Below are 57,671 nucleotides of genomic sequence, written 5' to 3'. Positions count from 1 at the left end.
GGACAGAAGCGGTAGCAGGGCCCCTAGCGTATCGGCCTCGCGGCTGTCCCTCATGGCGTCGAGTGCCTGACGCATTCTCTCTAGAATGAGCAGGAGGAAATCGGCTTCACAGGGCTCAGGGGGCGTGAGGCCGAGCGCCAGCCCCATGCCGCGCGGCGTGGGCACGACCGAGCGCGTCGGAAACAGGAAGAGAAACAGCTCCAGCAGGTCGAACCAGGGCACGACCTGCCCCGGCGGGGTGAGGCCGAGGCGACGTATGGTTGCCGGCCCATGGATCAGAAGGGGCGGGGGCAGGGTAGCCAACAGGGCCGCTGCCTCACCCGCATCGAGCGACAGGATCTCGCCATCGGGGGTGAGAACCGAGGCACGCGCGCGCGTCGTGATCAGGGCGGGGGCATCATAGGGCGAGGCGCGGGAAGGCGTGGGCATCGACGCCAGCATAGACGCAGAGCCTGTCTACCGCCAGCGCGTGTTCACGCTTCGTCCGCGTATGAATCTCCTGGCTCCGGAAAGAGGGTCCCGGTCAGCCCCTGATCCTTGCAGTCCCTGCGCTGAGACGGAATGGTGGTCCTCGGTAGCGCGACCCCCATGCTCCTGCCTGAGAGCGGCGTCGGACCTGCGATCTCGACAGAGGTATTTTGCATCTTCCCGAGGCAGCCGGGACGGCGCGTAACGCCATGTTGCTTGACCCGGAACGGAACTATTTCTAGTTTTCGTCCAATCATGTCCGACCTTGTCCAAAACACCGCTCCTGTCCCTCCCGATGCTCTCGCCCTGCCAAAAGCCTGGCCGTTCGAGGAGGCGCGAAAAATCGCAGCCCATGTCGAGGCGCGCGGTGGAGAGGCTCCGGCCCTGCTGGAGACCGGATATGGGCCCTCGGGCCTGCCCCATATCGGCACGTTTGGCGAAGTGGCACGTACGACCTGGGTGCGTCTCGCCTATGAGCGTTTGACCGGTCGCAAGACGCGTCTTCTCGCATTTTCCGATGATATGGACGCGTTGCGCAAGGTGCCGACCAATGTGCCCAATCAGGAGATGCTCGCAAAGCATCTTGGTCTACCGCTGAGCCGCATTCCCGACCCGTTCGGTCGCTTCGAGAGTTTTTCAGCCCACAACAATGCCATGCTCTGCGAGTTTCTGGACCGTTTCGGGTTCCAGTACGAATTCGCTTCAGCCACGGATTATTACACCTCGGGGCGTTTCGATGCGGCCCTGCGTCGCATGCTTGAAGTGCATGACGAGGTGGTGGCAACCATCGCGCCGACACTCGGCGCCGAACGCCGCGCAACCTATTCGCCGGTGCTGCCCATCCATCCGCGCACCGGTCAGGTCATGCAGGTGCCGGTGACCAAGGTCGATCCTGTTGCCGCGACCGTGCAGTGGCAGGACCCCGGGACGGGCGAGACCTTCGAGACCTCTGTGCTTGGCGGTCATGCCAAGATGCAGTGGAAGGCCGACTGGGCCATGCGCTGGTATGCGCTGGGCGTCGATTATGAAATGTCGGGCAAGGACCTGATCGACAGCGTCAAGCTCTCGAGCAAGATCTGCCGTATTCTGGGCAAGGCCCCCCCGGCAGGGCTTACCTATGAGCTCTTCCTCGATCAGAACGCCCAGAAGATCAGCAAGTCCAAGGGCAACGGCCTGTCCATCGAGGAATGGCTGCACTATGCGCCCCCCGAGAGCCTGGCGCAGTACATGTTCAACCAGCCCACACGTGCCAAGCGTCTGTTCTTCGACGTGATCCCGCGTGCGATGGACGAGTATCTGGCCAATCTCGACAAGGCTGTCGTGACCGAGGATGAGTCGGCGCTGCGCGCCAATCCTGCCTGGTTCATCCATGGCGGCGAACTCGATACGCGCCTGTCCAGCCCGGTTTCCTTCACGGCGCTGCTCAATCTGGCGTCTGTGGCGAATGCGGAGTCCAGCGACACGCTCTGGAAGTTTCTGCGCCGCTACGATCCGAGCCTCTCGCCCGAGACCCATCCTTATGTGGATCGTCTGGTCGGGCATGCTCTGGTCTACTTCAAGGAATTCGTGCGTCCGGCCAAGACGTTCCGTGCGCCGACCGATCTGGAGCGGGTTGCGCTGCAGGATCTGGCAGACGCCTTGAAAACCGCCGATCCCGGCCTATCTCCCGTCGAGGTTCAGGATATCGTCTTCGAAATCGGCAAAAAGCATCAGATCCAGCCCCTTCGTGCCTGGTTTGGCTGCCTCTATGAGGTTCTGCTCGGCCAGACGGAAGGGCCCCGTTTCGGGATTTTTGCGTCCCTCTTCGGCCTCCCGGAAACGGTCGCGCTGATTGAGGGGGCGCTCGCCCGCGACACATCTGACGCTACAGAGTGAGAGTGACCGTAACAGAGACGATCAGCTTCCTTGGTTGAGGGTTCATGACCGTTCAGGAACAGACAAAAACCTGCTGTGAGGAAGGCGAGTCACGCTCCCCGGGGCTGTGGCGGCGTCTGGCCTGCCGCCTGCCGGCGGTCCTCGGGCTGGTTCTTCTCGTTGCGGCTATCTATGTCATTCAGAAGGAGCTCAAATCGCTCTCGCTGGCGGACATCCGAACGGCGTTCCAGTCCATTCCCGCCGAGGCGCTTGCTGCAGGCGTGGGATGCACGGTGCTCTCCTATTTCATTCTTTCCTTCTACGACCGGCTCGCCTGCTATCATATAGGAACGAAGCAGTCCTTCCTGCGCACTGCTTTCGCGGCGTTCTGCTCCTATGTCCTTTCCCACAACCTCGGGTGTTCGGCCATTTCTGGGGCAGCGGTCCGGTTCCGCCTGTATCGCAACTGGGGTGTATCCCCTGGCGGTATCGCCCAGATCATTGCATTCTGCTCGACAACCTATCTTCTGGGCGCCATGGCCCTTATCGGTGGGGTGTTCCTGTTCGAGCCCGGCCATATTCCGCTCGTCGATCATCTGCCACATCTCGTTCTGCAACTGGCGGGTGCCGCGGCCTGGACGGCTGTCCTTGCTTATCTTTGCGTCTCGTTGCGCTATCGTCAGATGCGTGTCTGGCGATACACGCTGGACGTTCCCGGCTTCCGGGTGGCTGTGGCCCAGGTAGTAGTCAGCGCCGCTGACATGGCCATGACCGCCATGATCGCCTATGTGCTGCTTCCCCCGCAGGCGGCCATCGGCTTTCCGGCTTTTCTGGCAATCTATATCGCTTCTTATACGGCAGGACTTGTGGCCAGTGTGCCGGGCGGTCTTGGTGTGTTTGACGGGGCCATGTTGCTGGCCCTCGGCCCGTATCTGCCAACGCCCCAGATCCTCGGCGTCATTCTCACATTTCGCCTGTTCTATTATATCATCCCGCTCTTTCTCGCCGGGGGAATGTTTGCCGCCCACGAGCTCTTCCTGCGCGGTGATGCGGCATGGGCCCGTCGACGTGGTGCGGTTGCAGGGGCTTTGGCCGTGCGCCGTCCCAGTCAGGTGGTGCGTGAATCCGAAGCCGATTTCTCGGTCACGGTTGCTACGGGTGTCGTGGCGGGAACGGGGATCCTGCTCGTCTTCTATGCTGTCGCGGTACCGGCGCCTCTAGTTGGCAGTGCCTTCACGCATCTCATGCTGCAAGCCGCCGAGTTCATGCTCTGCCTGACAGGTGTCATGCTGGTTGGCGTGGCGGCAGGCTTGGCGCAGCGTGTGACGGCGGCGTGGCGCGCCGCTCTGACCCTGCTCGGTCTGGCCATCCCGCTCGTGATCCTGCGTCAGGGGCCGCTGGCGATACCGCTCTGCCTGATGATGGTGATGTTCCTCATCGCGCCTTTCCGGTCTTGCTACTACCGCAAGGCGCGTCTGTTCTCGGAGCCACTCAGCCCGACCCTCATGGCCCCGGTGACCCTGTGGATTGTCAGTCTTGCCAGCGTGGGGCTATTCGCTCTGCGGCATCACCTCGGGCACTCCTGGTGGCGCTCGCTGATCTACGATGCGCATACCTCTGTTGTGCGCTGGGCGCTGGGAATTTCCGCGCTCTTCGGTATTGTCGCTGTTATCCAGATGCTGCGTCGCAGCCATGTACTGGTGCGGCCATGGAATAGTGAGAGCGAGGTCTTGTACAAAAACCTCGCTCATGCTCTTGAAGAGCTGGGTCCAAGGCGTCCGAGTGGACTTATATTGAACGATAACGGTCGCGCGGGTATTCCGTTTCTAAGGACCGGTCAGTTTATTATTGGCGTAGGAGATCCAGCGGGTGCCGAGGCGGAATGCATTGCCGCAATCTGGCGTTTGCGTGATCTCGCGGTTGAGGAAGGCCGTCACCCGGTCTTCATCAAGGTGGGACAGGCGCTTCTTGGCGTTTATCATGATATCGGAATGACAGTCTGTCCGAACGGGCCTGGGGAGAGCGGTGTCCTGTGCTGTCTGGCGCAGGACCTTCAGGCGGTACGGGCAGTGCTCGAGGGTGAGCATCGGCGCCTGCGCCGTCTGCTGCATTCGCGCAATTTCCTCTCCGTCAAGGCGCGCCACGACAGGGCAGGGTAATGCACCTGCCTCATGTGCTGACCCAGCCTGTCAGTTTCAGCGATGTCACAGCGATCTGGCTCATGGCGTATTCGGCGCTGTTTTCCATCGTCAATCCGCTTGGGGCTTCCCTGATCTTTGCGCAGACGACGCTTGGCAGGCCACGCCCACAGGTTGTCCGGCTTGCCCGTACGGTCGGGTTTTATTCGTTCATCATCCTCATGGTATCGGTCTGGCTCGGCGGATGGATCCTGAGCTTTTTCCGGATCACCATCGATGCGTTGCGTGTCTCTGGCGGGCTGGTGGTTGCATCCCGTGCCTGGACGCTGCTTCTTGCTCCTGAGGAGAGCGAAGCCCGAAAGGAGCGTCAGGTCTTCGATCATGACACGGCGAACCAGGATAATGATCTGGGGGACCGGGCTTTCTTCCCGTTGGCCATGCCGTTTACTGTCGGGCCCGGCAGTATCGCGGTGGCCATTGCGCTGAGCTCAGGGCGCACACTCGGGGCCTCTGCAGCAAGCTATATCATCGGACTGTCGCTTGCGGTTCTCGCGATCGCCCTGACTGTGGTGGTTTTTTACTCCTACGCCGAGCGCATCGTCAGTTCATTGGGTCGTACGGGGGCTCGCATTGTCAGTCGGCTGGCGGCGCTGATCTTGCTCTGTATCGGTATCCAGATCCTTTTTGCAGGGCTCGAGGGGTTTGTGGTCTCGACCATAAGGCATGTCCGCCTGATTCCCTGAGCGTAGCGCTCACCGTGATGGCCCGGTTCGTGACCGATCCGGGCCAGGGCATCTCATGCGAGCGCCTTTCTTATCTCTTCGCGAAGCGCTGGAATGACCTCGCTCTGGAACCATGGCGCGCGTTTCTCCCAGACGCCCGTTCGCCAGGAAGGATGAGGCAGTGGGAAATAACGGGGCAGATACCGGCGAAAATCGCGTACGCGGTCGCTGACAGCGCCCCGGCCGAGCGTGTGATGCTGGCTGTACGATCCAACGAGCAGGATGAGCTGCAATTCTGCGAGATGCTCGAGAACCTGGTCGCGCCATGCGGGGGCGCATTCCGGGCGTGGCGGTTTGTCGCCCCCATTCGGCAGTCTGCCGGGGTAACAAAGGCCCATGGGAAGGATGGCCACTTTGCGCGTGTCGTAGAATTCTTCCTCGGTCAGGTTCATCCAGCCACGCAGACGCCTGCCGGACGGATCATAAAAGGACTTCCCGCTCTCATGCGCGATCGTGCCCGGAGCCTGGCTGGCAATCAGGATGCGCGAACCCGCAGAGACGTGGATGAGTGGCCGAGGGCCCAGCGGCAGATGTTCGGCGCAGATCGTACAGTGACGAACGCGGGTGACCAGGCTGTCCAGGCTTTCCGCCCTGTTGTCACCGCCGATCATTCGCGCTGCATCCAGGATTCCTGCCCGAGGAGCATTGCATCACCGAGCGGGTACTCGGCGCAGACCTCATAATGCGGGACGTCACTGGTGCGATATGACCTGAACAGGGTGAAATGCTCGGCTGTGAGCGCTTTTCCCTTCATGAGATTGTTCTGCTGCACCCACCGAATAATATTGGGTCCTGCATCGCCCTGGCCGACCCCGAGAGATATGTGCGGCTGAAAGCGGCGTTTCTCCATGGCAATGCCGCAACGACGCAGCGTCGCTTCTATCCGCGACTGCAGCGTGACAAGGCCGGTGGAGGGTGAAATCGTTGCCACAAGGCGGAACCGTCCGGGCTGGCTGATGACCCCGACACCGGCGGGTTCGATCTGGAATGCGTCACTACTCAGCCTGGCAAGCGCATGGTCGAGTTCCTCGAGCATGGGTCGGGAGCGGATATCTCCGATAAAGCGGAGGGTGAGGTGATACGTATCGGGCGGGTACCAGACGAAACCGGGAAGCTGACGACGAAGGGATGAGAGGAGACGCTTGTGCTCGCTCGAAATCTCGAGCGCCGTGAAGAGGCGCATTAGTGTTTCCTGCGTCTTGTAGTGGTGGAGGGGATCGCGCCGGCGATCTGGCGGGCTTGGGTGACGGGCTCCCTTCGTACCTGAGCATCGTTTCACCTGGCCTGTTGGAGCCCTGGATGATGCCCGGTGCAATTCGATGGCGCGAGGCCATGCTTTTGCATTATGATCACGGGAGATAACGCGCCGCAATGCTGCGGTTTCCGTCGAGCCGTGCTGTGTATCTTAGAATGTCGGGATACGCGCCTCACTTGACCGCTATGTTAAAAACGCCACATTGAACCACGGAAAGGCCAGTCTGGCCGTATTTCAGGAAAGGGTGTCATGGCTTTCGTTCCAAATTCTCGTTCTGGCAACACACCGGGTAACGCGGGTAGCGCCAGGGTCGATACGGTCGATGCCGGTCTGCGCGCTTACATGCTCAGCGTCTATAACTGGATGACGGCCGGTCTGGTCCTAACGGGCTTCGTAGCTTTCGGTGTCGCCGAGACCTCGCTGCGGGATCTCTTCTTCCAGCAGGTCATTACCTCCGGTGGTATTGCAACCCGCCCGACAGGGCTTGGCATGCTGACCATCTTCGCCCCGCTGGCTTTCGTCATGGTCATGTCCTTCGGGGTGAACCGTCTGTCGCGTCAGGCTGCACAGGGGCTCTTCTGGGCATTCTGCGCGGTCATGGGGGCGAGCCTGTCGAACATTCTGATCGTCTATACCCATACCTCGGTCGCCAGCACGTTTTTCGTCACGGCCGCAACATTCGCGGCCATGTCGCTATGGGGCTACACCACCAAGCGTGATCTGAGCTCGATGGGGTCGTTCCTCATGATGGGGCTGATCGGGCTCATTATCGCAGGGCTGGTCAACATGTTCCTGCATAGCCCAGCCATGTCGTTCATGATCAGTCTGATCGGTGTGGTGCTGTTCACGGTTCTGACGGCGTTCGACACGCAGCGTATCCGCGCGACCTATCAATACTATCTGTCCTATGTCGGGCCAGAGGAAATGGCCAAGCGCAGTGTTTATGATGCGCTTTCGCTTTATCTGAACTTTATCAACCTCTTCACCTTTCTGCTCCAGTTTATGGGCGTTCGTAATAATAACAATGGATAGATAGTCTGATATCAGACGTCTTTATTTAACGGGGTGTCCATGTGGGGCGCCCCATTTTTGTTTATCCAGACTATTTCGGTCTAATTAACTTGCCATTTCTATCTGAACTAAATCTAAAAAATCGGCAATGAAATGCGGCGGAATTACGCATAAATGCTCCAACGCCCTGATTTCCAACGTGAATCTTTGTGGTCAAATTGTGAACAGGTCCCTTAAAACTCAGCATCAGTGCTTGCTTTGCGGGCCAATCGGGCGGAAACAACAGAACATAGCTGGGCGCTGATGCCCAGTGTGCAGGCAGGCGCGCTGACCGTTACGGTCAGTCATCCTGTCGAAGTAAGGCGAGGCAAGGACGATGCGTGTCGTGGTCGGACCCATGAATGGCACCGGCAGACGTAACGTTACATCTTCATATGATTGCGGTCGTATGATGATGTCATGTTGCGGCGCGATACGCATGGTCAACTGGAATAGGAGAGATGGATGACATCCCCTGAAGGTGTTGTCGCCATGGTCGACCAAGCCGTGGTCGGGTTGAGCGGCAGCGTAGCGCAGCCAAAGAGCTTGACGGTCGGTTCAACGAGCGGGGCAGACAATGAACAATAGACTTATGCCGAAGTTGCGGCGGCTTTTGCCGCTGGCGCCGGCACTTCTTCTCTCTGGCTGTACGCTCGATCTGCTCGATCCGCGTGGACCGGTGGGAATTCAGAACCGTAACGTCATTCTGATCGAACTGGGTGTGATGCTTTGCATCGTGATCCCGGTGATCGCCATGACGCTGTACTTTGCCTGGAAATATCGCGAGAGCAACACGTCGGCCGAATACCTGCCGAACTGGGATCACTCGACAAAGATCGAATTTTTCGTCTGGGGTGTTCCTGCTGTCGTGATCGTCATTCTGGGCGCGATCGCTATCTGGACGAGCTACACGCTCGACCCGTACCGTCCGCTTCACTCCGCCGAGGCAGCCGGCCGCAAGCCGCTGAACGTCGAAGTTGTGGCGCTCGACTGGAAGTGGCTGTTCATCTACCCGGATCAGGGTATTGCAACCGTCAACCAGCTTGCTGTGCCGGTCAACACGCCGATCAATTTCCGCATCACGTCTGACTCGGTCATGACGTCGTTCTTCATCCCGCGTCTCGGCTCGCAGGTTTATGCGATGGCCGGCATGCAGACCCAGCTTCATCTTCTGGCCAGCGCGCCGGGCGATTATCTGGGCGAAGCCGCCCACTACACGGGCCGTGGCTTCTCGGACATGAAGTTCCGTACGCTCGCCATGACGGATGACGACTTCAACCAGTGGGTCGACAAGGTCAAGGGCGCTTCTGACTCCCTCGACTCAGCCGATTACCCGCAGGTTGCAGCGCCTCAGGAAGCGGCTCCGGTCAAGTATTTCGCGCATGTCCAGCCTAACCTCTTCGACAGCATCGTGGCCAAGTACAATAACGGTACGGTCATCGACAAGTCGACCGGTCAGGTCATGCACATGCAGTCCGCCATGTCCGACATGCAGATGAAGGAATAGGGACACATGCTAGGTAAGTTAACACTTTCAGCGATACCGTTGGATGTGCCTATTCTTGTTGGCACGTTCACCGGCGTCGTCATCGCTGCTCTCGCCGTTCTGGGTGCCATCACCTATTTCGGCAAATGGGGCTATCTCTGGCGTGAGTGGCTGACCTCGGTCGACCACAAGCGTCTGGGCATCATGTATATCGTGCTTGCTCTTGTCATGCTGTTCCGCGGCTTTGCCGACGCCATCATGATGCGCAGCCAGCTCGCCCTGGCCTATAATGGCAACCCGGGCTATCTGCCCCCGCACCATTATGACCAGATCTTCTCCGCCCATGGCACCATCATGATCTTCTTCATGGCCATGGCGTTCATGACAGGTCTGCTCAATGTCATCGTGCCGCTGCAGATTGGCGCACGCGACGTGGCTTTCCCGTTCCTGAACTCGCTGAGCTTCTGGATGACCACGATCAGCGCCGTTCTGATCAACGTCTCCCTCTTCATCGGTGAATTCGCTCAGTGCGGCTGGCTGGTCTACCCGCCTCTGTCCGAGCAGCAGTTCAGCCCCGGCGTCGGTGTGGATTACTACATCTGGGCCGTGCAGCTTGCCGGTGTCGGCACGTTGCTGACTGGCGTGAACTTCTTCGTCACCATCGTGAAGATGCGCGCTCCGGGCATGGGCTGGATGAAGCTCCCCGTTTTCACCTGGACGGCTTTCGTCACGGTCGTTCTGATCATGGCAGTCTTCCCGGTTCTGACGGTTACCCTGGCCGAGCTCGCGCTTGACCGTTATCTGGGTATGCACTTCTTCACCAATGATGGCGGCGGCAGCGTTCAGCTGTATCTCTCGCTCATCTGGACGTGGGGTCACCCGGAAGTCTACATTCTGGTTCTGCCGGCCTTCGGTGTGTTCTCGGAAATCACCCAGACATTCTCGCGCAAGCCACTGTTTGGCTACCGCGTGATGGTTTACGCCACGCTTGCGATCGGCGTTCTGTCCTTCATCGTCTGGGCTCACCACTTCTTCACCATGGGCGCAGGCCCGAACGTCAACGCCTTCTTCGGCGTGGCCACGATGATCATTGCCGTCCCGACGGGCGTGAAGATCTTCAACTGGCTGTTCACCATGTATAAGGGCCGTATCCAGTTCAACGGCATCATGTACTGGGTCATCGGCTTCATGGTCACCTTCTCTATCGGTGGCATGACCGGCGTCATGATGGCGATGCCTGCAGCCGATTTCGTGCTGCATAACTCACTGTTCCTGATCGCCCATTTCCACAACGTCATCATCGGCGGTGTTTATTTCGGTTACGTCGCAGGTCTGAACTTCTGGTGGCCGAAGGTTCTCGGCTTCAAGATGAATGAGTCCTGGGGCAAGCGCGCCTTCTGGTGCTGGTTCGTCGGCTTCTATCTTGCATTCGTGCCGCTCTATATTGCCGGCTTCGAAGGCATGACCCGTCGTATGAACCATTACGACAATGCTGACTGGCATGTTCAGATGCTGATCGCTGCAGCCGGCGCCGCCGTCATTGCAGTGGGTGTTGTCTGCCAGCTGATGCAGATCTATGTCTCGATCCGCGATCGTAATCTGGCTGAGAACCGTGACTTCACGGGTGATCCGTGGAATGCCCGTACGCTCGAATGGTCGATGGCTTCGCCCCCGCCCGCTTATAACTTCGCCGTTCTTCCTGACGTTCACGGTATCGATACGTTCCATACCGAGAAGCAGATGGGCCGTCGCAGCTATGAGGGTAAGGTGCTTGCACCGATCCATATGCCGAAGAACACGGCTGCCGGCTTCTTCGTCGGTGCCTTCAGCTTCGTGCTCGGGTTCGCAGCGATCTGGTGGATCTGGTGGCTCGCAGCGCTCGCCCTCGTTGGCGTGTTCGCGACGGTCATCCTGCGCAGCTTCAACAATGATGTGGACTACTATGTCCCGGTCAGCGAAATCGAACGCGACCAGGAAAACTATGTCCGCTCGCTGACAGCACAGGCGGCAGAATAACAATGGCAAATATCTCAGCAACGCCGCACGGCACCGCGCACGGCATCGATGATCACGAGCACCACAACACGAACAACGTGTTCGGGTTCTGGATCTACCTGATGACGGACTGCCTCCTTTTCGGAACGCTGTTCGCCACCTTCGCTGTCATGCGTACCCAGTTCGCTGGTGGCCCGACGGGCAAGGAGTTGTTTGATCTGGACGGGGTAGGGCTGGAGACAGCTCTCCTCCTGCTCAGCTCGATCACCTTCGGCTTCGGCATGATCTCGGCTTACGCCCGCAAGCAGGGCGCGATGCTCGCCTGGCTCGCTATCACCTTCGTGCTCGGCCTCGGCTTCCTTGTTCTCGAAGTCAAGGAGTTCGCTCACCTCATTCATGCGGGTGCCGGTCCGGATCGCTCTGCGTTCCTCTCCGCATTCTTCACGCTGGTGGCGACGCACGGTCTTCACGTGACCTGTGGTCTGGTCTGGATCGCTGTTATCATGGTCCAGAGCTTCAGCTCGCAGGTCTTCAGCACACGCTATATGGACAAGCTCCAGTGCCTGAGCCTTTTCTGGCACTTCCTGGATATCGTCTGGATCTGCGTGTTCACCTTCGTTTATCTGTTGAGTGTGATCTGATGAGCCAAGCATCGACCCATCAACACGAAGGCGAGTCTCACGGCAGCTTCGCCTCGTACATCATCGGCTTCGTAATTGCGGCCATCCTGACGGTTGCGGCTTTCGCCATCGTCGAGATGCACCTCATGTCCCCCGGCATGACCTTCGGGGTCATTGCTGCGCTGGCGGTGGTTCAGATCTTTGTCCATCTGATCTACTTCCTGCACATGAACAGCAGCTCGAGCCAGTCCTGGAACAACACGGCATTTGCCTTCGCGGTTATCTGCGTTCTGATCATCGTCGGTGGAACGGTCTTCATCATCCACGACGTCAGCATGAACATGATGTCGCGCTGACATTGACCTGCATCGTGTCTTGCCCCTGATGGGGTGAGGCATGCTGCACTAAATGCCGCGTATAAACAAAAAGGCCCGGAGGTATTCCCTCCGGGCCTTTTTGTTGTTCAGCGAGCCTCCGGGAACGGTTGGTCCGCTCCCGTATGAACCGTATGAGCCCGTTTTGTCCGGGGCATCACGGTTGATCGGCCGACATCCCCCGGGTTGAATTGCCGGGGGGGCCATAGTCCTGGTCAGTCCTTGTGAGGCTCTGGAGAAAGCATCGCTTCCTTGCCCGGTTTGTCTTTCCAGTCATCGGCATCGGGCATCGAATCGATCTTGCGTGTGATGTTCGGCCACACGGCGGCGTATTTGCTGTTGACCTCGAGCCACGGGGTCGCGCGGTCGTCACTATCCGGGAAGATGGCTTCGGCGGGGCATTCCGGCTCGCAGACGCCGCAATCGATGCACTCGTCGGGGTTGATCACGAGGAAGTTCTCGCCCGCATAGAAGCAATCGACCGGACAGACCTCGACGCAATCCGTGTATTTGCAGCGTATGCAGTTTTCGGTGACCACATAGGCCATTGGTGTCTCCGATCTTAGGCTGGGGCCGCTCGGCCCGAGATGATCCGGGAGGGCAATTCAGCCCTCGGGGAGTATGCAAAAAGGAATGCCGCAGATAGGCGGAACTTGACGTTTCTTGCAAGCATATGTTTGCCCGGGCCCGTGCGGACGCGCTTATTCCCGGTCGTCTTCCTCGATGATCTCGTAGAGTTTTGCTGCATCCGATGCAGAACCCCGCCGGGTTGCCAGAGCCACGACACGCCAGATGCGGACTCCCGCGTGCGGGAAGCCCGGCAAGCCCAGAATGTCACCGATCCTTATCTTGCTGTGCGGTTTGCTCGTCGGCTGTCGGTTGATCCTGATGCGTCCTTTTTCGATCAAAGCAGCGCAATCCTGCCGCTGACGACAGACCCGGGCATGCCAGAGCCACAGATCGAGGCGTTGGTAATCGGGAAGATCGCCACCCATCAGTTTGGCCTGGCACTCAGGCGCGCCAGAACGGCGAACGGTCCCTCCGGCTGGGTAGCGGTCGCATGAGGGCGATTGCCCCGATGCGTTTTGCGGACCGATGCGCGTTGCGGGCGGGAGGCTACCAGCATCGGCGGGGCAGGGGGGCCAAACTGGTTGGGCGGCAGCGGGACGGTCGGGCGCAGTCTGACACCGAAGTCCGGGAGGATTTCTGCAAGCTGGGCTTTGGGCAGGGCGTAGCGGGATGCGAGGTCAGATGGCACCGGGCAGGCGCCGCGCCGGGTCAGACGATGCAAGTCTCCCGATAGTTTCTCCGCGCGATCCAGCCGCAGCCATATCGTGCCTGCACGCATCCAGCCCAGAGCCTCGAGCCCGCGCGATACGGGAGCAGGGTCTTTCATGGATTGGCGCCCGACATCGGGGCTGACTGCCAAGACGACCTGGGTTGCGTCGATGGTCGGCAGAGAGACGCCTGACCAGACAGCAACCAGCCGGGCACGCAAACCCATCGCCGCCGGTTTGAGCAGGGCAGGCATGAAAAGGCCATGAGAGCAAAGGAGAATGCCGAGCCGCCGAAAATGAGCCAGATCCTGTGTGCCATGGATGCCGGGCTCGCGCGGCATGAGGGGGGCCACCCCGCCGCTCTCCATCAGGCGATGGACTACGCCGCGCAGCGGGGCGGAGGCGCGTGGCTGTGCCGCCAGCGCGTAGAGAGGAGCCAGTACGGTTCGGATGCGGGTCTGTACGAAGGTGGTCAAGCGCTCCTGAACGAGGTCACGCTGCTTTGTATCGGCGAATTCACCCCCAAGGATCTGGATCGACGGAGACAGAATGGCGGCACCGCGCGTGAGTCTGGCGATGACTGCGTCTTCCCAGGCCAGATGTCCATTCGCCGTATCGAGTGAGAACGCGTCATCCGGCGAGGCGACAAGCGCCTGAACGCGCCGGGGGATTTCATGCAGCAAGGCGCGCCGTCCCGCGCGAAGCATCAGCTTCTTCTCTGGAAGGGTATCTTCCTGATCCGGCTTCAGGGTGAAGCCTTCGATCGTGCCGACTGAATGGCCTTCGACGATGACCTGTCCTTCACGGGTGACGGCCGATAGCAGATCTCTCGAACCCTCGTGATCGAGCCTTCGCAGCAACGACGTCGCGCGACGATCGACGAAGCGCGCGGTCAGGCGCTCGTGCAGCGCATCAGACAACAGGTCCTCGACTTCCCGAGTGCGCTCCTGCCAGTGAATGGCCCGATCGCTCCAGTCCGTTCTCGCAGCCACATAGGCGCAGACCCGGATCCCTGTCAGCCGATGCATGAGGGTATCGATGTCGCCCTCAAGGCGCGAAAATCCGCTGATATGGGAGTCGAACCATTGGGGCGGGATGCCGCCATCATTGAGCAGGTGCAGGAATAGTCTGTGGCAGAGCCGCACATGGGAGTCGTCACCCAGCTTCCTGAAATCGGGGATCTGGCAGACATCCCATAACAGGCTCGTGGCTTTCTTCCCGCGCGCGGCATCCCGTATCTCAGCCTCTCCGGAGAGGCTCTCGAGTGTCAGCACGTCCGATGCAGGTCGACCGGCAACAAGCCCGCGTTTCGGAGGGGCTGCGTTGAGGCTGTTCAGCAAGGCAGCGGGAGAGCCGAAATCGAGAGCGGCATTACGCCAGCTCACGCGTTCGACAGGGTCGAAGCGATGCGCCTCGATGGCATCGACGAGGGCGTCCGACATGGGACGGGCTTCGCCCGTGGTGCCGAATGTGCCGTCTTTCATGCCGCGTCCGGCACGTCCGGCGATCTGGGCACATTCCTGAGCGGTCAGAGGACGCAGGGAGGAGCCATCGAATTTGGTCAAGGAGGCCAAGGCGACGTGGTTCACGTCCATGTTCAGTCCCATCCCGATCGCATCGGTGGCAACCAGATAGTCCACGTCCTTGTTCTGGTAGAGCTCGACCTGGGCGTTACGCGTGCGGGGTGAGAGTTGCCCCATGATCAGGGCACATCCACCGCGACGTCTGCGGATGATTTCAGCGATTGCATAGACTTCGGCCGCCGAGAAAGCCACGATGGCCGAGCGCGCAGGCAGGCGGGAAAGCTTCGTATGTCCGGTATGGATCAGGCTCGACAGACGCGGTCTCGTATCGATCTCGATCCCGGGCACGAGACGCTGGAGCAGGGGGCGTATGGTTTCGGCCCCCAGAAAGAGGGTTTCGACATTCCCGCGCGCATTGAGCAGGCGATCGGTGAACACATGCCCTCTGTCAGGATCGCTGCTGAGCTGGATTTCATCGACAGCGACGAACTCGACCCTGCGCGTCAGGGGCATGGCCTCTGTCGTGCAGGAGAACCAACGTGCCTCGGGCGGGACGATCTTTTCCTCACCCGTGATCAGCGCCACATGGCGAGACCCCTTGATACGCACCATGCGCTCGTAATTCTCGCGCGCAAGCAGCCGGAGCGGAAAACCGATTATCCCCGATTCATGAGCCAGCAGGCGCTCGAGAGCATAATGGGTCTTGCCGGTATTTGTCGGTCCCAGCACGGCGCGAACACGGCGGGGCATGAAATGGTGCTGGGGCGTCATGTCATGATGCTTGTGCATGAGGAAGGGAATTGCAAGACACTGAAGAAACGGTCGCAAGGACGCCGCAACCGAGGCGGCGACCGGAACGAGAAGGAAAGGTGGAGAGCCATGCGCAAGCCGGAGATGATCTGTCTGGTCAGTCAGACAGGAAACGCGCGAGACGTGCATATTGTCACTCCGGGCAGCGAGATCAACTCTCTGCTGGGCGCGCATGCTGCGGCGCTGATCGAGATGACCGGAGCGCTGGAACCCGGACAACTTTATCTGGTTCCGGGCAACGACGGGGTTAAGCACGCTGTGTTTGTCGCCGATGTCCTGTCTCGCGATGCCGCACGGTTCGGGGTGCTGGCCACGCAGTTGCCACCGGGGGCATGGCAATTACGTCTCGACTCCGGATTGCAGGAATCAGCACCCGGGCTGGAGGCCGAGATCGTCCTCGGCTTCTGCATGGGGGCGTATCGTTATGCTGTGGGGCCCGAACTGGAGTTCCCGGTCAGGCTCGTCATGCCAGAGGGTCGGGAAAATGCTCTGGGGGGAGCCCTGGCAATGGCGCAGGCCATTTGGCTCGGGCGTGATCTTGTCAACATGCCTGCCAATCTGCTTGGGCCGCAGGAACTCGCCGTGGAGGCAGCGCGTGTGGCGCGCCAGCACAAGGCCGAGGTCGAGATCATCGCCGGTCAGGCTCTTGCCGCCGCCTATCCCTGCCTTGCAGCAGTCGGCGCCGGGTCTGACCGGCCTGCTCAGGTCGTCAGAATGACATGGCAAGGAAGTCAGGCCGGGCCGTCTGCACCGCTTTTGTCGTTGGTCGGAAAAGGTGTGTGCTTCGACACCGGGGGGTACGATATCAAGCCAGCCAGCGGCATGCTGCGCATGAAAAAAGATATGGGGGGCGCGGCGCTCATGCTCGCCCTCGCTCATGTCATCATGGCCGCCGATCTCCCCCTGCGCCTCGAGTTGCGGCTCGGCTGCGTCGAGAACAGTATTTCAGGTCACGCCATGAGGCCGGGCGATATTCTCACCACGCGCGCCGGTTTGACGGTTGAAGTTGGCAATACCGACGCGGAGGGAAGACTGGTCCTGAGCGATCTGCTCACGGAGGCCTGCGAATCCTCCCCCGACTGGCTTGTGAACGCAGCGACCCTGACGGGCGCCGCACGCGTCGCCCTCGGCCCGGATCTGCCTGCGCTGTTCTCCAATGATCCGGAATTTGCCCAAATCCTGCTCCAGGCCGGACAGGAGACCGGCGATGCCATGTGGCAATTGCCACTCTGGCATGGCTACGACGCATGGCTCCGCCGCAAAAATGCCCATCTTGGCAATGTGACCGACAAGCCGATGGCAGGGGCGATTACGGCTGCGCTGTTCCTTCAGCGTTTCGTCGAACCCACTGTAAAATGGGCACATATCGACACTTATGCGTGGAATGACAGTGCCAAACCGGGTCGCCCTGAGGGGGGAGAAACGCTTGCACTTCGCGCCCTCATGGACGCAACATTACGAATGATTAATGAAAAGACGCGGTGAGTGTAGGCTTAGTCACTGATCTTCAACAAAAAGATACTAAACCGATTTCAAAAACGAACCTATATGAATGCGTATCGTTCGACGCATGTTGTAGGAATGCAACGCTAATCGGGATCAACCCGCTTCATTCCTAAAGCAAGCGCCGTGAGGACACGCACCCAAGGCGTGGCGCCCATCAATGTCATCGGACATTTTCGGGGTGGCTTACTTGGGCGACGGGTAAGACCATTAGCCGCGCTGCGAGCGCGATGCATTGAGGAGTTTTTTCGATGGCCCAGGCACAGAATGACCAGATGCTTAACCTCCTGCGCGACACGATCGTTTCGCTGGTCCGTAAGGATGGCCCTGATCTCTCGGCACGCCAGCTCGGCGTTTTCCTGACCTGCTATCTGCAGGATGGCGCTCACACGGTTCGCGGTCTGGCGCAGGAACTGAATGTTTCCAAGCCGGCAATCACCCGTGCACTGGACCGTCTTGGCGAGCTCGATCTCGCCCGCCGCAAGGTCGATCCGCTGGATCGTCGTTCGGTTCTCGTCCAGCGCACGCTCAAGGGCTCGGCATTCCTGCGTGAAATGCGTTCGCTAATGAGCGAAGCCTCCGGCACGGCCAAGCCCGCCGCCAAGACGGGCCGTGGCACCGTCGAGCGTATGACGGTCCGCCGCATCGCTGGCTGAAAAAGTCATCTCGCGGGGCCATTCCCCGCTCGGATGCGAGAAACCGCCTTCCTCCGGGATGGCGGTTTTTTCTGTGCTCGCGCCCTCGGTTGGGGCAGGCTGACCTCTGAAATCACCAGTTCTCTGGGGAGGAAGGGGCACGATGGCCATGTTGCGGGAATTCGATACGGATAATCTTTCCTTTCGCCTCCCTGCCCGGAGAGATTTCAACGATCTTGCCGCGATGCGCGCGGACCCCGTGGTCGCCCGATATACCTCTCTCCACCCTGCGTCCGAGGCCGATTCCTGGGATCGCCTGATGCGATACAGGGGCTATTGGGAAATTCTGGACTTTGGTTACTGGTTCGTTCGGGAAAAGGCGTCTGGCCGCTTTGTCGGCACGATGGGTTTTGGCGAGACCCGGCGGGGAATTGAACCGTCTCTTGACGGATTTCCGGAGGCCGGATGGGTCCTTGCCTCATGGTGCCATGGCAGGGGCTATGGGACAGAGGGAGTTCCGGCCATCCTGCACTGGCTGGACACATACACGCCCCACAAAGCCACACGCTGCATCATTGATCCGGAAAATACCGCCTCGATGCGTCTTGCGGCCCGAAACGGGTTCGAACCGCTGGGCAGGGCGCTCTACCAAGGCACCGAGATCGTAATCTTCGAGCGCCGTAGGCTTTGTCCGTGAGGCTCAGCAGACGGCGTCAAGCGGCGCTGACGGAAGAGATGCGTAGTCAGACTTCTTCACCATTTTCCAAGGTCGCGGCCCCGTGCACGTTGGATCACGAAAGCGGTCCACAGGAGTTGCGGAGCAAGCAGCGCGATGAGCCGGAACCATAAGGGCCAGGGCTGAAGACAGATCCCTCCACCCCATACTGCAAAGACCCAATGCACCACGGTGACGACGACCGGCGAGACGCCGCTACGAACCGCAAGCTGATAAAGATGGCTGCGATGAGCCTGTGCCAGTGCATCGCCTGCCAGGGCTCTGCGCAGCAGAGTGAAGGCAACATCGTAAAGAACCCCGCATAGAAGGAAAGGCAGGATCAGCCTGTACGGCGTGACAAGCCCGGCCTCGATGCCGAGCCAGGCGAGGGCCAGCCCGGCACCCTGACTGCCCACATCGCCCATGAAGATCCGGGCTCTGGGAAAATTGAAAGGGAGAAAGGCGAGCAGGGTAACCGCAAGAATCAGCGCAGCATGGGCATCTGCGATTGCCCCGACCCTCGTGAACACGAGAGCGAGAGCAAGAGCACTAATAGCCATGACGCCGGAGGCTAAACCGTTGATGCCGTCAATGAAATTGAGTGCGTTGGTCGTATAAACGAGCCAGATGAAGCCTGCTCCGAACGCAATGAGGCCTAGGGTCCAGCCTGTACCGAGGAGGGCTGGCAGGCCCGCGATGCTGAAACTGCCGCTGACGATGTCAGCGAATGCCGAGGCGCCACCGCCCGGTAACGGCATCAGACCCACCCCGAAAAGCACCAGAACGGCGGCAATGCCTTGCATGCCGAGTTTGAGTGCCGCGCGATAGGAATGAACATCGTCCAGCCATGAAAACAGGGCTAGAAGTGCCACGCCCGACAAAGGCAGCAGCAAGGCGGGTCCCGGCAGATCTCCCTGTGTCCAGAGCTGCGAGAGCGGGAACACGAGCAGGAATCCCGTAACCACACCGATCCCGCCGCCTTTTGGGGTAGGGCGGGCATGCGAACTGCGATGGCCAGGCACATCCATCACCCCGACACGGATCATGTGGGTGATCAGGGCAGCGCTGAGGCTGGCAGCGGCAATGCAGCAGAGGATCAGGGGTATCATGGTCGGATCCGGCATTTTGTGACAGGCTCGGACAGGCATCGTATCTGCCCATCGCGACAAAAGAATTTTCGGGGCTATAAGAGGCGTGTGAACGCGAAGCAACAACCCCATAGCCCGGTCCCTCCTTCCCGATCCTTGGCCCCTCGTCATCGATCTCGCGGGCGTATCGCCGTCAATGTGATGGCGGATGGGCTGATCTCAGGCATCGCCGCGCCAGTGGCGCGGTTTCTTGCCGCCCCTCATGACGGGCTGCTTCATCCGCTGTGGTTCATCGCGGGCGGCGCCATTACACTCCTTGTCAGTGGCCTTCCTTTCAGAATTCCGCAGCAATACTGGCGTTTTTCCGGCGTGGCCGACCTGCGTGGCATTGCTGCCGCTTCTATTGGGGGGGCGGCCCTTTTCTCGCTCACGCTTTGGCTCTCCGGCTTCCCCCTGCCGTCGCCAACCTTTCCCCTGATCTATGCTCTGGTGCTTCTGGTCGGGCTGGGGGGAGGGCGGCTTTTGACCCGCTTGTACGGGCGTATGCGTCAGCAAGCCCAGGGTCAGGCAAAACGCGTCCTGCTGGCGGGTTCCGACCTCAGCGCGGACCTGTTCCTGCGCGCGCTCGAACGCGCACCCGAAGCACGATATGAAGTGTTGGGCCTGCTCACGCGGTCACCGGGGCAGCAGGGGCGGCGTTTGCAGGGGGTGCCTATTCTGGGCACGACAGACGATCTGAGCGACGTGCTTGCCCGTCTTGCAGACAGCGATTCCGCGCCTGAAACCCTGATTGTCACCGATCCCGAGTGGCGTGGATCGCAGCTTTCGGTCGTGCTCGATGCCGGTCAAGCCCGCGGTATCTCCGTGCAGCGCGCGCCTTCCCTGACCAATCTGACCCCTGCACAGGAAATCCAGATGCGCCCGATTGCGCTCGAGGATCTTCTCAACAGGCCCGAAGTGCCGCTGGACCGCGAAGGCATGGCGCGGCTGATCCAGGGGCAGGTGGTGATGGTCACGGGAGCAGGCGGAACGATCGGGTCGGAGCTGGCCCGTCAGGTAGCGCAGTTCGGCCCAAGCCAGCTTCTGCTGCTCGATCACGGGGAATATGCGCTGTGGCAGATCGATCTGGAGCTCTCGGAGCTGTTTCCCCATGTGTCGCGCCATGTGATCGTTGGCAATATCCGTGACGCGCAGCGTATCGGCGAGGTCTTTGCCCACCACAGGCCCACGCTGGTTTTTCACGCAGCGGCGCTCAAGCATGTGCCGATTGTCGAGACGAATCCCTGTGAGGGCGTTCTGACCAATGTCATCGGCACCCGTATCGTCGCCGATGCGGCTATACGTCATGGGGCGTCGGCCATGGTGCTGATCTCGAGCGACAAGGCGGTCAACCCCTCGAGCATCATGGGAGCAACCAAGCGATGCGCCGAGATCTACTGCCAGGCATTGGCGGCAGAGGCGGAGGCGCGGGGATCGATATTCCGCTGCGTGACTGTGCGCTTCGGCAATGTGCTCGGGTCGACCGGATCGGTCGTGCCCCTGTTTCGCCGCCAGCTCGAGCAGGGCGGTCCACTGACCGTCACGCATCCGGACATGACGCGCTACTTCATGACCGTGCCAGAGGCTGTCGGTCTCGTATTGCAGGCCAGTGTGCGCGGCACAGCCACGCGAAGACAGAAGGACGAGACCGATCTGCGTCTGCAGCAGGGGGGAATATTCGTTCTCGACATGGGCGAGCCGGTGCGGATTCTGGACCTTGCGCGGCAGATGATCCGTCTGGCGGGTCTGCGTCCGGATGAGGATGTGGCGATCCGCTTCACCGGATTGAGGCCGGGCGAGAAGCTGTATGAGGAGCTTTTCCACGGCCGCGAGGCTCCAGTGCCCACCGATGCTCCGGGCCTCAAGATGGCGACCCCCCGCCTGATCGATCTCGAGGCTGCCACCGTGCTGCTGCAACGCCTCGAGGCGGTCAGCCTTGTGGATGATGTATCCGATGCGCTGACGATCATTCAGGATCTTGTGCCGGAATTCGCCCATAATCCTTTGGGGGAGGTACGACATACGACACCGCCCCGGCTGCCCGAGGGACGCGGCCAGGCTTCGGGAAATCAGGCTTTTGTGCCATAGTCATGCGCGATACAGGACCGGCCCGTCACTGGCCGCACAGGGAAAACAAGGTGCCATGAGCGATAAAGCCCCCATCTCCTTTCTCGATCTGCCCAGACAGCAGGCGCGTCTGGGCGCGCCTTTACGCGCACGGATCGATACGGTTCTCGAGCACTGCAAATTCGTCATGGGGCCGGAAGTGGCCGAACTCGAGTCACGTCTTTGCGCCTATAGCGGCGCACAGCATGCGGTCAGTGTTTCCTCCGGGACTGATGCCCTGCTGATGGTCCTCATGGCTGAGGAAATCGGCCCGGGCGACGCCGTGTTTCTGCCCGCCTTCACCTATACGGCAACTGCAGAGGTCGTGCTCCTGCTCGGCGCGACGCCGGTCTTCGTCGATGTGGATCCGCGCAGTTTCCAGATCGATCCCGCCAGTCTGCGTGACCGCCTGGCCTCGATACGCGCGCAGGGCGAGCTTGAGCCGCGCGTGATCATCGGGGTCGACCTGTTCGGCCAGCCTGCCCCATGGGCGCAATTGCGCGACATTGCCGAGGCCGAAGATGTGCTGCTCATGGCGGATTGCGCCCAGGCATTCGGGGCGTCTCTCGACGGGCAGAAACTCGGGCGTGAGGCTCTGGCCACCACGCTGTCTTTCTTCCCCTCCAAGCCTCTCGGCGCCTATGGCGATGGCGGAGCAATCCTGACCGATGATGCGGAGCGCGCCGCACTTTATCGCTCGCTCCGCACCCATGGCGAAGGGCGCACGCGCTATGAGGTGCTGCGTATCGGGCTCAATGGCCGCCTCGACACGCTTCAGGCGGCGATTCTGCTGGCCAAACTCGACGTTTTCGAAGACGAACTGAAGCGTCGCGACGCCATCGCCTCTCGTTATGACGCTGCACTCTCGGGGCTCGTTCAGACGCCATATCGCATCGCCCATTCGGAAAGCGCATGGGCCATTTACTCGATCCTGCTTCCGGATGCCGCCACGCGTGACGCGCTGCAGGCCAGCCTGGGAGACGCCGGAATTCCCAGCGTCGTCTATTACCCTCGCCCGCTTCATGAGCAGCCTGCCTATGCCGAGCATCATGACGAAACCGTCTCATTGCCGGTTTCCGAAGAGCTTGGTGCGCGTATCCTTGCCTTGCCGCTTCATCCTGAGCTGACTGACCCAGAGATCGACCGGGTGATCGGGGCGGTGCAGGCGTTCTTCAGCCAGGCGGATGCGAAGCCTGTGACACAGGAGCAGGGCGCTTGAGGAAGGAAACACTCCTCGTTGTCGGGTTCGTGGCGGTGGTCCTGTCCACCGTGGCCGTGATCTGGTTCTTCGCGTTGCCAGCGTTACGCCCGGTACGCTTCGAGCCGGTCAGCGATGTGACGCTCACGATCGAGCAGACCAAACAGAGTCGCATTCTCAGTGTGGCCGAGACACACGAACTCAATCTATGGCTTCAGGCCCACACCCATGGCTGGGCGCCTCTGACTTCGCCCGCGCCATCGACGGGGGATGTTGTCATAAGCGGGCATATCCGGGATGGAGAAGCCTTCGAGCTTGCGCTCTGGACGGGGGTGAGCGGGGCTGACTGGAACAACACGGCGATCACCAGAGCCAATCCGAAGGCAAGGTTCAAGGTCCAGAGTTTCGGAGACGAAGACTGGGCGGCTCTCAGGCGCCTGATCGATGGTCAGGGCTTCGCGAAAACCGACGTACCCTGAGCCTTTCATGGCGACAGGAGCGGGCAGGCGACGCTGTCCGTTCCTCATTCCGCCTCAAAGCTGTGTAGGCATCTGCCTTGAACTTCAGGGGCAGGGCGCTTGCGCTTTCTCGGCGCGACACTTTTGTGCGGCTGTCATGAAGCCATAAACCGCTGCGCTGAACGGCGCCTTGACCGTGTCTGTCTGCCAGCTTTCCATATCGGCATACATGGAGGCGGCCTTGCTCCAGTGCTCCTTGCCAAGAGCGTCGAGCATAGGTTGCTGAAGCTGCAGCCATTCTCCAAGCAGATTCTGCGCCTCTGCGGATGCGGGATCGATATTGCGTTGGACAGCGTGCTCCACTCGCGCGATCAGGGATTCCCAGCTGTGCTCGTACGTCGTTCGGGCGTCATCGGGGAACAGTGCCGCGCCCACGCTTTGCCAACGATCCCATTCTTCCTCAGAGAAAGAGTAACGCTTCGCAATGTCCTTGTAGTCCTGGTTTGTCATGATTTTCTGCGCCTCATTGATCAGGGAACAGAGCCCGTCCACATCCGGCACCGCGCAGTTTTCCATGAGATCGCGTGTCTGGTGCAGGCGGCGCAACATGGCCGCGATCTCGCGCTGCTTGGCTGTGAGATGCTGGATCTGGGTGTCGATCAGGCTCCGGGAATCGAGAGAGGGTTCGAGCATGGCTGCCGAGATTTCCGACAGGCGATATCCCGATTGTTTGAGCACCATGATCTTTGTGATCAGGGCGACGTCGTCGGCGCCATAGACACGGCGCCCCGCTTCGGAGCGTCGGGGTACGATCAGCCCTTTTTCTTCGAGATGCCGCAAGCTACGGATGGAAAGACCGCACTGGGTGGCCATTTCGCCGATTGAGCGATCGCGCATTGTCAGAGTCCCTCTCTTGTCTCCGGCCTGACCATGCGCTGCTGACATAGTGTAAGGAGCAAGAGAAAAATCTCGCGAACGCGTGAAGGGGACAAGCGTCTCGCGTGTCAGCGGCGCGAAGCAGGCGGCGGCCACGTCAGTTCGTCAGCGGCATTGAAAAAACAGACGTTCGGGAGATCCGGAGATGCCCGGCGCTCGATAAAGCTGCTGTTCCCGGGGCGCCCTGACCGACGTGCCCTTAATTGCTGCCACTCAGGGTTTCGGTGGAGGTCACAGCGGGCTGCCGGCCCGGCACTGTCGGTGAGAAGAAGCTCCCAGCAAGACAGGGAGCTTCAGGAATAGGGGATTACCGCGCGCCATCCTTGGAAAGGGGGGCGTCCCCCATGGTCTCACCGGTCCTCATGTCATCTGCCAAAGGTGCTGTTCCCTTGTCGCCGATGGCGAGAAGCGCGGCGGTGAGGGGAGAGGCAAGGATGAGGCCGGGGACGCCCAGGATAGTCCCGAAGACTGTCTGGGACAGGATCGCGAGTGCCGGCGGCATATGAACGGCGTGACGCTGAATGAGCGGGGCGAGGACATTGCCTTCCAGAAACTGGATGACGCAGTAGAGCCCGGCGACCATCAGACCGGTTCGGGTGCCTTGCGAAAGGGCGATCAATACGGCGGGGATAGCTCCAAGAATGGCACCGATATACGGGATGAAGTTGCACAGACCGGCCACGACGCCGAGTGCCATGGCCAGCGGGACCCCGAGCACGGCCAATCCGATCCCTGAAGCCAGGCCGACAGCGAGCATGTCGAACGCCTGCCCGATTGTCCACGACCAGAGCGTTGTGCCGGCCGTGAGAATGAGTTTGCGCGCTACGGGTCGATGGCTTTCGGGGACGAGACGCAGCATGCCGTCGACATAGATTGCGGGAGACATCGCGAAATAGAGCCCGGCAATCAGAATGACAGCGATCGTCCCAAGCAGGCCAAAAGCACTGGAGAGAATGCCAGTCACGGAATTTGCCAGCCCTGCCCCAAGGGAGGGCCCGCTCCCTGCCTCGTTGCCGCCGAGGGACTTGGGCAGATGATCGAGCGCGAACTGGCCCCATGTGCTGGTGCTCATCTGGCTGCGCACCTGACCGTATTGCGTGACGAGGGCCTGCTTCAGCTTGACGAACTGATCGCCGATCTGCGGCCCGCTGAAGTAGAAAAGCGCTGCAATAGCGAGAAGAATGACGAGAGCGACGAGCCCCACAGCCAACTGATAGGGGATACGCACACGGTCGCGTAGAATGCGTGCCAGACCGTGAAGGATAACCGCGAATAATGTGGCCGCAAATATGACCATCAGCACATCGCCTATGAGCCACAGCGCCAGCACAACGATGGTCACAATGAGAGTGAAACGCAGGATCTTGAAGATCCGTGTCAGCTCAAGCCCGGCCCCTTGGGCGTCGTCATGATGAGTTTCGGACATCGTCTCTCTTTTCGTTAATCTTCTGTCCTGTAACGATAAAGTCTAGCCGCGGTTTGCTTCATCTATCTCTGCTTCAGCAGCGAGCCAGCGTCCTTCTGCCGCCTGCTCCTCTAGCCTCAGGGCGGCAAGTCTCGTGTTGAGTTTGGTGATCTCGCTGGCGTCGCTTTTTTCGTAGAGCGCAGGATCTGCCAGGCGGCTCTCGATGCGTCCCCGTTCCTTGCCAAGCTGCTCCAGAAGATGCTCGGCCGCTTTGGCCTCCTTGCGCAGGGGGGCGAGGGCCTTGCGCAGTTCTGCGCGGTCACGGCGCTGATCCTTGCGTCCTGCACTGTCAAGGTCACTCTCGGGTCTGGTATCGCTTGCAGCCTTGCGTGCGCGGTCGATCAGCCAGGTTCTGTACCCGTCCATATCATCATCAAAAGGCGTTATCGTGCCGTCATCGACCAGCCAGAGGCGATCGGCGACAGACTCGACCAGATGGGAATCATGGCTGATGAGGATCACCGCCCCTTCGAAATCGCATAGCGCCCGGATCAGGGCATCGCGCGCATCGAGGTCGAGATGGTTCGTTGGCTCATCGAGCAGCAGGAGATGCGGCGCGTTACGCGTGGCAAGGGCCAGGAGAAGTCGTGCCTTCTCGCCCCCCGAAAGATCGCCGACGCGCGATTCCGCCTTGCCGGCATCGAGGCCGAAGCGGTCGAGCTGGGCTCGCACCGCGACGGGTGTGGCGTCGGGCATCGCGCGGCCCATATGGTCGATGGGCGTGTCGGTCAGAATCAGTTCATCGCCCTGATGCTGGGCGAAATATCCGATCCTCAGCCGGGAGGAATGGTTGACGCTCCCGGCCAGGGGCGCCAGACGGCCGGCCAGCAGCTTCGCAAAAGTCGATTTGCCTTTGCCATTCTGTCCGAGGAGGGCGATGCGGTCATCGAGATCGAGACGGCAGGAGAGCTGGGAGAGGACAGCCTTTCCGTCATATCCTACACTCACCTTGTCGAGCGAGAGCATGGGCGGCGGCAGCGGTGTGGGTTCGGGGAAAGCGAACCGGGTCGGCGTGTCCTCGACCACTGAGTCGATCTGCGGCAGCCGGGCCAGGGCTTTCAGGCGAGCCTGCGCCTGTCGCGCTTTTGTTGCTTTTGCCCGGAAACGGTCGACGAAAGACTGCATATGGGCGCGCTGGGCGGCCAGACGCTCTGCGGCGCGGTTCTGCTGAAGTGCCTGTTCCGTACGGATACGAATGAACTCGTTATAGCCTCCCGGTGTGAGGCTGAGCTTCCCCTTGTCCAGATGGGCGATGGAATCGACCACACTGTCGAGCAGGGATCGGTCATGGCTGACGACGATGGCCGCGCCCGAGAAGGATTTGAGCCAGTTTTCCAGCCAGATCGTCGCTTCGATATCCAGATGGTTCGTCGGTTCGTCAAGCAGCAGCAGGTCCGGGTTCAGGAAGAGGGCAGTCGCCAGGGCAACGCGCATTCGCCATCCGCCGGAAAATGAGGAGACGGGCCGAAGCTGTGCGTCGTGGTCGAAGCCAAGGCCGGAGAGGATGCTCGCTGCGCGCGCAGGTGCCGTGTGGGCATCGATCACCAGCAACCGCTCGTGAATATCGGCCAGACGAGTCGGATCACTCATGGTTTCCGCGTCGTGCAGCAGACGTGCGCGCTCGAGATCGCCCGCAAGCACCGTCTCGATGAGGGATGCGTCGCCGTCGGGCGTTTCCTGTTTCACGCGCCCCATGCTTGCCCGGTTCGACAACTGTATCGTGCCTCCGTCGGGGTGGAAATCGCCTGCGATAGCCGCAAGCAGGGTGGACTTGCCGGCGCCGTTGCGGCCAACGAGTCCTACCTTGCGACCGGGGTCGATGCTCAGGGAGGCATTATCGAGGAGGACGCGTCCCGCAATACGCAGGGTCAGGTCGGTGATGGTCAGCAGGCTCACAGTATCTTCCCGGACAATTTAGGACGCGTTTTGATGTCAAGCGGACTATCAGGAAGTCCTGTTTTGCTCTAGGGGAAGGGCGTTCATCGCTTTTCTTTTTTCACGCAGGAGATGCCTCATGGCCCTGGAACGCACCCTTTCGATCATCAAGCCCGACGCGACCCGCCGCAATCTGACCGGCAAGATCAACGCCGTGTTCGAAGAAGCTGGCCTGCGTATCGTCGCGCAGAAGCGCATCAAGCTGACCGAAGACCAGGCCAAGGCCTTCTACGCGGTTCACGCCGAGCGCCCCTTCTATGGCAGCCTCGTCGCTTCCATGCTGTCCGAGCCGGTCGTAGTGCAGGTGCTGCAGGGCGATAATGCCGTTGCGCATCACCGCGAAGTCATGGGCGCCACCAACCCGGCCCAGGCCGCTGAAGGCACCGTGCGCAAGCTCTATGCAGAGAGCATCGAAGCGAACTCGGTTCACGGTTCCGACAGCCTCGAGAACGCGAAGAACGAAATCGCTTTCTTCTTCGCTGAGACCGAAATCCACGCCTGAGTTCCATACTCTTGCAAGATTGAAGAAAGGCGGCTCAAAAGCCGCCTTTTTTTGCATCTGAGAGCCCGCAAAAGGCTTCTACCCAGCGTCGTGGCAGGCTCACCTGACGCTCGGACGCGAGTTCTGTGTCTCGAGCCCGGCACGCTGTGCTGGTTTTTAAATCCAATTCCGTCTCGATCATGGCACCATTTTTATTCGGAGATGCCGACACTCCCGGCCGGGACGGGCGCTTCGATGCGGGTTTCACGAGCGCGTCATTTGCAAAATCCTAACCGGGTAAGGCCTAGCGTGATACTGCTTATTGACGTTGAGACAGCCGAAGTATGAGAAAATCTTCGCAACCCTGCACAATTTGTTAAATTACACGCTCTTTGCGATGGTAAGGGATTTTGGGCTGATCAATCGTCAAAAGACGGCGTAAGGCAAAGAATCTGATGACACAGTACAGAGCGGATAAAGAATCAATAACTGATTCTAAAAATAGTGAATATAAAGATAATATCATTTGTTTCCCTACTCGTTTGCGTCACAGGAATACGAATGACCGGGAAATTCCCGATCCATTTATTGTCGTATCAACCGATGATGGGCGTATTTGCGATCGTCTTGGAATGTCTGGCGATGAGTGCTGTTACATCCTTCCGCCGCGGGTCAATAGTGTCTCTTTTGACTTTGCGGATACCGGTTCTGGCCTGACAGACAGGCAGCATGGTCGACGCCTCCCGAAGCTCGCCCGCGTTATTCTCTCCGAAGCAGATGGCATTTCCGAGATCGATGTCCCGATGGATGGAGAATTTACTACAGCGCAGGGTGGAAATATGGAAATGAGATGGATCATTGCCGGACGCAAACTCATTCTGGGGAGACGCACGCCCGAGCATGTCGCGCTGCTGTCTCTCAAGCTGGCCATTCCAGAGCACTGACGCATCGGACGCTCTGATGCAGAGAGCGTGCAGCCGCGATGACAAGACGCTGAGGGGCTGAGCGTGTCGGGCGATCACCCGACGGAAGGGGATGATTGAGTACGCCGCAAGCGCCATGCACGCCACAGACGACCATCGATAGCGGCCAGACCGCCGCCTATCAGTAACAGTCCTGCGATCGCGTACCAGCGTACCGTTTCCCCGAGGAAAAGGCTTCCGAGCCCGAGAGCCATGATGGGGAGGAGAAACGTGACCAGAGAGAGGTTTGTGGCACCCGCAGTGGCAAGCAGCCTGAAATACAGAATAAAGGCCAGCGCCGTGCTGAGGAGGGCGATGCCTCCAAAAGCGGCCCATACCTCGACGGGGAGGGATGACATCCGCCATGGATGATCGACAAGGAACGAGAGCGGCAGGGCGATCAGGGTACTTGCGGTGAGTTGTCCGGTGGCGAGCTGAAGCGGTGCCATAGTTCTGAAGCGCCGGGCATAGACACCGCCGAATCCGTAGCTGAGCGCCGCGCCGAGACACGCGCAATCGCCCAGCACTGAAGACTGTCCCCCGTTGTTGAAGAGCGCTGGACCTATCAGGACGCTCACTCCGACGAACCCCATGACGATTCCGACAATCTTGCCCCAGCGCAGTTTCTCGTCATGGGTCATAAAGTGCGCCACGATAATCGTGAAGACAGGTGTGGTTGCGTTCAGGATTGCTGCCAGACCGCTGGAAATCCTCGTTTCGCCAAAGGCAATGGCGGAAAACGGAATCACGTTGTTCAGGGCACCAAGGACGATGAGACGCCGCCATAGGGCTGCATCCAGTGGCAGAGGCGTGCCTTTTGCAAGCAGGAGAAGATTGAGAGCAATGGCGGCAAGGCCCACCCGGCCGAGAACGACGGTAAAGGGGGGGACGTGAGCGACCAGGATCTTGAAAAAGAAAAAGGATCCGCCCCAGAGCAGAGCGAGAACGAGCAGGAGAAGCCACTCTTCCACTCCCATACCGCGTTCGTGCTGGTGATGCATGATGTGCTCTCGTATCAAAATCCGGTTCCTGGATGAAATCCGGGTGGCATGATGGCATGTTGTCATTCGCCATGCATCCGCGTCCGGCGCGCTAAGCCTGCTGAACCCCGGACGCGTGATCGGAAATTCCCACCACGCTTGAAGGCGTCAAGTCCCGTCCCCCGGCACAGAAACCCAGCGGAAAGGCAACATGGTTCACACGCTTCCTGCGCTCGGTCCACGCATCATCGTGATGGGGCCTTCTAACAGCGGCAAATCGACCCTGTCACTCGCTCTGGCAGGGCGGCTTGGCCTGCCAGTCATACATCTGGACCTGCTCCGTTTCGAAGCGGGGGGATTTGAGACGATGCGCCCGCTTGAGGCATTTCACGACGATCATCAGCGAATCATCGAGCAGGAAAGCTGGATCATCGAGGGAAATTACTCGTCCTGCCTGTCAGAGCGTCTCGAGCGCGCCACCGGGGCGATTCTGCTCGATTGCTCGACGATACGAAGCCTGTATCGCTATGTGAGGCGCTGTCGTCATGCGGGGCAGCGGGCGGGGGGATTTCCCGGTGCAGGAACCGAGCCCATACGCCTGAGCATGATCCGGCACATCATCGGCCCGACCCGTCGTAACAGGCGGCGCTATCGTGATGTTTTCGACAGGATAGCGCTGCCCTGCGTCATTCTCGAAACGCCTCATGCAACGCGGGCATTCATCGCGCAGGAGGCGTCATGGGCATTGCAGAGGGGCTCGACTGCTCAGGCGTGATCGAGAGGAATGATCCGCTCTCGCGGCATTGTTGCAGAGTCTAGAGAGCTGGAAACATTCCCCAGCATGGTGTCTTCGATCTTCTCGAGCGATACGCCCTTCGTTTCAGGCACGTAGCGCAGGACAAACGCCATGGAGCCGAGGCAAAGCAGGGCGAAGAGCCACATCGAGAAGGCGCCGTGGAATGCCTCGTTCAGGGTCCTGTTGCCCGCGAGCATAGGAAAGCCTTGAGCCACCACGAAATTCATCACCCAGTTCGAGGCCACGGCAAGGCTCATACCTGCCGAGCGTATGCGATTGGGGAAGATCTCCGAGACAAGAATCCAGGCGACAGGTCCCCAGGAGAGGCCAAACATCACCATGTAGAAGAGCAGGCCGAACAGGGCGAGAAGTCCCGTATCCTGCGTGTAGAGGGCGACAGAAGAGACGAGGAGGCCGAGGGTCATACCAAGCGAACCCCACAGGATCAGCGGTCGACGCCCCTTCCTGTCCACAATCCAGGCGCCGATCATGCCGCCCACGAGGTTGGCGACACCGATCCAGATCGTCTGGAAAAGCGCGTTCTGCAGACTGCCGCTCGAAGCGCTCAGCAGCATTGGCGCGTAATAGACCACGATATTGATGCCGGTGAACTGCTGCAGCCCAGCCACCATCGCCCCTATGAAGATGATCCAGCGTGCGCGGCGGTCTCTCAGGAGGGCTGCGAGCGATTGCCCGTTCCCCCCATGATGGGTCATTGAGTCCCGTATCTCCGCCATGAGCGATCGCGCATGGGATTCGTTGGAAATGCGGCTCAGGGTTCGAAGCGCATGGTCCTCGCGCCCGCGGATCATGTGCCAGCGGGGTGATTCCGGGATCAGGAAGATGGTTGCGCAGAAGATCAGGCACGGGATGATTTCCGAACCGAGCATCCATCGCCAGCCCATGGTTTCGAGCCACTCTGCGGTTGCCCGTGCGGCGATGAGATAGTTCACCACATAGACGAGCAATGCGCCGACCACGATGGCAAACTGCTCCATGGAGAGGGCTCGCCCCCGCATGTCTTTTGGCGAGACTTCGGACATGTACATGGGCGACACCGCCGAGGCGATCCCTACGGCCAACCCGCCAAGAATGCGGTAGAGAACGAACTGGAGGAAATCGGGGGCGAGCGCGGCACCGAACGACTGTACGGAAAACAGGATGGCGCAGATGAAAAGCGCCATGCGGCGTCCGAGCGTATGGGCCAGCCACCCTGAGGAGAATGCGCCGATGATACAGCCCAGAATCACACTGGACACAGCCCAACCCGTAGCGGCATCGCTGAGATGGAAATGTTCCCTGATCGGGCCGATGGCACCTGATATGACCGACGTGTCGTAACCGAAAAGAATGCCGCCGAGAGCGGCGACGGCACAGATACGCAGCACATAGGAAACATCATGGCGCTCCGAGGAAACGCCGACGAGGGCGCGGAAACGTTTCATGATTGTTCCCCTCTCTTGGATCCGCACCCTTCGCAGGGGGGAGGTTGATCGACATGTGTCGATCGCACCGTGATCTGGCGCAGGGTGGAGGAAAATGGGGACAGAGACATAGCCAACCTCAAAAATGACATTCGCGTAACTTTCTGAGCCTAGGGTCTGCGCGTCGAAAGCGAATGGCGATTTCGATGGTTTTCCATCAACAGCCGTGTGGGCGCGCTCGTGCGGAGGCGGCAGTTTCAGCGGATCGAGGGGCGGCCCCGAGGGCGTCTTCTCTCCCCATCTGCGAAGGATCCCCCAATGCGCACGGCGCTTCACGGCATTTCGAGTTTTCACAGCAGTCTGGTTACCGATATCCGACTTGCTGCAGCGGCAGGTTTCACAGATCTGGAGATCTTCTATCCGAAGCTCGTTCGCTATCTCGCTTGCGGCGGCACGATAGAGACATTGCGACAACGCATCGCTGACGCGGGACTACGCGTGAGTCATGTCAGTGCTCTCGATCATATCGAGCGCCACAGCCACGAGGACTTCGAGTATCTTCTTCGGGAAGCCCGAAAGATCACAAGAGAAGCTGAAATGCTGGGAGCGCAGACCGTGATGGTTTTGCCTCGCAACGGGATCGACCATCTGTCCCGGACGCAGATCATGGACATCATGACGCGCAACATCGGCGCGATTGCAGCGATCGGGCGTGACCATGGTATCCGCTACATGATCGAACTGCCGGCCTTCACGCAGTTCCACACCCTGGCCCAGGTGCAGGAAATCTATGATCGTGTGGGGGCAACCAATATCGGAGTCGTTGTCGACTTCTGGCATTTCCATGCTTCAGGCGCGACTCCTGAAGATGTAGCGGCCATGGATCGCGAGCGGATTTTCGGCGTGCATTTCTGTGATGGACGACGCCCGAAGGATAGCGAGGGATGGGACGAGACGGTGCTACGCGCCTGTATGCCCGGGGAAGGGGAAATCGACCTCGCCGCCTGGTCCGATGCCGTGCGTCGAAGCGGCTATCAGGGACCGTGGTCGGTGGAACTGATCAGTCCCTGGCTGTGGGAGGCCGATCCAGAGTGCCTTCTCCCGAAGCTGCAAGGGATTCTGGCGCAGTACGCTGCGCCCGTTTAAGACAAGAAAAGAACTGTCTCGACCCTGTGAGAGCGTCGCTATCTCGGGGTGAGGCCATGCAGCTATCGCCAGTTGAGCCATATTCGGTGGCGGGCCTTTTCCTGCAAAAGGCAAAGACCGGCCGTGATCTGGTGTCTCTACTGTCAAGATGCTAGGAGCGCCTGATCGTGAGCGTTTGATAGAGAGAGTGATGCAGGCAGATATCCCGCGCCAAGATGGCACTGCCGTGAACCGGCAAGACCTGGCAGCCTATCGCATTGCCGTTCTCATTCCCTGCTACAACGAGGAAGTGACCATCGGGCAGGTCGTGCAGGATATGCGCCTCGCACTGCCGGACGCGTTCATTTACGTCTACGATAATAATTCGACGGATCGCACCATGGAGATTGCGCGCACGGCCGGTGCAATCACGCGGCGCGAGCGCCTCCAGGGCAAGGGTAACGTGATCCGGCGCATGTTCGCCGATATCGAGGCCGATTTCTATGTGCTGATCGATGGTGACGGAACCTATGAGGCCGCAGCCGCGCCGCGCATGGTGCGTATGGCCCTTGAAAACGGCCATGACACTGTCATGGGCGTCAGGCAACACGAGGAGGCCGCAGCCTATCGGCCCGGTCATGTTCTGGGCAACAAGGTGCTCACGGGCCTTGTCGTGAGTCTCTTCGGGCGGGGCCAGTCCGATATGCTTTCCGGGTATCGCGTTTTCAGCAGGCGCTTCGTCAAGTCTTTCCCCGCATTATCCGCCGGGTTCGAGACCGAGACGGAATTTACGGTACACACTCTGCAGTTGAACATGTCGATGGGTGAGGTGGTCACGCGCTACAGCGAGCGGCCGGAAGGCTCGTTCTCGAAGCTGAACACCTATCGTGACGGGTTTCGCATTCTGGGCACGATCATCAACCTTCTGAAGCAGGAGCGTCCCTTCCTGTTCTTTGGCCTGATCGGCATTGTGATGGCGCTCCTGGGCGGCATCGTGGGCATGCGCTCCATCCTTGATTTCGTTGAGACCCACACCGTGCCGCATCTGCCCTCGGCCGTTCTGGCAACAGGACTCGAATTGCTGGCGGCCCTTTCTCTGGTATGCGGCCTGATCCTGAACAGCGTCGCTCTGGGACGACAGGAAAACAAGCGGCTGGCCTATCTCGCCCTGAAGGCGCCGCCTTCGCTCGAGGGATAAAGGCAGGTCGTCATGGCCCGCTTCGTCTATTCGGTCTCATCCTACGGGGGATCTGTTTTGCTTCATCATCTCCGATCGGTCCTGCCGCAGTCTCCAGCGCGACTTTACCTGTTTTTCGCATCGCTCATGGCGCTTTCCTGCGTTTTGCTGATCCCGCCAGGTCAGATGCCCGATGAGCGAAACCATTTCGCACGTGTCACCCAGATTTCGGAAGGTGGTATCGTCGGGATCAAGAACGGGCCGAATGAATCCGGAGGCTACCTGCCGCAGGGCTTCCCGCAGGAACCCGAGTTGCTGGATGCGTTGAGGTTCCACCCGGAAGCCAAGGTGAATCTGGCACAGCTTGAAGCGTTATCCGCCAGACACTGGACGAACAGGCGCGGATGGGCATCGTTTGGCAACACCTCGATTTATGCGCCTGTCACCTACATGCCTGCAGCACTTGTCACCTTCGTGGCCCGTCATACGCGCGCAGGGATTATTCAAACCCTTTATGCAGTCCATGTGGTCAATGCCCTGCTGACGATCGTGCTCTGCGGGCTGGGGATCGCGCTGGCGCGTCGGGGCAGATTCTATCTGCTAATTTTGTCCAGCCTGCCCATGGTCATGGGCCTCGCCGCTTCGAGTTCGCAGGACGGTGTTCTTTTCGGACTGGCCGTGCTCACAGCATCGCTGTTGACGCGTCTCTCGCCCGAAGAGCCGGGATCGAACCGGTTCTGGATCGGGGTGGGATTTGTCTTTGCGGTGCTCACCATCAGCAAGCCCCCTCTGCTTCTCTGCAGCCTCATCCCGCTCGGCCTTGGCTATTCGAAGCGTCGCCTCGTGCTGGGTGCTCCCTTTGTCATGAGCCTGTTCGGGTTCCTGCTCTGGCAGCATTTCGGGCTCGACCCTGCGAAGGTCCAGTTCCTCGAGGGCAGCGGCGTTTCGGATCGCGGTCAGATTCATTGGGTTATCACCCATCCCCTGGCGCTTCCCGGGCTGGCCTATCGAACGCTCCAGACTCATCTCATGCATTTGGTCCGTGAATTTATCGGTGTCCTTGGCTGGCTGGACACGATGATGCCGCAGTTCTTCTACCGGACCGTCTATCTGGGCATGCTCTGCTGTATGGCGTTGGGTGCTTATGGCGCCTTGCGCTCTCGCGAGCAGCGCCAGACCCTGGCTGGTACGTTGATAACCCTCACCGCCATCCTGCTCGCCGTGGGTGCAGTTTTCTTCTCGCTTTACGTGATCTGGACGCCTGTAGGGGCACCGGTCATCGATGGCGTTCAGGGTCGCTATTTCCTGCCTATCGCGCCATTTCTGGCCGTCGCGTTTCCTGCGGCAGCGTCAAATCGGCTGGAGAAGCGGTCGCGTGGTCATATGGCTCTGATGGTGGTGTTGGCCGCGTTTCTCACGCTCGATCTTGTGGTTCTCAGCACCACGCTGGCTACACGTTACTGGTAGCAAGCACGCTTCTCGAAGAGGAAGCGGACATACAAAAAAGCCCGGTGAGTACCGGGCTTTTCTCATGGTGTGAGATAGGCTTCGAGAGCAGCAGGATAGAGGCGGTGCTCCTGTTCGAGCACCCGACCCGCCAAGCGCTCGGGGGTATCGCCAGGCAAGACCGGAACCTCGGCCTGCTGCAGGATGGGGCCCTCATCCACTCCGTCGGTCACGAGATGGACCGTGCAGCCATGGCGCGTTTCTCCTGCTTCAAGAGCACGCGCATGCGTGTCCAGACCGGGGTAGAGCGGAAGAAGGCTCGGATGGATATTGAGCATCCGGCCCTTCCATTGCTCCACCAGATAGGGTGTCAGGACACGCATATACCCGGCAAGGCAGATGACTTTGACGCCAGCCCCGACCAGAGCTTCATCGATCGCTTTCTCATGACCGGCACGGTCTTTCGGGAAAAGACGATGATCGATCGCCAGTGTCGCCAATCCCGCTTTATGCGCTGTTTCCAGTCCCGCTGCGTCGGGGTTATTACTGAGCACGAGGGCGATGCACGCGGGGTAGTCGGGCCGCGCGCAGGCCTCGATCAGCGCCTGCATATTGCTGCCGCGACCACTGATGAGAACGGCAATCGGCGTCTTGGTCATTGGGCGAAATCAACCGTGCCATCCAGCGCGTAGCGGGGGCCATTGGCCGTGATATCGCCGATCCGGTAACCCTTCTCGCCACGCTCGGCGAGGAGTGCGAGGACCTTATCGGGTTCAGGCGTGATCAGTACCATGCCGATGCCGCAATTGAAGACCCTCAGCATTTCGTCATGGGCGACATTGCCTGTCGTCGCGAGCCAGCGGAACACGGGCGGTACCGGCCAGGTATCGGCCTCGATCTGCACGCCCAGACCCTCGGGCAGGACGCGTGGCAGATTACCCGGAAGGCCGCCGCCCGTGATATGGGCGCAGCCATGAAGCAGACCGGCATGATGCAGGGCCATGACCGTACGAACATAGAGCGCTGTGGGGCGCAGCAGCGCCTCGGCCAGCGTACTGCCCGGCTCGAACGGCGCTTCGCTGTTCCAATCCAGGCCACTCATCGCCTTGATGCTGCGCACCAGGGAGTAACCGTTGGAATGTACGCCGCTCGAAGGTAGCGCGATCAGCGTGTCACCCTCTGCAATCCCCGCAGGGAGCAGGGCGGTGCGCTCGGCAGCCCCGACGCTGAACCCGGCGAGGTCGTAATGTCCTGCTTCGTACATACCGGGCATTTCGGCGGTTTCGCCGCCGACCAGGGCGCAATCCGTATCGCGGCAGGCCTGGGCGATGCCCTTGATCACCCGTGCGGCGTCTTCGACCGAGAGCTTGCCTGTCGCGAGATAGTCCAGAAAGAAGAGGGGCTGGGCACCCTGCACCACGAGATCGTTCACGCACATTGCGACGAGGTCGATACCGACCGTGTCATGCTGCCCGCTTTCGATGGCGACCATCAGTTTGGTACCGACGCCATCGGTGCAGCTGACCAGAACGGGATCGGTGAACCCGGCCGCCTTGAGGTCGAACAATGCGCCGAAACCTCCAAGCCCCCCCATGGTGCCGGGACGATTGGTGGACTTTGCGGCAGGCTTGATTGCCTCGACCAGAGCATCGCCCGCCTCGATATCGACCCCGGAGTCCCGATAGCTAGCTGAAGGAGAGATTGGGTCGGTCATGCTGTCGCCTCGCTCGAAAAACCTGGCCGGTTGCGTTATCATCAGTCCTTCTAATGGAGCCGACCCGGCTCGGAAAGGACCGGAACGGCTATTGGATGGACAAAGAGGCGGGAAATGACGGATTGCTGCCCAAGGCCAGTGCCTTGCAGCTCGCTCTTGCGCTGCGGCCACCTGCCAGCGTCGCCGAGCGGCATTTCGTCCCAGCGGCTTCGAATGCGCAGGCACGCCACTGGCTGAACCAGACCGGCTGGCCGGATCGACGGCTCCTGATCCACGGGGCGGATAGCTGCGGCAAGTCGCATCTGCTGCATATATGGGCCGCCCGTCGTCAGGCGCGCGTGCTGGACGCTGCGCGTCTCGATGCATCGGATCTGTCGGAAATTGCTGCGAATGCGCCAACCGCTCTGGTGCTCGATCATCTGGACAGGGTGACATCGGAGCGCGCAGTTCTGCATCTGCTGAATATCACCCGCGAGTGCCGCACGACCCTGCTTATGGCATCGCGCCTCTCGCCTGTGCGTATGCCGATCATCCTGCCCGATCTGGCCAGTCGTCTGCGCGCGGTCACACTCGTTCCGATCATGCCGCCAGAGGATAAGCTGCGTTTTGCCCTGTTGCTGCGCCTGATTGCGGAACGGCAGATGGTGATCTCGAAGCCGATCCTGGATTGGCTGATGTGCCATCTCCCGCGTACGGGTGACGCCATTGTCGAGGCGGTGGATTGTCTGGATCGAGCCACGCTGGCGCATAAGAGGCCGCTGACAACGGCGCTCGCTCGCGAGGCTTTGGCCGCACTTCTGGCCTGTGACGATGAAAGTCTGAGCTGACCGGGTTGTGTTTATGACGTTTAGGTTAAGGGGTTTGACGTAGGGCGTCTTATGCGAGGATGCTGCGTTTACCCATTGGATAGAAACAGGAAACGCATCGCGTGACGTCGTCTTCGGAAAAGGATTCGGTCAAGGATCCAAAGGTCGCCCCTCTGAAGGCTGCCAGACCTGCCCGAAACAGTCGCCCCCGTGCCTCTCGCGCCACACGGGCGGTAGCGCGTATTCCCGACCCGGGAATCGTCACCTCACCGGCGCGCTTCATCAATCGCGAATTATCCTGGCTCGATTTCAACCAGCGCGTGATCGAGGAGGCTGAAAACAGCCGTCATCCTCTGCTCGAGCGGCTCCGTTTCCTCTCCATCAGCGCCAGTAATCTCGATGAATTCTATTCTGTGCGTGTGGCCGGTCTCGTCGGTCAGGTGCGGGAAGGACTGGTTGCCCCCTCGGCTGACGGACTGACGCCTGCGCGGCAGCTTACCAGTGTGCGTCGCAGTGCTGCCAAGCTTTTCGCCGCTCAGCAGCGGATCTGGCGTTTGTTGCGCGGAGAACTCGCTCAAGCTGGCCTGAGGCTTTGCACGCGCGATGAACTGACCGAGGCGGAGCGCGAGAGCATTGCCGCCAAGTTCGAGGACGAGATCTATCCGGTTCTCACGCCGCTTGCCATCGATCCGTCGCACCCCATGCCGTTCATCCCCAATCTGGGCATGGCGCTGGCCCTGAGACTGAATGATCCGTCCATCCCCGGTTTCTCGATGGACGCCCTCATCCTGCTGCCCCAGCAGATCGATCGCTTCATCCGCCTGCCTGCGCCTCACAGGGAAGAACCCGAGATTCGCCCGGATGTGCGATTTGTGGCGCTTGAGGACGTCATCCGCCTGCATATAGACCGCCTGTTTCCCGGCATGGAAATTGCCGAAGGCGGGGTGTTGCGGATCATCCGTGACTCCGATGTCGAATTTGAGGATGAGGCGGAGGATCTGGTCCTTTCCTACGAGACGGCACTCAAGCAGCGACGTCGTGGGGTGGGTATTCATCTAGCGCTCGATGCGTCCATCCCCGAGGGTATGGGGCGGGAATTCGCCGAAGAACTCGATGTCGCCAAAGACGATGTCGTGGTGCAGCCCGACATGATCGGCGTGGTCGACCTCAAGCAGATGATCGTCTCGGACCGGCCCGATCTTCTGTTCAAGCCCTATAAGGCGCGTTTCCCTGAACGTATCCGCGATTATGACGGTGATTGCTTCGCGGCGATCCGCGCCAAGGATATCGTGGTGCATCATCCCTTCGAGAGCTTCGATGTGGTGGTGCAGTTCCTCAAGCAGGCAGCGCTCGATCCCAATGTCGTCGCGATCAAGCAGACGCTGTATCGAACGTCGCGCGACAGTCCGATCGTGCGGGCTCTGATCGAGGCGGCGGAACTTGGAAAATCGGTTACGGCCATGGTCGAACTGCGCGCACGTTTCGACGAAGAGGCTAATATCCGCCTGGCCCGATCGCTCGAATCAGCGGGCGTCCAGGTCGTTTTTGGCTTTACCCATCTGAAGACCCACGCAAAGCTCAGTCTCGTGGTTCGGCGAGAGGCCGGGGGGCTGCGCTCCTACGCGCATTTCGGCACGGGAAACTACCATCCGATCACCGCGCGTATCTACACCGACCTGTCTTTCTTTACGTGCGATCCGCAACTGGCCAGCGATTCGGCCAAGCTGTTCAACTACATGACGGGTTATGCGACCCCGGTGGACATGGAGGCGCTCGCCTTCGCGCCTATTACGCTGCGCGAAACGCTCATGGAATTGATCGATGGTGAAATCGCCCACGCCAAGGCTGGACGTCCCGCCAAGATCTGGCTGAAGATGAACTCGCTGGTCGACCCTTCGCTCATCGACGCGCTGTATCGCGCTTCACGAGCTGGGGTGAAGATCGTCGGTATCGTGCGCGGGATCTGCTGCCTGCGCCCCGGCGTGCCGGGGCTGTCCGAGAATATCGAGATACGCTCGATCGTCGGACGGTATCTGGAACATGCACGAATCTTTGCCTTCGGGAACGGCCATCGCATGCCGTCGCACAAGGCGAAGCTGTTCATCTCGTCCGCCGACTGGATGGGGCGCAATATGGACCGTCGTGTCGAGGCCATGGTTCCGATCTTCAATCCGACCGTTCACGCGCAGATCCTGGGTCAGATCATGACGATGGATTTACGTGACACGCTTCAAAGCTGGGTGCTTTCCTCGCGGGGGGATTGGCATCGTGTGTCTGCCGGGGCTAATCCCTTCTCGGCGCATGAGTATTTCATGCATAATCCCTCGCTTTCCGGGCGTGGCTCGGCGGCCAGGGAGAAACCGCAGGACAAGGATGCGGGTCGTCGTGAACGGCCCGATCGCATCCGCGAAGATTGAGGAAACGGGTAGAGTGACGGGTTCTGACGCACCGCAAGGCCATCATCGCGCAGCCATTGTCGATCTTGGGTCGAACTCGGTTCGACTGGTTGTGTTCGAGGGCGTCACCCGCAATCCCATTCCGATCTTCAATGAAAAGGCAACACTGCGCCTTGGGCGTGGCCTCGAGCAGACGGGTCGACTGAACGAGGAAGGGTTGCGTCTGGCGCGTGACGTGATGAGCCGCTTCTACGCGATTGCGCGTGCCATGGACGCCCATCCTTTCGAGGTTCTGGCCACGGCGGCGGTACGTGACGCCAGTAATGGCCGCGAATTTGTCGAAACCCTGCATGAATGCATGCCGGGCGTCCCTATCCGCATCCTCTCCGGGGAGGAGGAGGCCGATTACGCAGCCACGGGTGTGCTGTGCGGTCTACCCGATGCCGATGGTGTGGTCGCCGATATCGGGGGTGGCTCGCTCGAACTCATCCGTGTCGCCGGGGGGCGGCATCATGAGGCCTGCACCAAACCTCTTGGCGTGATCCGCCTTTCAGACCGTTCCGGCGGGGATCTCAAGCGCGCACGTGAGGTTGTCGAGGCCGATCTGGACGATGTCGAGTGGCTGCCAGCCCTGAAGGGTAAACCGCTCTATCTCGTCGGCGGGGCTTTTCGCGCATTGGCGCGGTTGCAGATCGCCCGCACACACTATCCCCTCAACATCGTTCATCTCTACACGCTCGGGGCCGATGAGGCGCGTGAGATGGTGACCTGGCTGATCGACACGCCGCGCAAGATGCTTGAGAAAGTACCCGGCTTTCCGCGCAAGCGCCTTGATGACGTCCCCTACGCGGCCACTGTCCTGCGGCGACTCATGCGCATCGTCCAGCCATCGCAGATCGTGTTCAGTGTCGATGGTCTGCGTGAGGGGTGGTACATGCGCAAGGTGGGCCAAGCTGTTGCGACGCTCGATCCTTGCCGCGCGCTTGCCGATGAAACTTCTCATCGCCTCAGCCGCAGCATGGAGCTCCCGGGCGATCTTGTGCGCTGGACTGCACCGCTATTCGCGCATGAAACCCCTTCCGAGACGGCTCTGCGAGACATGGCCTGCCGTATGTCGGATATCGGGTCTTTCGATCACCCGGAATATCGCGCGGCCCAGACCTATCTGCGTGTGATGCGCATGCACGGTGTCGGGTTCGACCATCAGGCAAGGGCATTCGTGGCCCTAACTCTGGCTGTGCGTTATGAGGCGGACCCGGCCGATGCGCTCATGGAAGTTTCCCGTCGCCTTCTTGCACCCGATGACTGCGATCGCGCAGTCCAACTCGGATTTGCGCTGCGTCTGGCCTATACGATCTGCGGCGGAACCGCCGCGCTGCTCAAAAACACGTCGCTCAGCATCGAGGACGGCGTGCTCTGGCTGAGCCATGACTCGCAAAGCAGCTTCGCCGCAGGCGGCGGTGTGAAGCGTCGGCTCGAGCGCCTTGGGCAGAGCATGACCTTGGCGGCAGCTACCCGTTCGTGCTGAGATCATTCCTAACCTTGGCCGCTGCGGCGATGCTTGGCACCGGCACGGCTCTCGCTTCACCCCCAGGGCTGGTCATTCATAAGGACCATGATCCAGACGTGCTCTGGAAACTTGTGCATGGTCGCTGCGCTCGCGGGCTCAAACCTTGCGCCGTCTATGATGAGACCCATGGCTTTGCGTTGCTCCACTCCATAGAAGGTCAAGGGCAGTATCTGCTGATCCCAACGGAAAAAGTGACCGGTATGGAGAGCCCGGCACTCCTCCGACCTGAACAGCCCAATTATTTCGCGGAAGCCTGGGCCTATCGTGAGCGTGTCGGGCAGGATTATCATCGCTCGATCCCTGAGAGCGAACTCTCTCTTGCGATCAATTCCGCTCACGGGCGCTCGCAGAATCAGCTTCATATCCATCTTGACTGCATCGATACAAGAATGCGCGCTCTGCTGGATCGCAACGAGGCATCTATCGGTCCCTCTTGGTCATATCTTCCCGAGAGCTTCAACAATCACCGGTATCGCGCGCTTTATCTCGCCACGATGAATGGTTCGCCTTTTCGGATTCTGGCGGCACGCCTCGCCCATCCCGAGCAGGAGATGGGCAATCACACCCTCATCCTGACACCGCTCGGAGCTGGATATGTCTTGCTCGACGATGTTGTGGGCGGTGATGACCGTGCGTCCGGCGAGGAAATCCAGGATCATGAATGTCAGGGGCGGCGGAACTGAACCTCCGCCCGGTGCCCTTCAACCATCGATGGGACCGCATATTCTAGACAAAGCGAGGTTTCTTTTACCTCGTTGTCATGGATCGGAAAGCAGTGAATGCCGTCCGATCCGTTTGTCCCTCCGGTTTATTCCCTCGGCGTTTGACCTGCCGCCCTTGTTTGTTACTGCGCGATCTGGCTGGGCTGCATCATTGGCGAGCCCTGCTGGAGGAAAGAGTGGAAACTCGTCCCAAATCCCAAAGGATAGGGCCCTCCGGAAATCACCTCGATGCAAAGCATGAACTCTGTCTCGGTGGTGATATCGTTTATCGGAAGATTTGCACGCCCCTGGGTCCAACGATGCTTGCCTTCCTCCAGTACATCCCATCCAGGTAAATCGCGCCGGGTCAGATGGATGTCGATCTCAGTCGTCTGACGACTATCGTAGATGACGATATCCTGAACCAGAACGCCGAGAAGACGCTGATCGTCGATGAAGGGGCCAATTGCCTCCGAGGGTTTGAAAACCCGGGAGACGAGGTGCAGATTGCGGAGATCTGCCGGGACCATGAAGACATGCCAGTTCCCCTTGCGTCTCAACGTCTGGATCCGTCTGCCATCATCGGCTTCCAGATAGAGACCAGAGTCCTCGATGGAGGGATTCAGGCTCGCGACAGAGTGGCCCGTGAGACCCAGTCCGCGACCCTCGAGCTCACGGTAAATCGGCTCGACAAAATGACGCTCGACGCAAAGCGGCAAGGCCGGGACAGGCGGCACGAATGATTTGCCGAATGTCCCTTGATTCTCGAGGTCGTTGCTATCGAGGAAGCTTTCGGTCAGGACATGCTCTGCTTGGATGATCGAATGCTCTTCCAATTTGATATGGAAGTAATCGTAGCGATATTGCCGTTTATCATATGCGATAGTGGTATGATTGACGAGCATACGCACGGGGACGAGACGACCCTTGAACACAAAGCAGTGCTCGTCGGTCACCCACATGTCCCGTGCCGGGCAGCCCTCAGAGAAAGCGCTACGCATGATACGCACGGGATAACTGGCCGACCTGTCGTCGAAGAGAGGTACTTCGACGTGGCTGACATGCGTCCAGACCACGCGTTGGACGCCTGTCAGGCGACCCTTGCTGTCATAGGTCGTGAGCAGATCGCCCTTCTTGATGTCCTCTACCGGGATATTGCCGAGCGATGTGGTAACAAGTGTTCCGCGAAGGAAACACGTGATCATTTGGCCGCTCGTGATGCCCAGATATCCGTTACTGTTCACAGTCGGGTTGACGACAGTGCCTTGGTTCACTCGCACGATCCCGCCGGTAGTAATAAATGGGCTTGACATGACGCCACCAGACAATACTTGAACATTGGAGGCATCAAATCCGTTATTGATATAGGTATTGCTAATCGCGGCTCCTCCGGAATAGACAATCCCGCCATCGGAGTCCAAGGTACTCGCCGATACCAGACCTCCTGCCGATACAAAGACACTCCCATTCTGCACATATGAGGAAACGAGGGTGCTGCCCCCTTGGATATAGACTTGGGGCCATTGTAACCCCACATATTGGAGGTAGACACCCGAGGCTACCGCCCCCGAAGTAACCGTGAGGTTGCCGCCGGAAATACGAATCGGTCCCGCCAGCGATACAGTCCCGCTTTGATAAACAGTTTTGCCATTCGCCAGGACCGCTGACCAGTTCCCTGCGACGACTGTCGCGTTTGGGGCGAAGACAAGTGGGTCGGGGATCTTCCCGCTTCCTACGGTCGCGCCGTTGAAGGCTGCAACGCCACCGGTAACAGAGGGCTGCCCGCCCACGATTGAGCCGGGATAGGCCCCCAGTGATCCTCCGCTGCTCACGGCAGGGCTTATGATTGTCCCGCCCGAACTCACGGTAAAACCATTGACGGGCCGATTGATATTGAAGAGACGATCCTCGACGGAAGAACCCCCGCTCATGACGATAGCAGTATTGGATTCAATATCGTTCGATATTGATTTCCCACCGCTGAAAACCGTGAAGTATCCTTCTCGAATATAGGAGGAAGTCAAAACGCCGCCCGCGGACACATTCACACGGGGATAGCCGCCCGAGTTGCTGAAGAATACGTTGGAGACTGTCGCGCCTGACATGATGTTCAGCGTTGCACCGTTGAACTGGACAGGGGGATTGACCACGGTGGCTCCGCTTTGGAAGACGGTAACACCCCCTGAATTAACGGCGCTCCACGTTCCGGTGAGGATGCGGGCATTTGGATCGGGCTGGAAGGCCATGGGCGTTTCGCCTCTTTGCTGCGGCGAACGATAGAGTGCGCTTTCACTTTCTCTGCGACCGGGTAATCAGTCATTAATCGTGGAAGAAGAATGGCGTAGGAAAGCCCCGTCCATGCGGAAATATCCGGGCGCAGATCAGATCATCTTCGATCGATTGAGAGAGGGTGACGCGACTATTGTTCGTCTGTCGATGTTGTTGAGAGAGAAACTATCGACAGTAGTGAGGCGCGCGATATTATCTTTGCTTCAAGGCAAGATGAAATTTGGAATACATGTGACGTCGTGTTGCTGAGGCCCTGCACCCGATGGGTAAGCAGACGGTCGATCACCCCGGAGGTATCGGATTGGCCCATGCTTCCACAATTTTGCGAAACCGATCGATGATGCCCAGATTTGGCGAATGCGTGCGCCAGACCACCCCACTTGCGAGAAGGATATCGTCATCGGTGGGGTCATGGCTGAAGCTCGGCAGAGTGACACCTGCGTTGCTGAGCATCGTGTTCGTAGCGATGGTCATGGCGTTGCACGCGACGATAAGCGGACGCGCGTCATAGGCGGAGTTAAGTTCGATGACGTTTGCAGGGCTGTACAGATTGCGCGATGCAAGCAGGGATTCAAATCGGTCGCGAATTGCGAAGCCCGGTATCGGCAGGACCCAGTTGCGCAACCTGAAATCCGCCCAGTTATCGAGCACCGCCGAGAGGCTCATCGTGCCCTCCAGCGACACGGCAAAGCAGCGTTCATTCAGCAGGATCTGACTGGATAGGGCAGGGAAATTTTCGATCTGATGCAATGCGATAAAGCCGATATCGTATCGATCCTGTTGCAAGCCATCCAGCAGCGAGGCTCTATCGATCTGTATGATCTTGAGCCTCAACGCAGGTATCTGCTGCCGCAACACGCCCGCCGCGTGCATTGCAACTGCTGAAAGCGATGGTGACTGATAGCCGATGGTGAGCGATTGTGGCGTGTTGAAAAGATTGTCCTGAATCTCGGCAGAGAGTTTTCTCAGCTCGGCCGTAATAATCCCTGAGGAACGGACCAGGAGGTGGCACAGATCGGTGGGCACCATTCCTGACCGGGTCCTGTCGAACAGCTTGTGTCCAATAATCGCTTCGATCTCTGCACAGGCTTTCGAGATCGCAGGCGGCGTCAGGCCCAGATTGGCGCTGGCAACACTGATATGACCGGTGTTGAAAATCTCGGTGACAACACGCAGATGGCGCAGCTTGAGGTACTGGTCCAGATTGGCTGGCATTGGTCTAGTCCCGTCCGGTTAGGGATGCAGAGCGGCTTACTGCGCTTTCTGCCCTTGTCTCAATACGCCCGGGAAGACAAGGCTCCCATGAATTGGGTCGTGACTTGTGGGGGGCGCAGGAATTATTTGCCGAACCCCGCGATGTATCCATGCGCGTCCGGCCAGCACTTCGCATAGGCTCAGGCATCGGCATGGTTTGATTGAGCTTGTCCGAGCCATCTTCGCGCGGACGTCACGGGATTTTCCCCGCGACGCCCTGCGGATGTCAGTCGATCGATTTGAGAATGCGACCGATCGTCTCGAAAATGCGATCGATCTCGTTCTTCTCGATGATCAGGGGCGGTGAAATCGCGAGAATATCGCCCGTGTAGCGTAACAGGAGCCCTTCGTTGAAGGCGCGTTCGAAGACCTCATAGGCCCGTGTCGTCTTGGACTGGCGAGGGGCCAGTTCAATCCCGGCAACGAGACCTTCATTGCGGATATCGACCACATGCGGCGCGCCTTTGAGCGAATGCGCGGCTTCCTCGAAGTAGGGCGTGAGGGCCGCAGCGCGCTCGAACAGGTGTTCTTCGGCATAGGTATCGAGCGTCGCGATTGCCGCCGCGCAGGCGATTGGATGCGCGGAATAGGTATAGCCATGGGGCAGGTCAATGGCCTCGCGCGGCCCCTGCATGAAAGCTTCGAAGATCTCGTCCGAGACGATATTGGCGCCCATCGGGATCGTCCCGTTGGTGATTCCCTTTGCCACCGTCATGATATCGGGCACGACGCCGTATTTTTCTGCGGCGAAGGAGGCACCGAGACGCCCGAAGCCAGTAATCACCTCATCGAAGATCAGCACGATACCATGCTTGGTGCAGATCTCACGCAGGCGCTTCAGATAGCCCTTGGGAGCCGGCAGCACGCCGGTCGACCCGGCCAGGGGCTCGACGATAACGGCAGCAATATTCGACGCGTCATGGAGCGCGACGATACGTTCCAGATCATCGGCGAGTTCGGCTCCATGCTCTGGCAGACCGCGTGAAAAGGCGTTCCGACGGAGATCGAGCGTATGCGGCAGATGGTCGACACCGGTCAGCAGCGAGCCATAAAGCTTGCGATTGCCGGAGATACCGCCCACCGAAATGCCGCCGAAGCCAACACCGTGATACGCGCGCTCCCTGCCGATCAGTCGTGTGCGTGTGCCTTCGCCGCGCAGGCGATGATAGGCGATGGCGATCTTGAGCGCGGTATCGCCCGCCTCCGACCCGGAATTGCAGAAAAACACATGGTTGAGCGGGTTAGGTGCAAGACGGGCGACGCGATCTGCCGCTTCGAAGGCAAGCGGATGCCCCATCTGGAAAGCAGGAGCGAAATCGAGCGTTGCGACCGTCTTCTGGACAGCCTCGACGATGCGTGGCTGGCTGTGACCGGCGTTCACGCACCATAGCCCGGCGCAACCATCGAGCACCTCGCGCCCTTTATCATCACGATAATACATGCCCTTGGCAGAAACGAGCATACGCGGGGAGTCGCGGAACTGGCGATTGGCCGTGAAAGGCAGCCACAATGCGTCGTGGTTGCTATCGGCAAAGGGCATGGTCATTGTTCTGCTCCGGCTCCTCATGGAATGATCAGACCAAGTGGTGGCATGACGCGCGGGTTCTGCAAAGTAAGAAGAACTTGCGTGAGCTTTAATTCTTCGGGGGGTAATATGGCGTCTGCACGCAGCGCATTGCTTTCATTGGCGGTTGGCGCTTTTGCCATCGGCACGACCGAATTCACGCCGATGGGCCTGTTGCCAGTCATCGCACAGGATCTGCATGTGAGCGTACCCAGGGCCGGAGGTCTGGTCAGTGCCTATGCATTTGGCGTCATGATCGGCGCGCCGTTCATGACGCTGCTTCTCGGCGCTATCTCGCGCAAGGCTGCGCTGATCGGGCTCATGATGCTCTATATCGTGGGGAACCTCGGTGCAGGGCTGAGCCATAGCTACGCGATACTGATGTTCTGGCGTGTCGTGACCAGCCTGTCCCATGGCGCGTTCTTCGGGCTTGGCGCCGTCGAGGCCTCCAGCGTTGTGGCTCCCGAGCGTCGGGCCTCGGCAGTCGCCTCGATGTTTCTGGGGCTCACTATCGCCAATATCTTCGGTGTGCCGGCCGCCACATGGCTGGGTGACAATGCCGGGTGGCGCAGCGCATTTCTGGTCACGGCCCTCCTCGGGGCTCTGGCGGTTCTGGCACTCAGCATCGCCCTGCCACCGAGGGGGCGTTCCGCACGTCCGGATATCCTTGGGGAACTGCGCGTGCTCGTACGGGGTGACGTGTTGCTGGCGCTTGCAGTCACCACGCTGGGGGCTGGGATCATGTTCGTGCTCTACACCTATATCGCGCCCTTTCTGCACAGCATTACCGGGGCAGGCGATGCGCTCGTCACGCTCGCTCTCATGACAATCGGGGTAGGTTTCAGCATCGGTGCCGCTCTGGGCGGGAGGCTTGCTGACAGATCCACGGGGTTCGCCCTCAAAATCATGCTGCCCGTGCTCGGCGCAGTCATGCTGGTGTATCCCTTTCTTGCGGCGAGTTCATTCGGAGCGATTGCGGGCATTCTGCTCTGGAGCGCCGCATCCTTCGCCATTATGCCTGCCCTGCAGATGCGCACCATGCAGGCGGCGCGTCAGGCACCCGCCCTTGCATCATCAGTCAATATCGGCGCCTTCAATCTCGGAAACGCATTAGGCGCATGGCTCGGCGGAGGTGTGCTGTCGGCCGGGCTGGGTTACGCCGCCGTCTCCATGAGCGGCACAGCGCTCGCAGCGCTTGCCTTGCTGATCGTGATCTTCGCGGGCGGGGGAGGAGAAAAGCCTGAAGAACAGGGCGTCGGGTGAGGCGCCTTTTGTTCAATGACCCGAACGAAGAACGAGCGAGATGATCGTCTCGGCCGCGTCATCGAAATCCTGCTCCGCAAGGCATTCTTTGCCAAGCAGTGCGGTGACCTGAGGCTGCATGTCCGCATACCACTGTGTCATGGCCCATAGGCAGAACAGGAAGTGCATGGGGTCACCCTGCGGTATTTCGCCCCGTTCCATCCAGATTTCGAAAGTCCGGCTGAATGGCTGGACAGCGGGGCGCAGGGTCGTTGAGAGATAGTCATGCAGATAACGCGCCCCACCGATGACCTCATGGGCGAAGAGTCTGGACGCGTGAGGATTGGCGCGTGAGAAGGCGAGTTTCGACCTGACATAATGGCGCAAGGCATGCGCGGCAGGCTGCTCCGGGCGCAGCCATGTTTCACATTCCCCGAGCCACTCCTGTACTGTGCGACGAAGAACCTCCTGGTAAAGGACTTCCTTGGTCGAAAAGTAATAATGAATATTAGCTTTGGGGATGCCGGCTTCGCGGGCGACGGCAGCAATGCTTGCACCGCTGAAACCATGCTCGGAGAAAATCTTCTGAGCCGCTTCCAGAATGGTCACGATGGCTATTTCGCGAGGTGCACCCAATATCCGCTCCTGGCCGAGACTTTGTATAACGCCTCAATTAACTCGACGGATGGGTGTACGCAAGTAGTTGCAAGGCTATTCGCAGGCACATTTACAGATTTTATGTACACGGTTTTATGATTGGATACGCCAATGATTGCCGGTGCGATAATTGTCCTTCGATTCATTTGGGAAATGAATAACAATGACGTTACCTGACGCTCATGTTCGTTTCGGTGATATGCCGGGACTCCGGGAGGGGGATAGTCATAATTGTCGTTCTGGGCCTTGTATGCCAGCGACCGAGCTGTGAAGATACCGTAACGACCTCGTTTTCCAGGAGCTGGCTCTCAGGTGACTTCCGTTTCTCATCCACTGGTTTCGCCGTCGTATCGTCCAGCAGGGGGCAAGGCATGGCGCGTGGTCTTCGATCCCGTTTCCTATCTGGCTTTGGCAGGTCTGCTGGGCGCTGCGCTGCTCACCTCGACGGATGCCCAGGCCCAGCCCATGAATGTGGGCGATGCCATGGTGGCGGCAACCGCCTACCATGATAATGGGGACTATGAACGGGACTTCACGAGTGTCATTCAGGACGCTTCGGAATGGGTGCGTTTCCGGGCGTCTCATGTCACGAAACCGGCGCTCGTTCTGGATATCGACGAGACTTCGCTCTCGAACTGGCCCGAGATCGCGGCGAACCAGTTTGCCTATTACCGCAATGGCCGTTGCGATGACCTTCCGAAGGGGCCATGCGGCGTCATCGCCTGGGAAACGAGCGCGAAAGCACAGGCCTTCCCGTCCACACTCGCACTTTACAAAATGGCGCGCCAGCACGGTGTAACGGTGTTTTTCGTCACGGGGCGTTCCGAGGGTGAGCGGGAGGGGACGGCCCACAATCTGGAAGCTGCCGGTTATCAAGGCTGGTCTGAGCTCGTTCTTCGCCCTGAGGGCAGCCATACCGCCTCGGCCTCAGACTATAAATCTGCCGAGCGCGCTCGGATCGAAAAGCTGGGCTATCACATCATCGCCAATATCGGTGACCAGCCGTCGGACCTCGCGGGCGGTCATGCCGAACGCGGCTTCCTTCTTCCCAATCCTTTCTATCGGGTGCCCTGACATGCCGAACAAAGCGCTCAACGATCTCACCCGACAGGTTCACGAGGATCTGGAGAAAATCGCCTATGCCTCGGGGCCTTGGGTTTCCTCTGTGCTCACCCATCATGGCGAACCGGTTCTCGATGTCGCCGTGATTGGCGGCGGGCAGGGGGGGCTCGCCACATCTTTCGCCCTGCGTCGCATCGGCGTGCATAATGTGCGCGTTTTCGAGCGTGCGGTGAAAGGCCAGGCGGGCCCCTGGGTCACGTTCGCGCGCATGATCACCCTGCGTACGCCCAAACATGTGACAGGCCCCGATCTTGGAATTCCGTCTCTGACCCCACGCGCCTGGTTCGAGGCGCGCTACGGGGCCGATGCGTGGCGGTCACTGGGCAAAATCGACCGACGGGACTGGCAGGAATATCTGGACTGGTATCGTGACACCCTTGCCTTGCCGGTCGAGCATGATCGCGAGCTGGTCGAGATCACCTGGCAGGACGGATTGCTGCATCTGGGCTTCAAGGACCAGGAGGGATCGCTTCACAGCGTCTGGGCGCGCCGGCTGGTGCTCGCAACCGGCATCGAGGGTAGCGGGTCCTGGCATGTGCCGGAATTCGTTCGCGAGAATGTGCCTGGGCATCTTTATGCCCATACCCATCAACCGATCGATTTCGAGGCTCTGCGTGGCAAGCGCATCGGCGTGCTCGGCGGTGGCGCCTCCGCCTTCGACAACGCCGCAACGGCGCTCGAAGCCGGGGCACAATCGGTCGCCGTCTGTATCAGGCGTAAGACCCTGCCGCGGATCAACCCGTATCGCTGGATGGAAAATGCCGGGTTCCTGGCCCATTTCCCCGCTCTGCCGGATCTGACGCGCTGGCGCTTCATGCGGCGTATCTTCGATCTCAATCAGCCCCCGCCGCAGGATACGTTCTGGCGGTGCAGCCGCCATGACGGTTTCAGCTTCCACGGCGATACGCCGTGGCTCGATGCTCGACGCGATGGTGAGACGATCAGGGTCGCGACCCCCCATGGCGAGAGAGTATTCGACTTCCTGATCATCGGAACAGGGTTCGTGATCGATTTCGCCAAGCGTCCGGAAACGGCCTCCTTCGCGCAGAATATCGCTCTGTGGGGGGATCGTTTCTCAGCGCCCGAGGGCGAAGAAAGCGCCGTGCTGGACTCCTATCCCTATCTTGGGCCGCAGAGCCAGTTCTTGCCCCGTGATCCCGAGCATCCAGATTCAGCGATGCTGGGCATGATCTATAATTTCACTTTCGCAGCAACGCCCAGCATGGGCCTGTCCGGCGCATCCATTAGCGGCATGCGTTACGGGGTAGACAGACTGGCACGCGCCATAGCGGGTGACCTCTTCGTGCAGGATGGGGAGAAACATCTCGAGAGCCTCCTGGCGTACGATGCCGAGGAACTGGTGAGCCTCGGACGCGAGGGTGAGGAGCAGGCATGATCGGAGAGGACGAACTTGCTGCCCGTGCGGCAGCTCTCGGACTGGTCATTCCGGAAGAATATCGTTCCGAGGTGATGCGCAATCTCGCGCTGATCGGGCAGTATGAGGCGCTTGTCATGGGGCTTGACCTGCCTGAGCGCCTCGAACCGGCTTTCGAGTATCATCCATGAACGCCCTTGAACTGGCCCGCGCCATCCGCACGGGCGAGCGACGTGCTGTCGGGGTGATTGAAACCTGTCTGGACCGGGTGACCCGACGTGATGCTGGGATCAATGCGGTCACCCGGCTTCTTGCCCAGCGGGCTCTCGATCAGGCGCGTCATGTGGATGCGCGCGTGGCGGAGGGCATCGATCCGGGACCGCTGGCCGGGGTGCCTTTCGGCATCAAGGATCTGTTCGATGTCGAGGGGCTGGTAACCACGGCAGGCTCTCGCGTGCTTGCCGATCGGCCCGTCGCCGATTGTGACGCGGCGCTCGTCAGCCGTCTGGTTGAGGCGGGTGCAATTCCGCTGGCCACCACGAATATGGACGAATTCGCCTATGGCTTTGCGACAGATAACGCCCATTACGGGCTGACTCGTAATCCGCATGATCCGTCCCGCCTTGCAGGGGGATCGTCAGGTGGGTCGGCAGCGGGCGTGGCAGCAGGGTATTTTCCGCTCTCGCTTGGCTCGGACACGAACGGCTCGATCCGTGTTCCGGCTTCGCTTTGCGGCGTCTGGGGATTGCGTCCCACTCAGAATCTGTTCCCGACAGAAGGGTCGTTTCCCTTCGTCGCCAGCCTCGATACGGTCGGCCCATTCGCCTCGAGTGCGGCCGATCTGCGGGTCGTGACCGAGATCCTGTCGGGACAGGCGCTCGGGGCCGTTGAAGCCGGGTCCCTCAAGCTGGCCCGGCTCGGAGGATGGTTCGACACTGATCTGTCAGATCCCATGGCCGCGGCACTGAACAATTTCTGCCGGGCCCTTTCCATCACGCAGGAGGTCGCACTGCCGCACGTTGACGCGGCGCGCGCGGCAGCGTTCGTGATCAGCGCCTCGGAAGGGGGGGCGCTGCACCTCCAGACGTTGCGCAGCCATGCGTCGCTCTATGACCCCGCCGTACGCGATCGCCTTCTGGCCGGAGCGCTCGTTCCGGCCCCTCACGTCTTTCAGGCGCATAAGCTGCGACGCTGGTTCCGTGCGGCCATGCATGAGGCGTTTGCGCAGGCCGATATTCTCGTGGCTCCCGCCGTTGTCGGGGAGGCGCCGCCAATCGACGCGCCCATGATCATGGTGGGAGGACGCAGCGTGCCCGCACGGGCCAATCTGGGTCTCTACACCCAGCCCCTTACACTGGCGGGGTTTCCAGTACTTACCCTGCCGCTCGCCGTGGAGGGCCTCCCTCTGGGTCTGCAACTCGTTGCCCAGCCGGGGCGCGAGGATCGTCTGGTCGCCCTTGGTGAAACCCTCGAGCGCGCGGGGCTTGCCCGTGCCCGAATCCTGGAGGATTGATGCTCTACAGCGCGCGCTCCCGCAGGGGGATGGTCACGGCCCCCCATCATCTCGCAGCACAATCGGGCAGGGATATTCTTAAGGCCGGGGGCAACGCGGTCGAGGCGGCTGTCGCGGTTGCGGCCACGCTCTCTGTCGTCTATCCCCACATGACCGGGCTCGGTGGTGACGGGTTCTGGATCATCCGTCGCCCTGACGGGGTGATAGTGGCCATCGATGCCTGTGGGCGTCTTGCCCAGTCTGCCAAGCCCGAGCTCTATGCGGGGCTCGATGCCGTGCCCTGGCGCGGGGGACTGGCCGCCAATACGGTTGCAGGCACGGCTGCCGGGTGGAGCCGGGCCTTGGCCTATGCCGGAGGGACGCTGCCGCTCACGCAAATTCTGGAAGACGCTATCGGTCATGCCGAGCATGGCATGGTGGTGACCGAGAGCATGGCAGGGCTCATGGCGGCGCATCTCGATGTGCTGAGCTACATGCCCAATTTCAAATCGCTGTTTCTGCCGAATGGCGATATGCCGATTGCTGGTGCGGTGCATCGTAATCCAGCTCTGGCGCGGACGCTCAGGAGGCTGGCCAATGCCGGATTGGGCGATTTCTATCACGGCAAGCTGGCGGATCTGATCGCGGCTGAACTTACCGCCTGTGGCTCACCGGTCAGTCTGGACGATCTGGCGCATCATCAGGCCGTGGTCTCCAGGCCGCTGGAGACCACGCTGCATCACGGACAGTTCTACAACATGCCCGCTCCCACTCAGGGGGCTGCGTCGCTGCTGATTCTGGCTTTAGCCGAGAGGCTGGGGGTAAAGGGGGCTGATACGGTTGAGGACATTCACCGTTGGGTGGAAGCGACCAAGGCAGCATTCCTCTGGCGCGATCGTGTGATTGCCGATCCTGCCATCATGAAGACTTCCCCGCAGGCGTTGCTTTCCGACCCTGCCGCCCTTGATACCATGGCGGGGGAGATCGATGTTTCCTGTGCGGCGCCCTGGCCGCATCCTGTTCAGCAGGGCGACACCACGTGGTTTGGTGTGATGGACGAGCAGGGTTGGGCGGTCAGCATGATCCAAAGCCTGTATTTCGAATTCGGCTCCGGGGTGGTCCTGCCTGAAACCGGCCTCGTCTGGCAAAATCGTGGCTCCAGCTTCGATCTGGCTCCCGGGCGCCTGCGCAGCCTCGTACCGGGACGCAAGCCGTTCCATACCCTCAATCCGGCAATGGCGACGCTCAATGACGGCAGCCTTCTGTCCTATGGCACGATGGGAGGGGAGGGCCAGCCTCAGACCCAGGCGGCCATCGTGGCCCGCAATGTGATTGCGGGTCTGAGTCTGCAGGACGCCATCACGGCGCCACGCTGGCTTCTGGGCAGGACCTGGGGGGAAACCACCACAACGCTCAAGATGGAGACACGATTCGATCCGGCCATCCTCGACGGGTTGCGCGAACTCGGTCACGACGTCGAGAGCCTGACGCCTTTCGCGACCGCAATGGGTCATGCGGGCGCCATTCGACGCTATGAAGACGGCACCATGGAGGGGGCGACCGATCCCCGGAGCGATGGTGGTGTGGCCGCCCTCTGACACGTGCGAGAGAGACATTCATGACACAGGACTACCCGCGGGATCTGCTGGGCTACGGGGAAGCCCCCCCTGATGCAAACTGGCCCAACGGCGCACGCATCGCTGTACAGTTCGTGCTGAATTATGAAGAGGGCGCCGAGAACAACGTGCTCCATGGCGATGCGGGGTCAGAGGCCTTTCTCTCTGAAATGGTCGGGACGCGCTCCATTCAGGGCGCGCGCTGCATGCAGATGGAGAGCCTGTACGAGTACGGCGCGCGTGCCGGGTTCTGGCGTCTGCATCGTCTCTTTACCGGGGCGAAAATGCCGCTCACGGTATTCGGTGTGGCGATGGCACTGGCGCGCAATCCTGCCGTGGTGCGCGCCATGAAGGAGGCCGGGTGGGAAATCGCGACTCATGGCCTGCGCTGGATCGATTACCAGGACGTGCCGGAATCAGTGGAGCGCGAGCACATACGCGAGGCGATCAAGCTGCATCGTGAGGTCACGGGCGAAGCCCCGCAGGGCTGGTACCAAGGGCGCACCAGCCCCAATACCGCCCGGCTCGTCGCTCAGGAAGGGTGCTTCATCTATGACGCAGATTCCTATGCCGACGATCTGCCTTATTATGATCGACGCTATGGCAAGGGTCAGTTGATCGTGCCCTACACACTCGATGTAAATGACATGAAATGCGTGGCGCTCAACGGATTCACTGAGGGCGAGCAGTTCTTTCGCTATCTGCGTGACAGTTTCGACATGCTCTATGAGGAAGGCGGACGCATGATGTCCGTTGGTCTGCATTGCCGTCTGGCGGGGCGGCCGGCACGGGCGCTCGCGCTCAAGCGCTTTCTTGCTCATATTCAGGCGCATGAGAATGTCTGGGTGGCGACGAGGCTCGATATCGCACGCCACTGGCTGGAGGAACATCCACTATGATCGGCGCGAAAAGCCGTGATGCCTTTGTGGCGCGCTATGGCGACATCTACGAACACACGCCCTGGATCGTGGAGGCAGCCTGGCCTCAGGCCCCCTTCGAGGACGCACAGACGATGATCGCTGCCACGTCGCGGATCATCCATGACGCGGGAGAAGCGAGGCAGAAAGCTCTGGTGCAGGCGCATCCGGAACTGGCCAGAAAATTAGGGGTCGATCCCGATCTGGGCAGGCTTTCCGCAGCGGAGCAGGAGGGAGCCGGGCTGGATCGATTGACGCAGGAAGAATTCGTCGCCTTCCGGGCGCTGAACGACGCCTATCGTGCCCGGTTCGATATGCCATTCGTGATCTGTGTGCGTCGCGCGACCAAGGAGCTCATGCGTCGCGAGATCGAGCGTCGCCTCGATCAGTCGCCCGAGGTGGAACTGGCGGAGGCGCTGAGGCAGATCGATCAGATAGCCCTGCTGCGGCTGAAAGACAGGACAGGCCAATGACCACGCTTTCGACCCATATACTCGACACGGCCAGCGGCCGTCCCGCAGAGGGAATGCAGGTCACGCTGCTGCATGATGACCGCGTGCTGTTTGAAGGCGTCTCCAATGCTGACGGGCGCTGTCCGGATCTGAGGGAGATCGCGGTCGGGCAGGGTGCCTATGTGCTACGATTTGCGGTTGCGGCCTATTTCCGGGCACAGGGGCAGGACCTTCCCGACCCGCCTTTTCTGGATGTCGTGCAGATCGATTTCGGCATGGGCAAGGAAGGGCATTACCACGTACCGCTTCTCGTCTCGCCTTACGGGTATTCGACCTATCGCGGGAGCTGAGCGCCTTCGCCCGGCTTGAAAGTGGTCCGGATAAGGAAAGGGCGGGAGGGGTT

52 protein-coding genes (1 of these 52 only partly in view) are annotated in these 57,671 nt (G+C 60.1%); 33 read left to right on the top strand and 19 right to left on the bottom strand.

What is annotated here, in order from left to right; translation table 11 throughout:
* On the bottom strand, positions 1-441 hold the beginning of the coding sequence (locus tag AA0535_RS13115) for an ATP-dependent DNA helicase (protein WP_373319342.1). Its footprint begins 2,484 nt before the window's first position; the window shows 441 of its 2,925 coding nt (coding positions 1-441); the start codon lies at positions 439-441; the stop codon falls past the left edge of the window.
* Positions 442-723: 282 nt separating this feature from the next.
* On the opposite strand from AA0535_RS13115, the gene AA0535_RS13110 reads away from it, so the two are divergent.
* From AA0535_RS13110 to AA0535_RS13100, 3 genes are read left to right on the top strand one after another with little or no spacing between them, the layout of a single operon-like run.
* A complete protein-coding gene (locus AA0535_RS13110; RefSeq protein WP_264816950.1) occupies positions 724-2,343 on the top strand; it encodes a lysine--tRNA ligase in 1,620 nt (539 codons plus the stop codon).
* 44 nt (positions 2,344-2,387) lie between these two features.
* Positions 2,388-4,481 (top strand): lysylphosphatidylglycerol synthase domain-containing protein, encoded by a 2,094-nt coding sequence (locus tag AA0535_RS13105; RefSeq protein ID WP_264816948.1) that lies wholly within the window; start codon positions 2,388-2,390, stop codon positions 4,479-4,481.
* Positions 4,481-5,203 (top strand): MarC family protein, encoded by a 723-nt coding sequence (locus AA0535_RS13100; protein WP_264816946.1) that lies wholly within the window; start codon positions 4,481-4,483, stop codon positions 5,201-5,203. Before AA0535_RS13105 ends, AA0535_RS13100 begins: the two co-directional genes overlap by 1 nt.
* A gap of 53 nt (positions 5,204-5,256) precedes the next feature.
* Here the strand turns inward: AA0535_RS13100 and AA0535_RS13095 are convergent, their stop codons facing one another.
* Both AA0535_RS13095 and thpR read right to left on the bottom strand, forming a co-directional pair.
* Positions 5,257-5,853 (bottom strand): uracil-DNA glycosylase family protein, encoded by a 597-nt coding sequence (locus AA0535_RS13095; RefSeq protein ID WP_264816943.1) that lies wholly within the window; start codon positions 5,851-5,853, stop codon positions 5,257-5,259.
* Positions 5,850-6,425 (bottom strand): RNA 2',3'-cyclic phosphodiesterase, encoded by a 576-nt coding sequence (gene thpR, locus AA0535_RS13090; protein ID WP_264816941.1) that lies wholly within the window; start codon positions 6,423-6,425, stop codon positions 5,850-5,852. The genes AA0535_RS13095 and thpR overlap by 4 nt, the downstream gene beginning before the upstream one ends.
* Positions 6,426-6,746: 321 nt before the next feature.
* Between thpR and AA0535_RS13085 the strand changes: the two genes are divergently transcribed.
* On the top strand, positions 6,747-7,529 hold the full coding sequence (locus AA0535_RS13085; RefSeq protein WP_264816938.1) for a Bax inhibitor-1/YccA family protein: 783 nt from the start codon (positions 6,747-6,749) through the stop codon (positions 7,527-7,529).
* A gap of 461 nt (positions 7,530-7,990) precedes the next feature.
* Here the strand turns inward: AA0535_RS13085 and AA0535_RS13080 are convergent, their stop codons facing one another.
* Positions 7,991-8,125: a hypothetical protein gene (locus tag AA0535_RS13080; RefSeq protein WP_264816936.1), complete on the bottom strand. Its 135-nt coding sequence runs from the start codon at positions 8,123-8,125 to the stop codon at positions 7,991-7,993.
* Between AA0535_RS13080 and cyoA the strand changes: the two genes are divergently transcribed.
* From cyoA to cyoD, 4 genes are read left to right on the top strand one after another with little or no spacing between them, the layout of a single operon-like run.
* Positions 8,125-9,054, top strand: a complete 930-nt coding sequence (gene cyoA, locus AA0535_RS13075) for a ubiquinol oxidase subunit II (RefSeq protein WP_264816934.1) — start codon at positions 8,125-8,127, stop codon at positions 9,052-9,054. The genes AA0535_RS13080 and cyoA overlap by 1 nt on opposite strands.
* Before the next feature lie 6 nt (positions 9,055-9,060).
* Positions 9,061-11,049, top strand: a complete 1,989-nt coding sequence (cyoB, locus tag AA0535_RS13070; protein WP_264816932.1) for a cytochrome o ubiquinol oxidase subunit I — start codon at positions 9,061-9,063, stop codon at positions 11,047-11,049.
* Positions 11,050-11,051: 2 nt separating this feature from the next.
* Positions 11,052-11,669, top strand: a complete 618-nt coding sequence (gene cyoC, locus AA0535_RS13065; protein ID WP_264816930.1) for a cytochrome o ubiquinol oxidase subunit III — start codon at positions 11,052-11,054, stop codon at positions 11,667-11,669.
* The gene (cyoD, locus tag AA0535_RS13060; RefSeq protein ID WP_264816927.1) at positions 11,669-12,004 is read left to right on the top strand and encodes a cytochrome o ubiquinol oxidase subunit IV; all 336 of its coding nucleotides are present in this window, start codon (positions 11,669-11,671) and stop codon (positions 12,002-12,004) included. Before cyoC ends, cyoD begins: the two co-directional genes overlap by 1 nt.
* A gap of 233 nt (positions 12,005-12,237) precedes the next feature.
* Here cyoD and fdxA read toward each other — a convergent pair whose 3' ends face one another.
* The 3 genes from fdxA to AA0535_RS13045 all read right to left on the bottom strand — a co-directional run bounded on the left by fdxA (position 12,238) and on the right by AA0535_RS13045 (position 15,593).
* Positions 12,238-12,570 carry a ferredoxin FdxA gene (gene fdxA, locus AA0535_RS13055; protein ID WP_264816925.1) on the bottom strand — a complete coding sequence of 111 codons (333 nt, stop codon included), beginning with the start codon at positions 12,568-12,570 and terminating at the stop codon, positions 12,238-12,240.
* A 153-nt stretch (positions 12,571-12,723) separates the two neighbouring features.
* Positions 12,724-13,017 (bottom strand): RNA-binding S4 domain-containing protein, encoded by a 294-nt coding sequence (locus AA0535_RS13050; RefSeq protein ID WP_264816923.1) that lies wholly within the window; start codon positions 13,015-13,017, stop codon positions 12,724-12,726.
* The gene (locus AA0535_RS13045; protein WP_264816921.1) at positions 13,017-15,593 is read right to left on the bottom strand and encodes a helicase-related protein; all 2,577 of its coding nucleotides are present in this window, start codon (positions 15,591-15,593) and stop codon (positions 13,017-13,019) included. Before AA0535_RS13045 ends, AA0535_RS13050 begins: the two co-directional genes overlap by 1 nt.
* 108 nt (positions 15,594-15,701) lie before the next feature.
* Between AA0535_RS13045 and AA0535_RS13040 the strand changes: the two genes are divergently transcribed.
* The 3 genes from AA0535_RS13040 (at position 15,702) to AA0535_RS13030 (ending at position 18,467) form a co-directional block, all read left to right on the top strand.
* Entirely contained in the window at positions 15,702-17,117 is a 1,416-nt protein-coding gene (locus AA0535_RS13040; protein ID WP_264816919.1) for a leucyl aminopeptidase family protein, read from the top strand.
* Between the two features lie 269 nt (positions 17,118-17,386).
* Positions 17,387-17,791, top strand: coding sequence for a MarR family transcriptional regulator (locus tag AA0535_RS13035; protein WP_264816916.1), 405 nt, complete (start codon positions 17,387-17,389; stop codon positions 17,789-17,791).
* Positions 17,792-17,933: 142 nt separating this feature from the next.
* Entirely contained in the window at positions 17,934-18,467 is a 534-nt protein-coding gene (locus AA0535_RS13030; protein WP_264816914.1) for a GNAT family N-acetyltransferase, read from the top strand.
* 56 nt (positions 18,468-18,523) lie between these two features.
* On the opposite strand, the gene AA0535_RS13025 is transcribed toward AA0535_RS13030, so the two are convergent.
* Positions 18,524-19,594 (bottom strand): glycosyltransferase family 4 protein, encoded by a 1,071-nt coding sequence (locus AA0535_RS13025; RefSeq protein ID WP_264816912.1) that lies wholly within the window; start codon positions 19,592-19,594, stop codon positions 18,524-18,526.
* Between the two features lie 180 nt (positions 19,595-19,774).
* On the opposite strand from AA0535_RS13025, the gene AA0535_RS13020 reads away from it, so the two are divergent.
* The 3 genes from AA0535_RS13020 to AA0535_RS13010 are packed head-to-tail and all read left to right on the top strand — an operon-like array spanning position 19,775 to position 23,395.
* Entirely contained in the window at positions 19,775-21,700 is a 1,926-nt protein-coding gene (locus AA0535_RS13020) for a polysaccharide biosynthesis protein (protein ID WP_264817036.1), read from the top strand.
* Positions 21,701-21,755: 55 nt separating this feature from the next.
* Complete coding sequence (locus AA0535_RS13015; RefSeq protein WP_264816910.1) at positions 21,756-22,937, top strand: DegT/DnrJ/EryC1/StrS family aminotransferase; 1,182 nt, start codon at positions 21,756-21,758, stop codon at positions 22,935-22,937.
* A complete protein-coding gene (locus tag AA0535_RS13010; RefSeq protein WP_264816908.1) occupies positions 22,934-23,395 on the top strand; it encodes a hypothetical protein in 462 nt (153 codons plus the stop codon). The genes AA0535_RS13015 and AA0535_RS13010 overlap by 4 nt, the downstream gene beginning before the upstream one ends.
* Positions 23,396-23,479: 84 nt before the next feature.
* On the opposite strand, the gene AA0535_RS13005 is transcribed toward AA0535_RS13010, so the two are convergent.
* The 3 genes from AA0535_RS13005 to AA0535_RS12995 all read right to left on the bottom strand — a co-directional run bounded on the left by AA0535_RS13005 (position 23,480) and on the right by AA0535_RS12995 (position 27,671).
* Positions 23,480-24,271: a MerR family transcriptional regulator gene (locus AA0535_RS13005; protein ID WP_264816906.1), complete on the bottom strand. Its 792-nt coding sequence runs from the start codon at positions 24,269-24,271 to the stop codon at positions 23,480-23,482.
* A 346-nt stretch (positions 24,272-24,617) separates the two neighbouring features.
* Positions 24,618-25,736 (bottom strand): AI-2E family transporter, encoded by a 1,119-nt coding sequence (locus AA0535_RS13000; protein ID WP_264816903.1) that lies wholly within the window; start codon positions 25,734-25,736, stop codon positions 24,618-24,620.
* Positions 25,737-25,778: 42 nt separating this feature from the next.
* Positions 25,779-27,671, bottom strand: coding sequence for an ABC-F family ATP-binding cassette domain-containing protein (locus AA0535_RS12995; protein ID WP_264816901.1), 1,893 nt, complete (start codon positions 27,669-27,671; stop codon positions 25,779-25,781).
* Positions 27,672-27,789: 118 nt separating this feature from the next.
* Between AA0535_RS12995 and ndk the strand changes: the two genes are divergently transcribed.
* Positions 27,790-28,212, top strand: a complete 423-nt coding sequence (ndk, locus tag AA0535_RS12990; RefSeq protein WP_264816899.1) for a nucleoside-diphosphate kinase — start codon at positions 27,790-27,792, stop codon at positions 28,210-28,212.
* Positions 28,213-28,646: 434 nt separating this feature from the next.
* Positions 28,647-29,135: a hypothetical protein gene (locus tag AA0535_RS12985; RefSeq protein WP_264816896.1), complete on the top strand. Its 489-nt coding sequence runs from the start codon at positions 28,647-28,649 to the stop codon at positions 29,133-29,135.
* Positions 29,136-29,209: 74 nt separating this feature from the next.
* On the opposite strand, the gene AA0535_RS12980 is transcribed toward AA0535_RS12985, so the two are convergent.
* On the bottom strand, positions 29,210-30,154 hold the full coding sequence (locus tag AA0535_RS12980) for a DMT family transporter (protein ID WP_264816894.1): 945 nt from the start codon (positions 30,152-30,154) through the stop codon (positions 29,210-29,212).
* 190 nt (positions 30,155-30,344) lie between these two features.
* On the opposite strand from AA0535_RS12980, the gene AA0535_RS12975 reads away from it, so the two are divergent.
* Positions 30,345-30,908 (top strand): P-loop NTPase family protein, encoded by a 564-nt coding sequence (locus tag AA0535_RS12975; protein WP_264816892.1) that lies wholly within the window; start codon positions 30,345-30,347, stop codon positions 30,906-30,908.
* Here AA0535_RS12975 and AA0535_RS12970 read toward each other — a convergent pair.
* A complete protein-coding gene (locus AA0535_RS12970; RefSeq protein WP_264816890.1) occupies positions 30,899-32,374 on the bottom strand; it encodes a sugar porter family MFS transporter in 1,476 nt (491 codons plus the stop codon). The genes AA0535_RS12975 and AA0535_RS12970 overlap by 10 nt on opposite strands.
* 297 nt (positions 32,375-32,671) lie before the next feature.
* Here AA0535_RS12970 and AA0535_RS12965 point away from each other — a divergent pair, with 297 nt between their 5' ends.
* From AA0535_RS12965 to AA0535_RS12955, 3 genes are all read left to right on the top strand, one after another.
* Complete coding sequence (locus AA0535_RS12965) at positions 32,672-33,499, top strand: sugar phosphate isomerase/epimerase family protein (RefSeq protein ID WP_264816888.1); 828 nt, start codon at positions 32,672-32,674, stop codon at positions 33,497-33,499.
* Positions 33,500-33,725: 226 nt separating this feature from the next.
* Positions 33,726-34,676 (top strand): glycosyltransferase, encoded by a 951-nt coding sequence (locus AA0535_RS12960; protein WP_264816887.1) that lies wholly within the window; start codon positions 33,726-33,728, stop codon positions 34,674-34,676.
* A 12-nt stretch (positions 34,677-34,688) separates the two neighbouring features.
* The gene (locus tag AA0535_RS12955; RefSeq protein ID WP_264816885.1) at positions 34,689-36,122 is read left to right on the top strand and encodes a DUF2142 domain-containing protein; all 1,434 of its coding nucleotides are present in this window, start codon (positions 34,689-34,691) and stop codon (positions 36,120-36,122) included.
* 62 nt (positions 36,123-36,184) lie between these two features.
* On the opposite strand, the gene purN is transcribed toward AA0535_RS12955, so the two are convergent.
* Positions 36,185-36,760 (bottom strand): phosphoribosylglycinamide formyltransferase, encoded by a 576-nt coding sequence (gene purN / locus AA0535_RS12950; protein ID WP_264816883.1) that lies wholly within the window; start codon positions 36,758-36,760, stop codon positions 36,185-36,187.
* Positions 36,757-37,815, bottom strand: a complete 1,059-nt coding sequence (gene purM, locus AA0535_RS12945; protein WP_264816881.1) for a phosphoribosylformylglycinamidine cyclo-ligase — start codon at positions 37,813-37,815, stop codon at positions 36,757-36,759. The genes purN and purM overlap by 4 nt, the downstream gene beginning before the upstream one ends.
* Before the next feature lie 95 nt (positions 37,816-37,910).
* Here purM and AA0535_RS12940 point away from each other — a divergent pair, with 95 nt between their 5' ends.
* The 4 genes from AA0535_RS12940 to AA0535_RS12925 all read left to right on the top strand — a co-directional run bounded on the left by AA0535_RS12940 (position 37,911) and on the right by AA0535_RS12925 (position 43,270).
* Complete coding sequence (locus tag AA0535_RS12940) at positions 37,911-38,642, top strand: HdaA/DnaA family protein (RefSeq protein ID WP_264816879.1); 732 nt, start codon at positions 37,911-37,913, stop codon at positions 38,640-38,642.
* Positions 38,643-38,863: 221 nt separating this feature from the next.
* Positions 38,864-41,038 (top strand): RNA degradosome polyphosphate kinase, encoded by a 2,175-nt coding sequence (locus AA0535_RS12935; protein WP_373319344.1) that lies wholly within the window; start codon positions 38,864-38,866, stop codon positions 41,036-41,038.
* A gap of 13 nt (positions 41,039-41,051) precedes the next feature.
* The gene (locus AA0535_RS12930; protein WP_264816877.1) at positions 41,052-42,545 is read left to right on the top strand and encodes a Ppx/GppA family phosphatase; all 1,494 of its coding nucleotides are present in this window, start codon (positions 41,052-41,054) and stop codon (positions 42,543-42,545) included.
* Complete coding sequence (locus AA0535_RS12925) at positions 42,539-43,270, top strand: CDP-diacylglycerol diphosphatase (RefSeq protein WP_264816876.1); 732 nt, start codon at positions 42,539-42,541, stop codon at positions 43,268-43,270. The genes AA0535_RS12930 and AA0535_RS12925 overlap by 7 nt, the downstream gene beginning before the upstream one ends.
* Positions 43,271-43,431: 161 nt before the next feature.
* Here the strand turns inward: AA0535_RS12925 and AA0535_RS12920 are convergent, their stop codons facing one another.
* From AA0535_RS12920 to AA0535_RS12910, 3 genes are all read right to left on the bottom strand, one after another.
* On the bottom strand, positions 43,432-45,534 hold the full coding sequence (locus AA0535_RS12920) for a Hint domain-containing protein (protein ID WP_264816875.1): 2,103 nt from the start codon (positions 45,532-45,534) through the stop codon (positions 43,432-43,434).
* A 325-nt stretch (positions 45,535-45,859) separates the two neighbouring features.
* Complete coding sequence (locus AA0535_RS12915) at positions 45,860-46,792, bottom strand: LysR family transcriptional regulator (protein ID WP_264816874.1); 933 nt, start codon at positions 46,790-46,792, stop codon at positions 45,860-45,862.
* Between the two features lie 265 nt (positions 46,793-47,057).
* A complete protein-coding gene (locus AA0535_RS12910) occupies positions 47,058-48,377 on the bottom strand; it encodes an aspartate aminotransferase family protein (protein ID WP_373319341.1) in 1,320 nt (439 codons plus the stop codon).
* A gap of 108 nt (positions 48,378-48,485) precedes the next feature.
* On the opposite strand from AA0535_RS12910, the gene AA0535_RS12905 reads away from it, so the two are divergent.
* Positions 48,486-49,658 carry an MFS transporter gene (locus tag AA0535_RS12905; RefSeq protein ID WP_264816873.1) on the top strand — a complete coding sequence of 391 codons (1,173 nt, stop codon included), beginning with the start codon at positions 48,486-48,488 and terminating at the stop codon, positions 49,656-49,658.
* A gap of 12 nt (positions 49,659-49,670) precedes the next feature.
* Here AA0535_RS12905 and AA0535_RS12900 read toward each other — a convergent pair whose 3' ends face one another.
* Positions 49,671-50,273, bottom strand: coding sequence for a TetR/AcrR family transcriptional regulator (locus AA0535_RS12900; protein ID WP_264816872.1), 603 nt, complete (start codon positions 50,271-50,273; stop codon positions 49,671-49,673).
* Positions 50,274-50,606: 333 nt separating this feature from the next.
* On the opposite strand from AA0535_RS12900, the gene AA0535_RS12895 reads away from it, so the two are divergent.
* The 8 genes from AA0535_RS12895 to uraH are packed head-to-tail and all read left to right on the top strand — an operon-like array spanning position 50,607 to position 57,618.
* Entirely contained in the window at positions 50,607-51,368 is a 762-nt protein-coding gene (locus AA0535_RS12895) for an HAD family acid phosphatase (RefSeq protein ID WP_264816871.1), read from the top strand.
* 1 nt (position 51,369) lies between these two features.
* Entirely contained in the window at positions 51,370-52,812 is a 1,443-nt protein-coding gene (locus tag AA0535_RS12890; RefSeq protein WP_264816870.1) for an NAD(P)-binding domain-containing protein, read from the top strand.
* Positions 52,809-52,982: a DUF4089 domain-containing protein gene (locus AA0535_RS12885; protein ID WP_264816868.1), complete on the top strand. Its 174-nt coding sequence runs from the start codon at positions 52,809-52,811 to the stop codon at positions 52,980-52,982. The genes AA0535_RS12890 and AA0535_RS12885 overlap by 4 nt, the downstream gene beginning before the upstream one ends.
* The gene (locus AA0535_RS12880; RefSeq protein ID WP_264816867.1) at positions 52,979-54,304 is read left to right on the top strand and encodes an AtzE family amidohydrolase; all 1,326 of its coding nucleotides are present in this window, start codon (positions 52,979-52,981) and stop codon (positions 54,302-54,304) included. The genes AA0535_RS12885 and AA0535_RS12880 overlap by 4 nt, the downstream gene beginning before the upstream one ends.
* Positions 54,304-55,881, top strand: a complete 1,578-nt coding sequence (locus tag AA0535_RS12875) for a gamma-glutamyltransferase family protein (protein ID WP_264816866.1) — start codon at positions 54,304-54,306, stop codon at positions 55,879-55,881. Before AA0535_RS12880 ends, AA0535_RS12875 begins: the two co-directional genes overlap by 1 nt.
* A gap of 20 nt (positions 55,882-55,901) precedes the next feature.
* Positions 55,902-56,798, top strand: coding sequence for an allantoinase PuuE (puuE, locus tag AA0535_RS12870; RefSeq protein ID WP_264816865.1), 897 nt, complete (start codon positions 55,902-55,904; stop codon positions 56,796-56,798).
* Positions 56,795-57,289 (top strand): 2-oxo-4-hydroxy-4-carboxy-5-ureidoimidazoline decarboxylase, encoded by a 495-nt coding sequence (gene uraD, locus AA0535_RS12865; RefSeq protein ID WP_264816864.1) that lies wholly within the window; start codon positions 56,795-56,797, stop codon positions 57,287-57,289. The genes puuE and uraD overlap by 4 nt, the downstream gene beginning before the upstream one ends.
* On the top strand, positions 57,286-57,618 hold the full coding sequence (gene uraH / locus AA0535_RS12860; protein ID WP_264816863.1) for a hydroxyisourate hydrolase: 333 nt from the start codon (positions 57,286-57,288) through the stop codon (positions 57,616-57,618). The genes uraD and uraH overlap by 4 nt, the downstream gene beginning before the upstream one ends.
* The last annotated feature ends 53 nt before the right edge of the window (positions 57,619-57,671 follow it).

Source organism: Asaia krungthepensis NRIC 0535 (genome assembly GCF_025995175.1).
Lineage (GTDB): Bacteria > Pseudomonadota > Alphaproteobacteria > Acetobacterales > Acetobacteraceae > Asaia > Asaia krungthepensis.
The sequence above is the reverse complement of the archived record's forward strand: the minus strand, read 5'-3'. Positions and strand labels throughout refer to the sequence as shown.

Coding starts and splice junctions, on each gene's coding strand:
- AA0535_RS13110 (WP_264816950.1), top strand. CDS start 724: ATGTCCGACCTTGTCCAAAACACCGCTCCTGTCCCTCCCGATGCTCTC.
- AA0535_RS13105 (WP_264816948.1), top strand. CDS start 2,388: ATGACCGTTCAGGAACAGACAAAAACCTGCTGTGAGGAAGGCGAGTCA.
- AA0535_RS13100 (WP_264816946.1), top strand. CDS start 4,481: ATGCACCTGCCTCATGTGCTGACCCAGCCTGTCAGTTTCAGCGATGTC.
- AA0535_RS13095 (WP_264816943.1), bottom strand. CDS start 5,853: ATGATCGGCGGTGACAACAGGGCGGAAAGCCTGGACAGCCTGGTCACC.
- thpR (WP_264816941.1), bottom strand. CDS start 6,425: ATGCGCCTCTTCACGGCGCTCGAGATTTCGAGCGAGCACAAGCGTCTC.
- AA0535_RS13085 (WP_264816938.1), top strand. CDS start 6,747: ATGGCTTTCGTTCCAAATTCTCGTTCTGGCAACACACCGGGTAACGCG.
- cyoA (WP_264816934.1), top strand. CDS start 8,125: ATGAACAATAGACTTATGCCGAAGTTGCGGCGGCTTTTGCCGCTGGCG.
- cyoB (WP_264816932.1), top strand. CDS start 9,061: ATGCTAGGTAAGTTAACACTTTCAGCGATACCGTTGGATGTGCCTATT.
- cyoC (WP_264816930.1), top strand. CDS start 11,052: ATGGCAAATATCTCAGCAACGCCGCACGGCACCGCGCACGGCATCGAT.
- cyoD (WP_264816927.1), top strand. CDS start 11,669: ATGAGCCAAGCATCGACCCATCAACACGAAGGCGAGTCTCACGGCAGC.
- fdxA (WP_264816925.1), bottom strand. CDS start 12,570: ATGGCCTATGTGGTCACCGAAAACTGCATACGCTGCAAATACACGGAT.
- AA0535_RS13050 (WP_264816923.1), bottom strand. CDS start 13,017: ATGGGTGGCGATCTTCCCGATTACCAACGCCTCGATCTGTGGCTCTGG.
- AA0535_RS13045 (WP_264816921.1), bottom strand. CDS start 15,593: ATGACGCCCCAGCACCATTTCATGCCCCGCCGTGTTCGCGCCGTGCTG.
- AA0535_RS13040 (WP_264816919.1), top strand. CDS start 15,702: ATGCGCAAGCCGGAGATGATCTGTCTGGTCAGTCAGACAGGAAACGCG.
- AA0535_RS13035 (WP_264816916.1), top strand. CDS start 17,387: ATGGCCCAGGCACAGAATGACCAGATGCTTAACCTCCTGCGCGACACG.
- AA0535_RS13030 (WP_264816914.1), top strand. CDS start 17,934: ATGGCCATGTTGCGGGAATTCGATACGGATAATCTTTCCTTTCGCCTC.
- AA0535_RS13025 (WP_264816912.1), bottom strand. CDS start 19,594: ATGATACCCCTGATCCTCTGCTGCATTGCCGCTGCCAGCCTCAGCGCT.
- AA0535_RS13020 (WP_264817036.1), top strand. CDS start 19,775: ATGGCGGATGGGCTGATCTCAGGCATCGCCGCGCCAGTGGCGCGGTTT.
- AA0535_RS13015 (WP_264816910.1), top strand. CDS start 21,756: ATGAGCGATAAAGCCCCCATCTCCTTTCTCGATCTGCCCAGACAGCAG.
- AA0535_RS13005 (WP_264816906.1), bottom strand. CDS start 24,271: ATGCGCGATCGCTCAATCGGCGAAATGGCCACCCAGTGCGGTCTTTCC.
- AA0535_RS13000 (WP_264816903.1), bottom strand. CDS start 25,736: ATGTCCGAAACTCATCATGACGACGCCCAAGGGGCCGGGCTTGAGCTG.
- ndk (WP_264816899.1), top strand. CDS start 27,790: ATGGCCCTGGAACGCACCCTTTCGATCATCAAGCCCGACGCGACCCGC.
- AA0535_RS12985 (WP_264816896.1), top strand. CDS start 28,647: ATGACACAGTACAGAGCGGATAAAGAATCAATAACTGATTCTAAAAAT.
- AA0535_RS12980 (WP_264816894.1), bottom strand. CDS start 30,154: ATGCATCACCAGCACGAACGCGGTATGGGAGTGGAAGAGTGGCTTCTC.
- AA0535_RS12975 (WP_264816892.1), top strand. CDS start 30,345: ATGGTTCACACGCTTCCTGCGCTCGGTCCACGCATCATCGTGATGGGG.
- AA0535_RS12970 (WP_264816890.1), bottom strand. CDS start 32,374: ATGAAACGTTTCCGCGCCCTCGTCGGCGTTTCCTCGGAGCGCCATGAT.
- AA0535_RS12965 (WP_264816888.1), top strand. CDS start 32,672: ATGCGCACGGCGCTTCACGGCATTTCGAGTTTTCACAGCAGTCTGGTT.
- AA0535_RS12955 (WP_264816885.1), top strand. CDS start 34,689: ATGGCCCGCTTCGTCTATTCGGTCTCATCCTACGGGGGATCTGTTTTG.
- purN (WP_264816883.1), bottom strand. CDS start 36,760: ATGACCAAGACGCCGATTGCCGTTCTCATCAGTGGTCGCGGCAGCAAT.
- purM (WP_264816881.1), bottom strand. CDS start 37,815: ATGACCGACCCAATCTCTCCTTCAGCTAGCTATCGGGACTCCGGGGTC.
- AA0535_RS12940 (WP_264816879.1), top strand. CDS start 37,911: ATGGACAAAGAGGCGGGAAATGACGGATTGCTGCCCAAGGCCAGTGCC.
- AA0535_RS12920 (WP_264816875.1), bottom strand. CDS start 45,534: ATGGCCTTCCAGCCCGATCCAAATGCCCGCATCCTCACCGGAACGTGG.
- AA0535_RS12915 (WP_264816874.1), bottom strand. CDS start 46,792: ATGCCAGCCAATCTGGACCAGTACCTCAAGCTGCGCCATCTGCGTGTT.
- AA0535_RS12910 (WP_373319341.1), bottom strand. CDS start 48,377: ATGACCATGCCCTTTGCCGATAGCAACCACGACGCATTGTGGCTGCCT.
- AA0535_RS12905 (WP_264816873.1), top strand. CDS start 48,486: ATGGCGTCTGCACGCAGCGCATTGCTTTCATTGGCGGTTGGCGCTTTT.
- AA0535_RS12890 (WP_264816870.1), top strand. CDS start 51,370: ATGCCGAACAAAGCGCTCAACGATCTCACCCGACAGGTTCACGAGGAT.
- AA0535_RS12885 (WP_264816868.1), top strand. CDS start 52,809: ATGATCGGAGAGGACGAACTTGCTGCCCGTGCGGCAGCTCTCGGACTG.
- AA0535_RS12880 (WP_264816867.1), top strand. CDS start 52,979: ATGAACGCCCTTGAACTGGCCCGCGCCATCCGCACGGGCGAGCGACGT.
- AA0535_RS12875 (WP_264816866.1), top strand. CDS start 54,304: ATGCTCTACAGCGCGCGCTCCCGCAGGGGGATGGTCACGGCCCCCCAT.
- puuE (WP_264816865.1), top strand. CDS start 55,902: ATGACACAGGACTACCCGCGGGATCTGCTGGGCTACGGGGAAGCCCCC.
- uraD (WP_264816864.1), top strand. CDS start 56,795: ATGATCGGCGCGAAAAGCCGTGATGCCTTTGTGGCGCGCTATGGCGAC.
- uraH (WP_264816863.1), top strand. CDS start 57,286: ATGACCACGCTTTCGACCCATATACTCGACACGGCCAGCGGCCGTCCC.